Origin of the sequence: Pseudotabrizicola sp. L79 (assembly GCF_036553525.1) — a bacterium.
In the GTDB taxonomy this organism is placed as follows: domain Bacteria; phylum Pseudomonadota; class Alphaproteobacteria; order Rhodobacterales; family Rhodobacteraceae; genus Pseudotabrizicola.
This window is the reverse complement of the sequence record NZ_JAZHDA010000057.1, coordinates 1-57,121: the sequence shown is the minus strand read 5'-3', so window position 1 is coordinate 57,121 and position 57,121 is coordinate 1. Positions and strand designations below refer to the sequence as shown.

General features: G+C 61.6%; 49 protein-coding genes, 2 tRNA genes and 2 pseudogenes. 27 read left to right on the top strand and 26 right to left on the bottom strand.

All coding sequences use genetic code 11. From position 1 onward, the window contains the following. Window positions 1–84: 84 nt before the first annotated feature. Both V3C85_RS18490 and V3C85_RS18485 read left to right on the top strand, forming a co-directional pair. Entirely contained in the window at window positions 85–768 is a 684-nt protein-coding gene (locus V3C85_RS18490; RefSeq protein WP_331796986.1) for a fumarylacetoacetate hydrolase family protein, read from the top strand. A 91-nt stretch (window positions 769–859) separates the two neighbouring features. Beyond that, window positions 860–1,654, top strand: a complete 795-nt coding sequence (locus V3C85_RS18485) for a fumarylacetoacetate hydrolase family protein (protein WP_331796985.1) — start codon at window positions 860–862, stop codon at window positions 1,652–1,654. Between the two features lie 89 nt (window positions 1,655–1,743). On the opposite strand, the gene V3C85_RS18480 is transcribed toward V3C85_RS18485, so the two are convergent. The 3 genes from V3C85_RS18480 to V3C85_RS18470 form a co-directional block, all read right to left on the bottom strand. Continuing rightward, window positions 1,744–4,956 (bottom strand): efflux RND transporter permease subunit, encoded by a 3,213-nt coding sequence (locus V3C85_RS18480; RefSeq protein ID WP_331796983.1) that lies wholly within the window; start codon window positions 4,954–4,956, stop codon window positions 1,744–1,746. After that, entirely contained in the window at window positions 4,953–5,906 is a 954-nt protein-coding gene (locus tag V3C85_RS18475; RefSeq protein ID WP_331796981.1) for an efflux RND transporter periplasmic adaptor subunit, read from the bottom strand. The genes V3C85_RS18480 and V3C85_RS18475 overlap by 4 nt, the downstream gene beginning before the upstream one ends. Window positions 5,907–5,999: 93 nt before the next feature. Then, window positions 6,000–6,983: a magnesium transporter CorA family protein gene (locus V3C85_RS18470; protein WP_331796979.1), complete on the bottom strand. Its 984-nt coding sequence runs from the start codon at window positions 6,981–6,983 to the stop codon at window positions 6,000–6,002. Window positions 6,984–7,117: 134 nt separating this feature from the next. On the opposite strand from V3C85_RS18470, the gene V3C85_RS18465 reads away from it, so the two are divergent. After that, window positions 7,118–7,191: transfer RNA gene (locus V3C85_RS18465), tRNA-Cys, on the top strand. Window positions 7,192–7,323: 132 nt separating this feature from the next. Beyond that, on the top strand, window positions 7,324–7,488 hold the full coding sequence (locus V3C85_RS18460) for a hypothetical protein (protein ID WP_331796977.1): 165 nt from the start codon (window positions 7,324–7,326) through the stop codon (window positions 7,486–7,488). 341 nt (window positions 7,489–7,829) lie between these two features. Here V3C85_RS18460 and V3C85_RS18455 read toward each other — a convergent pair whose 3' ends face one another. The 12 genes from V3C85_RS18455 to V3C85_RS18400 all read right to left on the bottom strand — a co-directional run bounded on the left by V3C85_RS18455 (window position 7,830) and on the right by V3C85_RS18400 (window position 19,749). Then, window positions 7,830–8,729 carry an HNH endonuclease gene (locus V3C85_RS18455; RefSeq protein WP_331796975.1) on the bottom strand — a complete coding sequence of 300 codons (900 nt, stop codon included), beginning with the start codon at window positions 8,727–8,729 and terminating at the stop codon, window positions 7,830–7,832. Window positions 8,730–8,739: 10 nt separating this feature from the next. Continuing rightward, entirely contained in the window at window positions 8,740–8,841 is a 102-nt protein-coding gene (locus V3C85_RS18450; protein WP_331797243.1) for a helix-turn-helix domain-containing protein, read from the bottom strand. Window positions 8,842–8,853: 12 nt separating this feature from the next. After that, complete coding sequence (locus V3C85_RS18445) at window positions 8,854–9,543, bottom strand: recombinase family protein (protein ID WP_331796973.1); 690 nt, start codon at window positions 9,541–9,543, stop codon at window positions 8,854–8,856. 400 nt (window positions 9,544–9,943) lie between these two features. Next, window positions 9,944–10,636, bottom strand: coding sequence for a phosphate regulon transcriptional regulator PhoB (gene phoB, locus V3C85_RS18440; RefSeq protein WP_331796971.1), 693 nt, complete (start codon window positions 10,634–10,636; stop codon window positions 9,944–9,946). Window positions 10,637–10,643: 7 nt separating this feature from the next. Then, window positions 10,644–11,360 (bottom strand): phosphate signaling complex protein PhoU, encoded by a 717-nt coding sequence (phoU, locus tag V3C85_RS18435; RefSeq protein WP_331796970.1) that lies wholly within the window; start codon window positions 11,358–11,360, stop codon window positions 10,644–10,646. A gap of 4 nt (window positions 11,361–11,364) precedes the next feature. Further along, window positions 11,365–12,162, bottom strand: a complete 798-nt coding sequence (gene pstB / locus V3C85_RS18430; RefSeq protein WP_331796969.1) for a phosphate ABC transporter ATP-binding protein PstB — start codon at window positions 12,160–12,162, stop codon at window positions 11,365–11,367. A gap of 19 nt (window positions 12,163–12,181) precedes the next feature. Beyond that, the gene (pstA, locus tag V3C85_RS18425; RefSeq protein WP_331796968.1) at window positions 12,182–13,525 is read right to left on the bottom strand and encodes a phosphate ABC transporter permease PstA; all 1,344 of its coding nucleotides are present in this window, start codon (window positions 13,523–13,525) and stop codon (window positions 12,182–12,184) included. Then, complete coding sequence (gene pstC / locus V3C85_RS18420; protein ID WP_331796966.1) at window positions 13,522–14,982, bottom strand: phosphate ABC transporter permease subunit PstC; 1,461 nt, start codon at window positions 14,980–14,982, stop codon at window positions 13,522–13,524. The genes pstA and pstC overlap by 4 nt, the downstream gene beginning before the upstream one ends. A gap of 59 nt (window positions 14,983–15,041) precedes the next feature. Beyond that, window positions 15,042–16,079 (bottom strand): substrate-binding domain-containing protein, encoded by a 1,038-nt coding sequence (locus tag V3C85_RS18415; protein ID WP_331796965.1) that lies wholly within the window; start codon window positions 16,077–16,079, stop codon window positions 15,042–15,044. 186 nt (window positions 16,080–16,265) lie between these two features. After that, a complete protein-coding gene (locus V3C85_RS18410; RefSeq protein ID WP_331796964.1) occupies window positions 16,266–17,639 on the bottom strand; it encodes an aspartate aminotransferase family protein in 1,374 nt (457 codons plus the stop codon). A gap of 19 nt (window positions 17,640–17,658) precedes the next feature. Beyond that, a complete protein-coding gene (locus tag V3C85_RS18405) occupies window positions 17,659–19,152 on the bottom strand; it encodes an NAD-dependent succinate-semialdehyde dehydrogenase (RefSeq protein WP_331796962.1) in 1,494 nt (497 codons plus the stop codon). A gap of 120 nt (window positions 19,153–19,272) precedes the next feature. After that, window positions 19,273–19,749: an Lrp/AsnC family transcriptional regulator gene (locus V3C85_RS18400; protein WP_331796961.1), complete on the bottom strand. Its 477-nt coding sequence runs from the start codon at window positions 19,747–19,749 to the stop codon at window positions 19,273–19,275. A 71-nt stretch (window positions 19,750–19,820) separates the two neighbouring features. Between V3C85_RS18400 and ehuR the strand changes: the two genes are divergently transcribed. The 4 genes from ehuR to doeB all read left to right on the top strand — a co-directional run bounded on the left by ehuR (window position 19,821) and on the right by doeB (window position 24,246). After that, on the top strand, window positions 19,821–21,194 hold the full coding sequence (gene ehuR, locus V3C85_RS18395; RefSeq protein ID WP_331796960.1) for a MocR-like ectoine utilization transcription factor EhuR: 1,374 nt from the start codon (window positions 19,821–19,823) through the stop codon (window positions 21,192–21,194). An 81-nt stretch (window positions 21,195–21,275) separates the two neighbouring features. Further along, a complete protein-coding gene (locus tag V3C85_RS18390; RefSeq protein WP_331796958.1) occupies window positions 21,276–22,037 on the top strand; it encodes an aspartate racemase/maleate isomerase family protein in 762 nt (253 codons plus the stop codon). A 14-nt stretch (window positions 22,038–22,051) separates the two neighbouring features. Then, a complete protein-coding gene (gene doeA / locus V3C85_RS18385; protein WP_331796957.1) occupies window positions 22,052–23,233 on the top strand; it encodes an ectoine hydrolase DoeA in 1,182 nt (393 codons plus the stop codon). A 5-nt stretch (window positions 23,234–23,238) separates the two neighbouring features. Beyond that, complete coding sequence (gene doeB / locus V3C85_RS18380) at window positions 23,239–24,246, top strand: N(2)-acetyl-L-2,4-diaminobutanoate deacetylase DoeB (protein ID WP_331796956.1); 1,008 nt, start codon at window positions 23,239–23,241, stop codon at window positions 24,244–24,246. Window positions 24,247–24,252: 6 nt separating this feature from the next. Here doeB and V3C85_RS18375 read toward each other — a convergent pair whose 3' ends face one another. Both V3C85_RS18375 and V3C85_RS18370 read right to left on the bottom strand, forming a co-directional pair. Continuing rightward, window positions 24,253–28,230 carry a non-ribosomal peptide synthetase gene (locus tag V3C85_RS18375; RefSeq protein ID WP_331796955.1) on the bottom strand — a complete coding sequence of 1,326 codons (3,978 nt, stop codon included), beginning with the start codon at window positions 28,228–28,230 and terminating at the stop codon, window positions 24,253–24,255. Continuing rightward, window positions 28,227–29,600 carry an oligosaccharide flippase family protein gene (locus V3C85_RS18370; protein WP_331796954.1) on the bottom strand — a complete coding sequence of 458 codons (1,374 nt, stop codon included), beginning with the start codon at window positions 29,598–29,600 and terminating at the stop codon, window positions 28,227–28,229. Before V3C85_RS18370 ends, V3C85_RS18375 begins: the two co-directional genes overlap by 4 nt. Before the next feature lie 210 nt (window positions 29,601–29,810). Between V3C85_RS18370 and V3C85_RS18365 the strand changes: the two genes are divergently transcribed. Next, a complete protein-coding gene (locus V3C85_RS18365; RefSeq protein ID WP_331797242.1) occupies window positions 29,811–31,175 on the top strand; it encodes an NAD(P)/FAD-dependent oxidoreductase in 1,365 nt (454 codons plus the stop codon). Between the two features lie 6 nt (window positions 31,176–31,181). Here the strand turns inward: V3C85_RS18365 and V3C85_RS18360 are convergent, their stop codons facing one another. Continuing rightward, window positions 31,182–31,961 carry a helix-turn-helix domain-containing protein gene (locus V3C85_RS18360; RefSeq protein WP_331796953.1) on the bottom strand — a complete coding sequence of 260 codons (780 nt, stop codon included), beginning with the start codon at window positions 31,959–31,961 and terminating at the stop codon, window positions 31,182–31,184. A gap of 72 nt (window positions 31,962–32,033) precedes the next feature. On the opposite strand from V3C85_RS18360, the gene V3C85_RS18355 reads away from it, so the two are divergent. After that, window positions 32,034–33,410: an SLC13 family permease gene (locus tag V3C85_RS18355; protein ID WP_331796952.1), complete on the top strand. Its 1,377-nt coding sequence runs from the start codon at window positions 32,034–32,036 to the stop codon at window positions 33,408–33,410. A gap of 47 nt (window positions 33,411–33,457) precedes the next feature. Here the strand turns inward: V3C85_RS18355 and V3C85_RS18350 are convergent, their stop codons facing one another. Together V3C85_RS18350 and V3C85_RS18345 are read right to left on the bottom strand one after the other, a co-directional pair. Continuing rightward, window positions 33,458–34,378, bottom strand: a complete 921-nt coding sequence (locus V3C85_RS18350; protein ID WP_331796951.1) for a Gfo/Idh/MocA family protein — start codon at window positions 34,376–34,378, stop codon at window positions 33,458–33,460. Window positions 34,379–34,427: 49 nt separating this feature from the next. Then, window positions 34,428–35,450: an aldose epimerase family protein gene (locus tag V3C85_RS18345; RefSeq protein ID WP_331796950.1), complete on the bottom strand. Its 1,023-nt coding sequence runs from the start codon at window positions 35,448–35,450 to the stop codon at window positions 34,428–34,430. A gap of 140 nt (window positions 35,451–35,590) precedes the next feature. Between V3C85_RS18345 and V3C85_RS18340 the strand changes: the two genes are divergently transcribed. The 10 genes from V3C85_RS18340 to V3C85_RS18295 all read left to right on the top strand — a co-directional run bounded on the left by V3C85_RS18340 (window position 35,591) and on the right by V3C85_RS18295 (window position 44,389). After that, window positions 35,591–36,313, top strand: a complete 723-nt coding sequence (locus tag V3C85_RS18340; RefSeq protein WP_331796949.1) for an HAD family hydrolase — start codon at window positions 35,591–35,593, stop codon at window positions 36,311–36,313. Beyond that, window positions 36,310–37,266 carry a sugar-binding transcriptional regulator gene (locus tag V3C85_RS18335; RefSeq protein ID WP_331796948.1) on the top strand — a complete coding sequence of 319 codons (957 nt, stop codon included), beginning with the start codon at window positions 36,310–36,312 and terminating at the stop codon, window positions 37,264–37,266. The genes V3C85_RS18340 and V3C85_RS18335 overlap by 4 nt, the downstream gene beginning before the upstream one ends. 112 nt (window positions 37,267–37,378) lie before the next feature. Continuing rightward, entirely contained in the window at window positions 37,379–38,689 is a 1,311-nt protein-coding gene (locus V3C85_RS18330; protein WP_331796946.1) for an ABC transporter substrate-binding protein, read from the top strand. Window positions 38,690–38,786: 97 nt separating this feature from the next. Further along, a complete protein-coding gene (locus V3C85_RS18325) occupies window positions 38,787–39,659 on the top strand; it encodes a carbohydrate ABC transporter permease (protein ID WP_331796945.1) in 873 nt (290 codons plus the stop codon). Window positions 39,660–39,662: 3 nt separating this feature from the next. Continuing rightward, window positions 39,663–40,493, top strand: coding sequence for a carbohydrate ABC transporter permease (locus V3C85_RS18320; RefSeq protein ID WP_331796944.1), 831 nt, complete (start codon window positions 39,663–39,665; stop codon window positions 40,491–40,493). Window positions 40,494–40,500: 7 nt separating this feature from the next. Then, window positions 40,501–41,499, top strand: coding sequence for an ABC transporter ATP-binding protein (locus V3C85_RS18315; protein WP_331796943.1), 999 nt, complete (start codon window positions 40,501–40,503; stop codon window positions 41,497–41,499). Continuing rightward, on the top strand, window positions 41,499–42,269 hold the full coding sequence (locus tag V3C85_RS18310; RefSeq protein WP_331796941.1) for an L-iditol 2-dehydrogenase: 771 nt from the start codon (window positions 41,499–41,501) through the stop codon (window positions 42,267–42,269). Before V3C85_RS18315 ends, V3C85_RS18310 begins: the two co-directional genes overlap by 1 nt. Then, window positions 42,266–43,732: a mannitol dehydrogenase family protein gene (locus V3C85_RS18305; RefSeq protein WP_331796940.1), complete on the top strand. Its 1,467-nt coding sequence runs from the start codon at window positions 42,266–42,268 to the stop codon at window positions 43,730–43,732. Before V3C85_RS18310 ends, V3C85_RS18305 begins: the two co-directional genes overlap by 4 nt. 88 nt (window positions 43,733–43,820) lie before the next feature. Further along, window positions 43,821–44,282: a GNAT family N-acetyltransferase gene (locus V3C85_RS18300; RefSeq protein WP_331796939.1), complete on the top strand. Its 462-nt coding sequence runs from the start codon at window positions 43,821–43,823 to the stop codon at window positions 44,280–44,282. A 30-nt stretch (window positions 44,283–44,312) separates the two neighbouring features. Then, window positions 44,313–44,389 (top strand) — tRNA-Arg (locus V3C85_RS18295). 111 nt (window positions 44,390–44,500) lie between these two features. On the opposite strand, the gene V3C85_RS18290 is transcribed toward V3C85_RS18295, so the two are convergent. Both V3C85_RS18290 and V3C85_RS18285 read right to left on the bottom strand, forming a co-directional pair. Then, complete coding sequence (locus V3C85_RS18290) at window positions 44,501–46,381, bottom strand: TniQ family protein (RefSeq protein WP_331796938.1); 1,881 nt, start codon at window positions 46,379–46,381, stop codon at window positions 44,501–44,503. A 388-nt stretch (window positions 46,382–46,769) separates the two neighbouring features. Further along, window positions 46,770–49,253, bottom strand: coding sequence for a CoA transferase (locus tag V3C85_RS18285; protein WP_331796937.1), 2,484 nt, complete (start codon window positions 49,251–49,253; stop codon window positions 46,770–46,772). Between the two features lie 114 nt (window positions 49,254–49,367). Here V3C85_RS18285 and V3C85_RS18280 point away from each other — a divergent pair, with 114 nt between their 5' ends. After that, window positions 49,368–50,273, top strand: coding sequence for a LysR family transcriptional regulator (locus tag V3C85_RS18280; protein ID WP_331796936.1), 906 nt, complete (start codon window positions 49,368–49,370; stop codon window positions 50,271–50,273). Window positions 50,274–50,446: 173 nt separating this feature from the next. Here V3C85_RS18280 and V3C85_RS18275 read toward each other — a convergent pair whose 3' ends face one another. Continuing rightward, window positions 50,447–51,079, bottom strand: coding sequence for a tyrosine-type recombinase/integrase (locus V3C85_RS18275; protein ID WP_331796935.1), 633 nt, complete (start codon window positions 51,077–51,079; stop codon window positions 50,447–50,449). Window positions 51,080–51,325: 246 nt separating this feature from the next. After that, window positions 51,326–52,219 (bottom strand): LysR family transcriptional regulator, encoded by an 894-nt coding sequence (locus V3C85_RS18270; protein ID WP_331796933.1) that lies wholly within the window; start codon window positions 52,217–52,219, stop codon window positions 51,326–51,328. 112 nt (window positions 52,220–52,331) lie between these two features. On the opposite strand from V3C85_RS18270, the gene V3C85_RS18265 reads away from it, so the two are divergent. From V3C85_RS18265 to V3C85_RS18245, 5 genes are all read left to right on the top strand, one after another. After that, complete coding sequence (locus tag V3C85_RS18265; RefSeq protein ID WP_331797241.1) at window positions 52,332–52,574, top strand: pirin-like C-terminal cupin domain-containing protein; 243 nt, start codon at window positions 52,332–52,334, stop codon at window positions 52,572–52,574. Window positions 52,575–52,609: 35 nt separating this feature from the next. Continuing rightward, window positions 52,610–53,698 carry an NAD(P)/FAD-dependent oxidoreductase gene (locus V3C85_RS18260; RefSeq protein ID WP_331796932.1) on the top strand — a complete coding sequence of 363 codons (1,089 nt, stop codon included), beginning with the start codon at window positions 52,610–52,612 and terminating at the stop codon, window positions 53,696–53,698. A gap of 39 nt (window positions 53,699–53,737) precedes the next feature. After that, window positions 53,738–54,907 (top strand): hypothetical protein, encoded by a 1,170-nt coding sequence (locus V3C85_RS18255; protein ID WP_331796931.1) that lies wholly within the window; start codon window positions 53,738–53,740, stop codon window positions 54,905–54,907. Between the two features lie 524 nt (window positions 54,908–55,431). After that, entirely contained in the window at window positions 55,432–55,689 is a 258-nt protein-coding gene (locus V3C85_RS18250; RefSeq protein ID WP_331796930.1) for a YjhX family toxin, read from the top strand. A 14-nt stretch (window positions 55,690–55,703) separates the two neighbouring features. Continuing rightward, the gene (locus tag V3C85_RS18245) at window positions 55,704–56,150 is read left to right on the top strand and encodes a GNAT family N-acetyltransferase (protein WP_331796929.1); all 447 of its coding nucleotides are present in this window, start codon (window positions 55,704–55,706) and stop codon (window positions 56,148–56,150) included. A gap of 286 nt (window positions 56,151–56,436) precedes the next feature. Here the strand turns inward: V3C85_RS18245 and V3C85_RS19455 are convergent, their stop codons facing one another. Continuing rightward, a complete protein-coding gene (locus V3C85_RS19455; protein ID WP_445942045.1) occupies window positions 56,437–56,517 on the bottom strand; it encodes a hypothetical protein in 81 nt (26 codons plus the stop codon). A gap of 101 nt (window positions 56,518–56,618) precedes the next feature. Beyond that, a pseudogene (locus V3C85_RS18240) lies at window positions 56,619–57,017 on the bottom strand (YgjP-like metallopeptidase domain-containing protein); the annotation flags it as partial. Between V3C85_RS18240 and V3C85_RS18235 the strand changes: the two are divergent. Further along, window positions 56,982–57,121 (top strand): annotated as a pseudogene (locus V3C85_RS18235) (IS3 family transposase); the annotation flags it as partial. The pseudogenes V3C85_RS18240 and V3C85_RS18235 sit on opposite strands and share 36 nt — an antisense overlap.

Here is a 57,121-nt window from a genome sequence, read left to right as displayed (position 1 = left end):
TATTTTTTGCATTGATCTGGATTGATTTTGATTTCTTGGTCGGCTAACTGTGGGGTCGAGTTCACCCCCTCAAGAGGTAAAAGCATGACAAATCTCGTGATTCCTGCGCCGCAGGTGCCCACCATTCCAACCAGCGATGGTGGCGCATTCCCCGTTCGGCGCGTTTATTGCATTGGTCGCAATTACGCGGCCCATGCCATCGAGATGGGGCATGACCCGGATCGTGAACCGCCGTTCTTCTTCCAGAAGAATCCCAACAATATGGACGCTTCGGGCGAATTCCCCTATCCGCCGCACACCTCGGATGTGCATCACGAGGTTGAGTTGGTCGTTGCCCTGAAATCGGGTGGCACGAACATCCCGTTGGACAAGGCGCTGGACCACGTCTGGGGCTATGCCGTGTCTTTGGACATGACGCGCCGTGATTTGCAGGGCGAGGCAAAAAAGATGGGCCGCCCGTGGGAAATCGGCAAGGCCTTTGAACAGTCTGGTCCCGTGGGGCCGCTGCTCCCGGTGTCAAAAGTCGGCCACCCTGATCACGGGCGGATTGAACTGAAGGTCAACGGCGAAGTGCGTCAGGAAGGCGACCTGAACCAGATGATCTGGAAGGTGCCGGAAATGATTTCCTATCTCTCGGAATATTTCGAACTGGCCCCCGGCGACATCATCATGTCGGGCACACCCTCGGGCGTGAATGCGGTCGTCAAGGGCGACCTGATGGAAGCGACGATCGAAGGCCTTGGCGGGCTGACGGTCAAGGTGGTCTGACCCCACTGTCACAGCGCAGAACATGCCGGGGCGGGGCTCAAGCCCCCTTGCCCCGGCACTTTTTCATCAAGGCGGCCAAAGGGGACTGAAGATGATCTGGGGGCGTATCGCAACGGCTGATGGGCGTATACTGGCGGGCGAAATTCGCGAGTCGACATTGATTCCACATCCGTCAGTGGGACGTGCGCCGCTGCCCGTGCCCCCGGAACCGATGGCAGGTGCAACCCTTTTGGCCCCCACCGTTCCGGGCAAGTTCATTGGCTTGTGGAACAATTATCAGGCGTCAGCCGAAAAGAACGGCTGGGCCCGGCCCGAACATCCGCTGTATTTCCTCAAGCCCGGCTCTTCCGTGGTGGGGCAGGGCGCGCAAGTGTCCGTGCCTCGACAGGCCGGTCGCGTGATCTTTGAAGGCGAGTTGGGCGTGGTGATCGGTCAGACCTGCCGCAATGCCAGCCCCGAGGCCGCCGAGGCTGCGATCTTCGGCTATACCTGCATCAATGACCTGACCTCGCTTGATGTGCTGAACGCCGACCCGGCTTTTGCCCAGTGGACGCGGGCCAAGGGCTTTGACGGTTTTGGCGTGATCGGGCCGGTGGTCGCGACGCAGGTGAACTGGCGTGATCTGACAATCCGTACCTTGGTCAACGGGCGAGAGCGGCAATCCTACCCCGCCTCTGACATGATCTTTTCCCCGGCGCAGGTTGTCAGCCATCTGTCGCACGACATGACGCTTGAGCCTGGCGATGTGATCGCACTTGGCACATCTCTGGGGGTGCGCCCGGTAAAGCCGGGCGACGTGGTGGCAGTCAGTATCGACGGCATCGGGTCGGTCGAAATCACGTTGGTCGCGCCCCCCCAGGCCGAGGGCGCTGACATCGGGTCGTAATGGGGCGCAAACCTTAACAACCCGTAAAAACGCGGGGCCAAGGCATTGAAATCCTTGGCCCCGTTTGCTGTCTCTGGCAGGGACAGGCGTCAGGTCTTGAACACCCGATAGATCGCCGGAATCACCAGCACCGTCAGCAGGGTCGAGGTGAACAACCCGAACAGCAGGCTGATCGCCAGCCCCTGAAAGATCGGGTCCGTCAGGATCGTCACCGCCCCGATCATCGCCGCAATCGCGGTCAGCAAGATCGGCTTGAACCGGATCGCCCCCGCCTCGATCAGGATCTCGACCTGTGATTTCGCAGGGTCGGCATGGCGGATGAAATCGACCAGCAGGATCGAGTTCCGCACGATGATCCCCGCCAGCGCAATGAACCCGATCATCGAGGTCGCCGAAAACGGCGCCGCGAACAACCAGTGCCCCAGCATGATCCCAAGGAAGGTCAGCGGCACCGGCGTCAGGATCACCAGCGGCAGGCGGAACGATCCGAACTGCGCGACGACCAGAATATAGATCCCCAGCAGTGCCACCCCAAAGGCCGCCCCCATATCGCGGAAGGTCACGAAAGTCACCTCCCACTCGCCGTCCCACAGCAGCGTGACCTTGCTTTCATCCTTGGGCTGGCCGTGCAGGCTGATCTCGGGCTTCAACCCCTCGGGCCAGTCCATCGCCTCGATCGCATCCGCCACCGCAAGCATGCCATAAAGCGGCGCCTCATAATCGCCTGCCAGTTCGGCCGTCACCATCTCGGCCGCGCGGCCATTGTGGCGAAAGATCGGAAAGCTGGTCTGTTCCTCGGTCACCCGGATCACATCGCCCAGTTCCACCACCCCCCGCGCCCCGGGGATCACATCGGCCGGGATCGGGGTGGACAGGAACCTCTCATCCATCACCCGGTCGCCCTTGTCGCGCGAAATCTCCAGCGGGATCGGATGCCGGCCCTCGCCGCGATGCGAATAGCCAACCGTCTGCCCACCGTTCAGGATCGCGATCGTGTCGAACACATCCTGTTCCTGCACCTGAAAGAAATCCAGATCGGTGGTGTCGATCACCGCCCGCAAGCGCCGCGCTTCGGTGCCAAAGCTGTCGTCCACATCAACGATATAGGGCACCGATTGAAACGCCTGACGGATCAGCCGGGCGGCTTCGCGGCGGGTTTCAGGGTCGGGGCCATAGACCTCGGCCAGCAGGGTGGCGATCACCGGCGGGCCGGGCGGTGGCTCGACCACCTTGATGCTGGTGCCCTCGGGGGCGTTCACCGCCTGCAAGCGCTGGCGCAGATCCAGCGCGATGTCATGGCTGGCCCGGTCGCGCGCCTCCTTGGGCGACAGGTTCAGCGCCACTTCGCCCAGGTTCGGCTCTTGCCGCAGGAAATAGTGCCGCACCAGGCCGTTGAAGTTGAACGGTGCCGCCGTGCCCGCATGGGTTTGCAGGGCCAGCACCTCGGGCAGATCCATCGCAATGCGCGCGACATCCTGCACCACCCGGTCCGTCGCCTCGACCGAGGCGCCTTCGGGCAGATCGACCATCACGCTCAGCTCGGACTTGTTGTCAAAGGGCAAAAGCTTGACGGTCACGTCCTTGGTATAAAGCGCGGCCAGCGAGCCAAACGACAGCAAGATGGTGACGATCAGAAACAGGCCCGACGTGGCCTTGTTGCGCAAGACCGGGCGGGCAACGGCAGCATAGGCAGCCCCCAGACGCCCCCCCGGCACCCCATCAGGCCCGGCATCGTGGCTGTGATCGGCCAGTTCCGCCTTGCCCGAAACCTTGACCATCAGCCAAGGCGTGATGATCACCGCCACGAAGAACGAAAAGATCATCGCAGCCGAGGCATTGGACGGGATCGGCGACATATAGGGCCCCATCATGCCCGACACGAACAGCATCGGCAGCAGCGCGGCCACCACCGTCAGCGTAGCGACGATGGTCGGATTCCCGACCTCGGCCACGGCATCGACGGCTGCTTTGGCGCGCTCGCGGCCATCTTTCATCGACCAGTGACGGGCGATGTTTTCGATCACCACGATCGCATCATCCACCAGAATCCCGATGGAAAAGATCAGGGCGAACAGTGACACGCGGTTCAGTGTGTATCCCATGATCCATGCCGCAAACAGCGTCAGCAGAATGGTTACCGGAATGACAATGGCCACCACCACCGACTCGCGCCAGCCGATGGCCAGAAACACCAGCCCGATGATCGACACCGTCGCAAGGCCCAGATGGAACAGCAGTTCATTGGCCTTTTCATTGGCGGTCTCGCCATAGTCGCGCGTCACGGTCAGCTCGATCCCCTCGGGGATCAGGCTGCCCTCCAGCGCCTCGACCGCGTGCAGGGCCTCTTCGGCCACGGTCACGGCATTGGCGCCTGCGCGCTTGGCAACGGCCAGCGTGACCGCCGGGGTACGGCGCAAGGTGCCATCTTCACCGCGCGTGACTTGCGACACGATATGATCTGACGTGTCGGGCACAAAGCTGACATCGGCCACATCCGAAACATAGACCGGGCGGCCATCGCGGGTGGTCAGCAGCAAGCCCGCAACTTCCGAGGGGGCGGTCAGCGTTTCCCCCGCGACCAACGCAATCTGTTCACCCTGATCGCGCAACAGGCCAGTGTTCAGGCTGCGGTTGGCCTGCGCCACCTTGCCTGCCAGTTGTTGCAGTGTAACCCCATACAGCGCCAGCCGCTCGGGATCGGGCGCGATGCGGATCACCTCTTGCGCCTCGCCCACAAGATAGGTCAGGCCAACCTCATCCACCTTGGCGACTTCGGCCTGCAACTCGCGGATAATGCGGGTCAAATCATTGGCTGTCGCCTCGGCCCCTGCGGCCGGGGCAAGGGTCAGCGTCAGGATCGCAACATCATCAATCCCGCGCCCGATGACCAGCGGTTCGGGAATACCCAAGGGGATGCGATCCATATTGGCGCGGATCTTGTCATGCACACGCAGCACCGCATCTTCCGACCGGGTGCCCACCAGAAACCGCGCCGTGACCATGGCGCTGTCATCTCGGGTTTGCGAATAGACATGCTCGACCCCGTTGATACCTTTCACAAGAACTTCAAGGGGTTCGCTGACCAGCTTGACACCGTCTTCGGCCCTGAGACCGGGGGCCGAGATGTGGATATCGACAAGGGGAACCGAGATCTGCGGTTCTTCTTCGCGCGGCAGGCTGATCAGGGCCACCATCCCGGCGGCCACGGCGGCCAGAATGAACAGGGGCGTCAGGGCGCTTTTGATAAAGGCCGCCGTCAGCCCCCCGGCAATACCAAGGCCGGTCTTGTGCTGGGTGGTCATTCGCCGGCCTCCACCAGATCGTCGCCTGCTTGCAGGCCTGAGACGATTTCAACCAGAGTCTGGCCGTTGATCACATGCCGTTCACCCGGCACAACGGCGCGCGGGCCCGTGGCCGTTTCCACGAAATCAAGGCCATGGGCGGTGTGCACCAAGGCCTCGGGCACCAGCAGGGCCTGGCGCTGCCCCACCGGCAGGCGCACCAGCACCCGCGCATCGACAAAGCGCGACGACAGGCCCGCCACTTCGACATCGGCCACCACCCGGCCATTCTCGATCAGCGGATAGATGCGGGCCAAGGTGCCTTGCGATTGGCCATCGGGGCTGTCGATTTCGATGCTGTCGCCTTCTTTCAGCGCTGTCGCATGGCGTTCGGGCACGGCAAGGCGCAAGAACGTGCCGCCGCCGCCCAGAACCGCCACGGCCTCGCCTGGCATGACCACCGCGCCCACAGACAGCGGCACATCAAGGACAAGGCCAGCCGAGGGGGCCAGCACCGCCCCTTCGGCGGCCTGCTGTTCCAGCACCAGTCGTTGGGCCGCCACAGCCGCAATCTGGCCTTGCAAGACATCAACCTGCGTGCGCAGGGCATCCAGCCGCTGCACCGTGGTGACCCCGCGCGCCAAAAGGTCTTCGCCGCGCGTCAGTTCGGTGCGGGCATTGGTCAGTTGCGCCTCTAGTGTTGCGGTCTGGGCATCGACGGCCTGCATTTGCAGGCCCAGCTTTTCATCGACGATCCGGCCAAGCACCTGCCCCGCCGTTACCGTCTCGCCCTCGGTCACGGCCAGTTCGACCAGCGTGCCCCCCAGACGCGCCCGCGCCGGCAAGCGGTCACGCGCCTCGATCCGGCCATAGACCGATTTCCATTCGGTGACTGTCACCGGCACCAATGGCTCGGCCAATGCCGCCAGGGGAAGAACCAACAGCAGGGCGGTCATCACTGGCATACGCATGGGGCATCCTTTCACGACTCGGGATATTTCATTGGCTGATGTATTCACTTTTTTGAATGTTTTGTCCAGACCAAATGGCGCGCGTGAAAGGGACTAGAGCCAGCCCTTTCGGCGAAAGAACAGATACGGCACAAGGGCCGAGGTCAGGATCAGCCCCAAGGCTGCCGGATAGCCCCAAGGCCAGGACAATTCGGGCATGCTGGCAAAGTTCATCCCATAGACTGACGCCACCAGCGTCGGCGGCAGAAAGACGACCGAGACCACCGAGAAAATCTGCATCACCGTGTTCTGCTCGATCGAGATCATCCCCAAGGTGGCGTCCAGCAGGAAGTTCACCTTTTGCGCCACAAAGCCCGCATGATCGGCCAAAGACCGGATGTCCGAGGACAAATCATGCAGTCGGTCCAACTGGTCTTCGGGCAGATGGCTGGCATGGTTTTCGTTGCGCAGCCTTTGGCCAAAGAACACCGCCAGCCTGTCCAGGGTGCCAAGGGAATCGCGGATGGTGGAAATCAACCCGCCTTTGCGGCCGATGTCTTCCAGCATGATCTGCCACCGAGGCCCACGGCGGTTGCGCCCACTGTCGCGGGCAAAGATGCGGCGTGACAGGGATTCGATGCTTTGCCCGGCATGTTCCAGCACATCGCCCAAACGATCGACCATCACTTCCAGCAGCCCCAGCATCACCTCTTCGCCCGTGGCGCAGGGCATATGGCCTTTGCTGGCCCTGTGCACGAACAGGCCAAAGGCCTTTGGATCGTGATAGCGGATCGTCACCAGCCGGGCCCCGACCAGCACAAAGGTCACGGGCTCCATCTCGGGGGCGTCGCTGTCGCTGTGCGCGGGGATCATCGCTGTCATGAATTGCGCGCCGTCCGCCGTGTAAAGCCGGGACGATTGCTCAATCTCGCGCATTTCCTTGCGGCTGGGCAGATCGACGCCCAGGGCCAGCTCGACCGCTGCCTCTTCATCGTCACTGGGCGACAACAGGTCGATCCAGATCACGGATTCGGTGGGGGCCAGCCCGGCCTCGCGCAGCTGCAAGCGCCCGTCGGTGGCCCCATATGCCTTGATCATCGTCCTTGCCCCCAAGCTGCTCAGGCCCGTGGCGGCAAGGCTAGCAGCCTTGACCCTTGGCGAACAGACCCGCCAGAAAAGCGGGAAAGGGTCTTGCAAGCCGCGCGCCTGATGCTATACCGCACCCACTCTGCGGCGGGTTGGCGGAGAGGTTACGCAGCGGATTGCAAATCCGTGAAGACCGGTTCGATTCCGGTACCCGCCTCCACTAACGCACTGAAAAAACTGCGTTATTTTCGAACTTGCCCGCAAAAACGCCGTTGCACACTCATAGCACAGTTTGCCTGCCGCGGCAGTGATGTTACCTTGATTCCAGAGACTTAGCAGTCAGACGGGATCAATGACGGAAACGCAGACCGAACGCATCAACGACAGACTCACGATCTACCTGCGTCCGCGCAGCACGCGCTGGCAGGCACGCATCCGTTTGCCGAACGGCGAGTGGCACCGGTTCTCGACCGGCAAAACTGATCTGTCCGAAGCGAAGGAAGAGGCGCTCAAGTAGTATTACACTGCTGACTTCAAACAGAAAAACAAACTGCCGTCCAACTGAGTGCTATGTCGAGGCAACATCTACTGGTTGGCAGAGAACGCAGGCACCTCGGTGGAGCAGTTGGAACGGTTCTATCTCAAGCGGATGGAACCCACGGGCGAGCGGGTCAGGAATATTCAGTCGTTTGGGGATGGGTGAGACGGTTACAAATTCGATCAGTCAAGCACGATGCGCGCCATCGTGTCCTCTAAGACAAGAGGTCTGTCAGACGATGGAATGCTGCGGAAATTTGGAAATTGACCGCGTCAGAACACCGACCATGGACATCTTTGAAAAGGGAAAGTGCATCACTACTACTTCCTCAATGAGTTGTCCAAGATCGCCTCAAGTCCGAAAGGAAGATCGAAAGGTATCAACTTGTATTGCCCCAGAAAGGAATCCGGCGCCTTACATGCTTCAGAAAACTTTTCAATACTTGCATTTAACCATGGGCACACCACAAGAAACTCACCAAACCCGACGAAGCACACCCCAGACACCTCACTAACAAGTATGTTATTCTTATATCCCGGAAATGGTTTTAGTTTCACGACCTCAAAATTCTCTTCATCAAGAAATGCGTTAGACACAAATCTGCCAACCGCGCTCAGGGCAAAAGTGTAACCAAACTTTGCAAACAAACAAAGAAATGCACTCTTGAGAAAACCCAAGTCTGCGCACTTTTCATCGTAGGCAGGCAGCCCCAAAGATCCGTGAAATCGACCTCCAGACAGACTAATACCCTCAAGACTGTTTCTTGCTTCAGATAAGTTTTCAGGATGATTATGCCTTTTGCCAGCACTCAAATTTATTCCAGAACCCAACTTGCCAGAGATCCGGATATTTGTTTTGACTTCAGGGTCTTGAGGCAAGGTAAGTGTCCCCGGGAACGGTTTGGGGTCCGGTCTGTTTGGGTCGACAAACCGAAAGAACTGCTCGCGAGCAGCAACTTGACTATCTAACCTTGATCCAAGATCATTATTGCATTTTTTGCATGTGAGTGCGACAACTTTGCCGCCAATGCTTTCTGGGGGCGCATGTTCCAGTGTCAAACAATAAGCATCTTGCGCACCCTTGAAGATGGCGCGCTCATCGAAATCACTACAGCAAATTGGACACCTGTAGAAATCACCGGCAATTCCGTATCCCCGAAGAGCGTTTACGCCAGAGGCAAACAACTCTCTGTGCTTGAATGATTTATCATCTGGTTTCATCCAGTGTCCTCTAAACGATGGCGGTGGCGTCATCTATTGCACGATACACCGTCATCCGCGACACGCTTAGTGCCGTCGCTATCTCGCTGACCCGCTTACCCTGCCGCTTCAGGTCGATGATCTTCTAGTCATCGACCTTTTTCTTCCGACCCTGATAGACGCCACGCGCCTTCGCCTTCGCGATGCCCTCTGCCTGCCGCTTGCGGATGATGTTCCGCTCGAACTCGGCAAACGCGCCCATCAACTGCAACTGCAACCGACTAAAGGCGTCGTCGGTGTCGACCGTGAAGGTCAGACGCTCGGACAGGAACGTGATCGACACGCACTTGTCGTTCAGCGTCTGGATGATGCTTTGCAGATCGCGAAGGTCGCGCGCGAGGCGGTCGATGCTGAACACGATGACCTCATCGCCCTGCCGAACGAACGCGATCATCTCCTGCAACGCGGCGCGATCCGTGTTCTTGCCGCTGACCTTCTCTTCGAAGACCCGCTCGACCTCGCCCAGGTCTTGCCGCTCGAGGTTCTGATCGATGGAGCTGACCCGCCGGTATCGTATCCGAATAGCGAGGAGCACCGGTTTTCGATCGGCCTGAGTGTCCTTTCCGAGGCGAGGGAAGAGGTGCTGCAGCACCATTATTTTGCCGACTTCAAGCTGAAGAATAGGGTGCAACCGTCCAACCGCAGGCTCCGGCGCGTGGCAGGGTTTGCACAGCAGCGGATGCGAGTAGAACCGAACGCGGAAGGTCGTCGGGGCGTGTTCAAAGGCGACAACACCGCGACGGATCACTACCTGATCCTGTTCTTTGGCAACCACGAGGTCGCGTCGGCCAAGCTATCTGACTTGCAAGAGATCGACACTGGCGCACTTGGAAACGCGGGGCACGTGCGGCACTTGCGACGATCAACACCAACTACTTGGAACGAAACCGGGTTCTCGGCGAGGCAGAGAGGTGCGGGGCGTTCAGTGACGGAGATACAAGGGCATCTACCGGACGATGCGGCCGTGCTTTGATTCAGCGTTTCGGCAGAGCATTCTCAATTGGCAAACAGGACGTCTGGCGAGGCGGTCTTGGCCGACGTGCCGTCGATCAAGATCGTATCTGGCAAATCATTTGCTTTGCCGATTGACGTCAAAGCAGGCTGAAAACACGAGTTCGAGCCGTTCATAATCATCTCTTGAAACGGCCAGCCGTGCACTTGGGATCCCTGCAGGATCAGCCCAAGGCATAGCCCGCGCCGCGCACCGTGCGCAGCGGATCTATCCCGCCGTGCTGCATCAGGCTTTTGCGCAACCGGCCGATATGAACATCGACGGTGCGGGTATCGACATAGATGTCGCGGCCCCAGACCCGATCCAAAAGCTGCTCGCGGCTCCAGACCCGGCCCGGCTTTTCCATGAAGGTAACCAGCAGACGAAACTCGGTTGGCCCCAGTTTCAGCACCTTGTCATCGCGGTAAACGCGGTGGGTTTCGGGATCGAGACGGATGTCTTCGAATTCCAGTGTGACCCCGATGGTTGACGGGCGCACCCGGCGCAGTTGCGCCCGTGCCCGCGCCATCAGTTCCAGCACCGAATAGGGCTTGATCACATAATCATCGGCCCCGGTTTCAAGGCCGCGGATCTTGTCCACCTCTTCGGCACGGGCCGACAGCATGATGATCGGGATGGCCCGCGTCTCGGCGCGCAGTTTCAGCCGCCGACAGACTTCGATGCCCGACAGTTTCGGCATCATCCAGTCCAGGATGATGATGTCTGGCGCCTCTTCCTCGACCAGCATCATGGCATCTTCGCCATTATCGGCCTGAACCACGCGAAAGCCCTCGGCTTCGAGATTATAGGCCAGCACTTCGCGTTGTGCCGGTTCGTCTTCGACCAGCAGCACGGAGGGATGAGAAGATGCAGACATGGGGGCCTCAGCTTTGATCCGTCGGGGGCAGGGTGGTCATATCCGCCTTGGGGCGGTCGGTGTCGGGCAACTGCCCGTTCACCAGATAGATCACCTGTTCGGCGATGCCGGTGGCATGATCGCCCACGCGTTCGATGTTCTTGGCGATGAAATGCAGATGCATGCAGGCGGTGATGTTGCGCGGGTCTTCCATCATATGGGTCAGGAATTCGCGGAACAGGGCATTATACATCTGATCAACATCGGCATCGCGCTTGCGCACATCTTCGGCCAGCGCCGCATCGCGGGTGGCAAAGGCATCAAGCGCATCGCGCAACAGCGCCACGACCGAGCGCGCCATCCGGGCGATCGAGCCGGTGGAGCCGCTGACCAGTTGCATCTGATTGAGCACGAGCGAGCGTTTGGCCAGATTCTTGGCATAATCGCCCGAGCGTTCAAGGCTGCCCACGATGCGCATGACCGTCAGCACAGTGCGCAGATCGCCCGCGGTGGGGGACTGGGTGGCGATGATGCGGGCGCATTCGGTGTGGATCATTTCTTCCAGCGCGTCGATGGCGCGGTCGCCCTGGCGGACCTGTTCGGCCAGCGCCTCGTCGCGTTTATCAAGCGCCTCGGCCGCGCGCAGCAGGGCATCTTCGACCATTCCGCCCATACGCAAGACCTGCGCCTGAACGGATTCAAGGCTTTTGTCAAAGGAAGACCGGATATGTTGTTCCATGGGCATGTCCTTAGCCGATCCGGCCAGTGATGTAGGATTCAGTGCGCGGATCGCGCGGATTGGTGAAGATCTGGCCGGTTTCGCCATATTCGACGAGATTGCCCAAATGGAAAAAGGCGGTGCGTTGCGAAACGCGGGCGGCCTGTTGCATCGAGTGGGTGACGATCACGACCGAAAACTGGCTGCGCAATTCGTCGATCAGTTCTTCGACCTGCGCGGTGGCGATCGGGTCGAGGGCCGAGCAGGGTTCATCCATCAGCAGCACCTCGGGCGAGGTGGCGATGGCGCGGGCAATGCACAGGCGCTGTTGCTGGCCGCCCGACAGGCCGGTGCCGGGGGCGTGCAGGCGGTCTTTCACCTCGGTCCACAATGCGGCCTTGCGCAGGCAGCTTTCCACCACCTCATCCAGTTCGGCCTTGTTGCGGGTCAGGCCGTGGATCTTGGGGCCATAGGCCACGTTGTCATAGATGGATTTCGGAAAGGGGTTTGGCTTTTGAAACACCATGCCGACCTTGGCACGGAGGCGCACGGGATCGACGCGCTTGTCGTAGATGTCTTCGCCGTCCAGCAGGATTTCGCCCGTCACGCGGGCCGAGGCCACGGTGTCGTTCATGCGGTTCAGGCAGCGCAGGAAGGTGGATTTGCCACAGCCCGACGGGCCGATGAAGGCGGTGACGGAGCCCGACAGGATATCGACATCGACATCCTTCAGGGCATGGGTTTCACCGTAATGCACATTCACGCCGCGGGCCGTGATGCGGGGGGTGCGATCTGACACAACCCTCTCCTCGTATTGGATGTCTTTCATTGGGCTCATATCTTCCATGTTACCACCGACGCTCAAACTTGCGACGCAGAATGATGGCGGTGACGTTCATCACGACAAGAAACGCCAGCAGCACGATGATGGCCCCGCTGGAGCGTTCGATAAAGGCCGGGTCCGAGCGCGAGGCCCAGGAATAGACCTGCACGGGAAGGGCCGTGGCGGGGTCGAGAAAGCCCTCGACCGGGGCGGCGGGGTAGTTGTCGACAAAGGCCACCATGCCGATCAGCAACAGCGGCGCGGTTTCGCCAAGGGCCGAGGCAAGGCCAAGGATGGCACCGGTCAGGATGCCGGGCATCGCCAGTGGCAGGACGTGGTGGAACACGGTCTGCATCTTTGATGCGCCCACGCCAAGGGCGGCGTCGCGGATGCTGGGCGGCACGGCGCGGATGGCCGAGCGGGTGGCGATGATGATGGTGGGCAGGGTCATCAGCGACAGCACCAGCGCGCCGACAAGGGGAGAGGATTGCGGGAACTGGGCAAAGTTGATGAAGACCGCAAGGCCAAGGATACCAAAGACGATCGACGGCACCGCGGCGAGGTTTGAGATATTCACCTCGATGATGTCGGTCAGGCGGTTCTTGGGGGCGAATTCTTCCAGATAGATGCTGGTGGCGACGCCGATGGGCACGCAGATCAGCGCCACAAGCAGCATCATATAGGCCGAGCCAAGGATGGCGACGCCCAGGCCCGCGGCCTCGGGGCGCTGGTCCGACGCGTCGGGGCTGGTCAGAAAGCGGGTGTTGAACGGGGCGGTCAGGATGCCTTCGGCGATCAGGCGGTCGGCCAGATCCAGCATGGCGGGGCTGATCTGGTTGTCGCGCAGGGCGGTTTCGCGGGTGACGCGGCCTTTCAGATAGCCGTCGATCCGCCCGGATGCCAGCACGCTGCGGGTTTGGGTGGTGTCAAGCAGGCTGGGGTCGGCCAACACTTCGGCGCGCAAGACGCCGGGCGCGTCTTTCGACAAAAGCCCCGCCAGATCCTTGGCGCTGATGCCGTCGGTGGGGATGCCGCGGGCGGCCAGTTCGGCGTTGAACGCGGCGGTGATCAGCTTGCCATAACCGATGGTGGTGACCTTGGTCATCTCGGCACGGTCGCCGTTGCCCTTGGGGTCCAGCACGTCAGAGGACAGGGTGATGGGGAAGTTCAGCTTGGCCTGCCGAAAGGCGCTGAGACCGTCAGAGAAGATCGTCCAGATCATGATCGCCAGCACGCCAAGGCTGATCGAGATGGCGAACATGCCATAGGCCTTGAAGCGCTTTTCGGCGGCGTTGCGGCGGCGCATCTCATCGCTGCCCGTGAGGATCGAACTGGCCGGAGCGGGGGAGGCAGAGGTCATGTCGGTCATTCGTATTGCTCACGATACTTGCGGACGATGTAGAGGGCAAAGACGTTCAGCCCCAGCGTGATGACGAACAGGGTGATGCCCAGGGCAAAGGCGACCAGCGTCTCGGGGCTGTTGAAATCGGTGTCGCCGGTTAACTGGCCGACGATCTTGACCGTCATCGTTGTCATCGCATCAAACGGGTTGAGGCTGAGTTTGGCGGCGGCGCCTGCGCCCATGGTGACGATCATCGTCTCGCCGATGGCGCGGCTGGCGGCCAGCAGAATGGCGCCGACGATGCCGGGCAGGGCGGCGGGCAGAATGACCTGCCGCACGGTTTCGGATTTGGTGGCCCCAAGGCCCATGCTGCCATCGCGCAAGGATTGGGGCACGGCGTTGATGATGTCATCAGCCAGCGACGAGATGAAAGGAATGTTCAGGATGCCGATCACGATGCCCGCCGTCATCACCGACGAGCCCGAGGTGCCAAGGCCGAAGGGCTGGGCGAAATAATCGCGCAGGAAGGGGCCGACGGTGACAAGGGCAAAGAGGCCGAAGACCACGGTGGGGATGCCGGCAATCACCTCGATCAGCGGTTTGATCCAGGCGCGCAGGCGGGGGCTGGCATATTCGGCAAGATAGATCGCGGTGAACAGGCCCAGCGGCACCGCCACGATCATCGCCACAAAGGAAATATACAGCGTGCCCCACAGCAGCGGCAGGAAGCCAAGCTCTGACCCGCCGCGGAAATTCGGGCTCCAGGTCAGGCCCAGGAAAAAGTCTTTGGCCGGGTATTGCTGAAAGAAGTTCAGGCTTTCCGACAGCATCGACCATATGATGCCCACCGTGGTCAGGATCGCGATGGACGATGCGGTGACAAGGATCGCCAGCATGACGAATTCCACCCGGTTGCGGGCCCGAAACTGGGCATGCGTGCAGGTCAGCGCATAGGCAAGGCCCGCCAGCGCCACGGCCACCACCACGATCATCCGAGACAGGGCGCCGATTTCGGCCAGCACCCGGTATTCCTGTGCGGCGGCAAGGGTTTCGGCCCCGACATTGGCCCCCAGCGCCACGCCCACACCGCCCAGAAGGGCGCGGATATCGGTGGTGGTGATGTCAAGGGTGCCGGCCTGATCGGCTGTCAGCGCCCCGGTCGAGACGGCGGCATCCAGCCCGCCCGCCACCCGGCGCACATCGGCCATGGCAAGGGTAAAGGCGGTGTCATCGGCCACCACTTCGGCCGGCAGCAGTGCCGCGATCTGGCGTTCAACGACAAGGGGTTGCGCGATCAGCCAGATCAGCAACAGGGCAAAGGCGGGCAGGGCCGCCATCAGCGCCGCGTGCCAGCCGTAATAGCCGGGCAAAGAGTGCAACAGGCGCACATTGCCCGCCACACCGTAAATCGAGCGGGCGCGGCCAAGGACAAAGCCCGTGCCGGCAATCACAAGGATCAGTGTGGTCAGAAGAAGGACGGTCATTCGCGACAGCTTTCGTCAAAGGGCAACTGGGGGGCCAAAGCCCCCCAGCCGTGTTTCGATCAGTTCAGCGGACCCATCGGGGTTTCGTCGGCCACCATCGCCTGGGTGGCGGCCAGTTCCGGGTCAGACACAAGGCCATAGGCCGCCAGCGGGCCATCGGGGCCAGCCATATCGTCAGAGACGAAGAATTCGACATATTCCTTAAGGCCCGGGATCACGCCCAGATGCGCCTTCTTGACGTAGAAGTAGAGCGGGCGCGACACCGGATAGTCGCCAGCGGCAATCGCCTCGGTCGTTGGCACAACGCCGTCGATGGTGGCCACGCGCAGCTTGTCGGTGTTGTTTTGATAGAACGACAGGCCGAACACGCCCACGCCGTTCTTGTCGGCGTCGATGCGGGCCAGCGTTTCGGTATAGTCGCCGTCGATGTCGATCGAGCGGCCATCGGTGCGCAGGTTCATACAGGCGTCTTCGGCCTTGTCTTCATCGCCGGCATTGGCGGCCTTGAAGGCTTCGAATGCGCCGGTGGCTTCGCAGCCTGCGATGATCACCTTGGTGTCAAAGACTTCGCGGGTGCCGTGCTTGGTGCCCGGAACGAAGACCAGAATTTCCTGATCGGCGAAGGCCGGGTTGACTTGCGACCAGTTGGTGTTCGGGTTCGGCATCAGCGCGCCGTCCTTGACCACATCGGCCGCCAGGGCGGTGTAGATGTCAGCGGGGGTAAAGGCGAATTCGGGGCCGTTCACATCAGAGGCAAAGACGATGCCATCATATCCGATGCGAACTTCCATGATTTCTTCGACGCCATTGGCCTTGCACAGGTCGATGTCCGACTGGCTGATGCGCGACGAGGAATTGGCGATATCGACAGTGTTTTCGCCCACGCCTTCGCACAGTTTCTTGCGGCCAGCGCCCGAGCCGCCGCCTTCGACGACCGGCGACAGGAAGTCGAAGTTTTCGCCAAAGGCTTCGGCCACGATGGTGGCATAGGGCAGAACCGTGGAAGAGCCGGTGACCTGAATCTGGTCGCGGGCTTCGGCGGCGGTGGCGGCAGCGGCAATGGCCAAAGCCGAGGCGGAAATCTTGAACATCGTCATGGATCGCTCCTGTGTTGGACGAGAGGCGCGACCCGGTCTCGAGTCGGCCTTCGGCGTTGGGGATAGCGGTCAGGCGTGACGCTTATGGCAAAGTTTTATGACAGTTGCATGACACCGGCTCGGGGCGGAGTGCCTAATGAAAAACGCCGGGCTGGGCCCGGCGTTTTGGTGTGCTGTAGGGCACTGTCAGCCCAGAACGGCTTTCACCGCGCGGCTGGTGGCAGCGATGACGGTATCCGCCTCGTCGCGGGTCAGGCACAGGGGCGGGGCAAAGCCCAGGATATCGCCCTGTGGCATGGCGCGGCCGATCACGCCCTGATCCAGCAGGGCGGCGGCGATGGCCGGGCCGATCTTTCGGGCGGGGTCGAAGAAGCGGTGGTCGTCGCGGTCTTCGACGAATTCGACGGCGGCCATCAGCCCGTCACCGCGCACCTCGCCCACATTTTTGTGGCCAGCCAAGGCATCGGTCAGGCCCTGCCGGAAATAGGCCCCGGTTTCGCCCGCGTTGCGGACCAGATCCAGATCGTCGATCAGTTTCAGATTGGCCACCCCGGCCGCGGCGCAAATGGGGTGGGCCGAATAGGTCCAGCCATGGCCGATGGGGCCAAAGGCGTCTGAGCCCTGCACCAGCACATCCCACATGCGGTTCGACACGATCGACCCCGACAGCGGCGCATAGGCCGAGGTCAGGCCCTTGGCGATGGTGATCAGGTCAGGCTCCATCCCGTAATGCGTGCTGCCAAACATGGTGTCCAGGCGGCCAAAGCCGGTAACAACCTCATCCGCCACCAGAAGGATGTCGTATTTGGTCAGCACCGCCTGAATCGCTGCCCAATAGCCCTTGGGCGGGGGCACGATGCCGCCGGTGCCCAAGATCGGCTCGCCGATGAAGGCGGCGATGGTGTCGGGGCCTTCGGCCAGGATCATCTCTTCCAGCTTGGCGGCGCAATGGGCGCTGAATTCTTCCTCGGTCTGGTCGCGGTTTTCGCGGCGGAAGTAATAGGGGGCTTCGGTGTGCAGGATGGGCGCGCGGGGCAAATCGAAATGGGCGTGGAACAGCGCAAGGCCCGTCAGGCTGCCCGTCATGACGCCCGAGCCGTGATAGCCGCGCCAGCGGCTGATGATCTTCTTTTTCTCGGGGCGGCCAAGGATGTTGTTGTAATACCAGATCAGTTTGATGTTGGTTTCATTGGCATCCGAGCCTGACAGGCCGAAATAGACCCGGCTCATGTGATCGGGGGCGCGTTCGATGATCATGCGGGCCAGGGTGATGCTGGCCTCGGTGCCGTGGCCGACATAGGCGTGGTAATAGGCCAGCTCATGCGCCTGTTTGGCAATCGCCTCGGCCACTTCGGTGCGGCCATAGCCGACATTCACGCAGTAAAGGCCGGCAAAGGCATCAAGGCTGCGCTTGCCGGTGCTGTCCTGGATATAGCAGCCCTGACCGCCCGCAATCACCCGGCGGGGCGTGTCGCCGCGCGCATGCATCCCCATGTGGGTAGAGGGGTGGAAGAAATGGTCGCGGTCCCAGGCGTTCAGGTCATTCTCACGATCAAGCATTTTTCGTCCTTTCTGGCCTTCAGGCGGCGGTGTCGATGCAGATATATTTAAGCTCGGTAAAGGCTTCCATCCCGTGGCGCGACCCTTCGCGCCCCTGGCCGGATTGCTTCCAGCCGCCAAAGGGGATGGGCCCCCCCGTGATCTTGACACGATTTACGGCGATCATGCCAAATTCCAGCGCGCGTGACAGCCGCAAGGCCCGCGCGCCGTCGCGGGTGATGACATAGGCCACCAGCCCATAATCGGTGTCATTGGCCCGCGCGATCACCTCGTCCTCGGTGTCAAACCCCATGATCGAGGCGACGGGGCCAAAGGTTTCTTCACGGTGGATCAGCGCGTCTTGCGGCACATCGACCAGCAGCGTGGGCAGATAGGCCAAGGGCAGGTCGGGATGGACCGCGCCGCCCGTGACAACCCGGCCGCCACGGGAAACCGCATCATCCACCTGCGCGGCCACCTTGGCAAGCGCGCGGCTGTGCATCAGGGGGCCGATGTCTGTGCTGTCGGCAAGCCCCGGCCCAACCCTGAGCGCCTTGATCCGCTGTGCGAATCTGGCGGTGAATTCGGGCAGGATCGCGCGGGCGACATAAATCCGGTTGGCGGCCAGACAATCCTGGCCCGAGGTTGCAAATTTGGCATCCATCGCGATCTGAACGGCCCGGTCGATATCGGCATCGTCGAACACGATCAGCGGGGCGTGGCCCCCCAGTTCCATCACAAGATGCTTGATCGTCGGGGCACATTGGCCCGCGATCAGGCGACCCACTTCGGTTGATCCGGTAAAGGACAGGGCACGCAACCGGGGATCGGCACACATGCGGCCCACGATGGTGGCGGCATCGCCCGGCACGACGTTCATCACCCCTGCGGGCAGCCCGGCGCGTTCGGCCAGTTCGGCCAGTGCCAGCGCCGACAGCGGCGTTTCTGCCGAAGGATGCACCACCGTGGTGCAGCCCGCCGCAAGCGCTGCGGCGACCTTGCGGGTGATCATGGCGCTTGGGAAATTCCAGGGCGTGACCACCCCCACCGGGCCAAGCGCCTCGCGCCGCACGATCATTTCGGCCCCGTGCAGATGGGGGGTCACGCCCTCGGCGTTGATCCGCTGCGCCTCGCCTGCATACCATTCCAGAAACTCGGCCGCATAGGCGATTTCGCCGCGGGATTCGGCCAGGGGTTTGCCCTGTTCCAGGGTCATGATCAGGGCCAGATCATCGGTCGCGGCCCGCATCAAGTCGCCCCAAAGGCGCAGGATGCGCGCCCTGTCTGCGGGTAGGCGGTCGCGCCATGTGGCAAAGGCCTGAGTGGCGGCGGCAATGGCGGCATCGGTTTCGGCGGGCCCAAGGCTGGCCACGCGGGCGACCAATGCGCCGCTTGCCGGATCGGTTACGGCAAAGTCAGCCGCATCGGGGGCCGATGTCCAGCGCCCGTTGATATAGCCAAGACCGCGCAGCAGGCTGCGATCTGCAAGATGCGAAAGGGCATGATGGGTGGTTTGCGAGCTATGGGCATTCATCGCGGGGGGTCCTGTCCGGTTTCACCCAAGATGATGCAGCTTAGGCAGAGAAGGGGGCCAAACTGGGGGCCCGCCACAGGTATTTTGCGCCCGAAAATGGGGGCTGTGTAGAGACTTTCTCTATTTCTCGGAAAACAGCGACAGGGGCAGGGTGGTGTCGTCCTTGACTGTTTTGGTCACGATATAAGTGAAATAGCGGTCGATGCCGATATCTTCGGCCAGCATCTGATCAATCAGGCGCTGATAGGTGTCGATGTCTTTGGCCACGACCTTCAGAATATAGTCAACACCGCCCCCCACCGACCAGCAGGCCGTCACCTCGGGCCGCTGGCCGATTGACTGTTCAAAGCGGGCGAAATCTGCCTGCCGGTGGTTGGCCAAGGTCACCTCGACCAACACGGTTGCGATGGGGGCGATCCGGCGCGGGGCAAGCCGTGCATGATAGCTCTCGATGATCCCGGCGTCTTCCAGTTTGCGCAGCCGCAGCCAGCACGGGGTGGGCGACAGGCCCACCAATTCGGCCAGCTTCAGCTTGGTGATCCGCCCGTCCCTTTGGACCGCGTCAAGGATCCGCAGGTCGATAGAATCCAGTTTCATCGGCTTATCCTGAATTTCGGTGTTTACATATTGATATGATTTTGAGCAGATTTACAATCATGACAAATTGGATGCCAGACCCGACTGCCCTCTCGCGCCCTGCCTATCTGGCATTGGCCGAGCAATTTGCCCGCGCGATTGAAAGCGGTGCCTTGCCGATCGGGGCCCGGCTGATGCCGCACCGCAAGCTGGCGGATGCCTTGGGTCTGTCGGTGCAGACTGTCAGCCGCGCCTATGACGAGTTGATCCGGCGCGGCTTGATCGCGGGAGAGGTCGGGCGGGGGTCCTTCGTGCTGTCGCCCTCGGGCGAGGCGCGCCAGCCCTATTTGCCCAACCGCGCCGGGGCGGTGATCGACCTGTCGATCCTGAAGCCGGTGATCGACCCCGCGCATCTGGAACGGTTTCGTCAGGGCTTTGGCTGGCTGGCGGAAAACCTGTCGGCAGGCGCGGCGCTGTCGTTTCGCCCGCAAGCCGTGATGCCGCGCCACTGGGCGGTGGCGGTGGATTGGCTGGGGGGATTGGGCGTGCCTGCCACGGCCGCGGGCATGGTGATCACCAATGGTGTGACGCCCGCGCTGACGGCGGCGATCATGGCCGTAGTGCCCTCAGGCTCTGGTCTGGCGGTCGAGGCGCTGACCCATCACACGATCAAGCCGCTGTGTGGCTATCTCGGGCTGCACCTAGACGGCGTGGCGATGGATGGCGACGGTATGATCCCGGCCGCACTGGATGCGGTGGCGCGGCGGGGGCATTTGCGGGCGGTCTATCTACAACCCAATGTTATCAACCCTTTGGCGCGGATGATGCCTGCGGATCGGCGGGAAGAACTGGTGCAGGTGGCGGCAAGGCATGATCTTGCGGTCATCGAGAACGACAGCCTTGGCCCGCTGATCAGCGACCCGGTGCCCCGGCTGGCCAGCCTTGCGCCTGACCGGGTGATTCACATCTCGGGCTTCAGCAAATACACCGTGCCGGGCTTGCGGCTGGCCTATCTGCACGCGCCGCCGCGCTTTGCCACGGCAGTGGCGAACCGGCATCTGGTGGCGCATTGGATGGCCACTCCGCCGATGGTGGAACTGTTGTCGCATTGGGTGCGGGAAGGTGTGGTGGCCGATCTGGCCACCGGTCAGGCCCGGGCGCTGGAGGCGCGGCATGATATGGCCGCGCAGGTTCTGGGTGCGTGGATGCCTGTCGCCCATCGGCGCAGCCTGCATCTTTGGCTGTCCTTGCCCACGGGCTGGGCCGAAGATGGGTTTGTCGCGCAGGCGCAACTGTGCGGTGTGGCGGTGGCCCCCGCGCAATCGTTCCGCGCGACCGAGCGCGACCGGAAAGAGGCGGTGCGCATCTCTTTGGGTTCGACCGGGGCAGAGGAGTTGCGGCGAGGGCTAACGGTGCTGCGCGACATTCTGAACCAGGCGCCCGAGGTGCCGCTGCCGACGATCTAAAATTGTCATGATATTATTTCGGAATTGACTTGATTTCTGGCTGAGCCAATCCTGTGGCATCTGGCTGGGAAAGGCGCTGTCATGACCGAGATTCGCATTGCTTCGCGCAGCCCGCGCCTTGACCCGCGCCCGATGCCGCATCGGGTTGGCGTGATTGCACTGTCCACCGACCACACGATGGAAGTGGATTACGCCCGCATCCTGACACCGCAGGGCATCGGATTTTACACGACGCGGGTCGAATTCGTGAACCCGGTGGCACCTGAAACCCTGCGGGCGATGGAGCCGCGGCTGGCGCAGGCGGCCGAACTGATCCTGCCGGACCAAGAGTTGGAAGCGATCGTCTTTGGCTGCACCTCGGCCTCGGTCTGTATCGGGGATGCGGCGGTGCGGGCGCAGGTGAACAAGGGCAAGCCCGGCTGCCCGGTGATCACGCCGGTTTCCGCGGCTGTGGCGGGGATGCGGGCGATGGGGGCCAAGCGGATTTCGGTGCTGACGCCCTATCTGGTCGAAACCTCGGCGCCGATGGCGGGGGTGTTCGAGGCCGAAGGCTTTGGGATCGACCGCTTTACCTGCCTCAACATGCCCGATGACCGCGATATGGCGCGGATCGCGCTGGACGAATTGGTGGATCTGGCGGCCGAGGCTGCCGACAAGGGATCGGATGCCCTGTTCATTTCCTGCACGGCGGTGCGGGCTGCGGGGATCATCGACAGGCTGGAGACGGCGACCGGACTGCCGGTGCTGTCCTCGAATTACGCCACCGCGTGGAATCTGGCGCGGATCTGTGGCGTGGGCGGGGCGATTGCGCCCGGCCATCTGATGACGCTGCCGTTGAACTGAAGGGGGGGATGGGAATGTCTGAGGTGCAATTGCGCTTTTCCCGCGAGGAATTTGCCGCACGGTTGTCAAAGACCCGTGCCGCGATGGAGGCAAAGGGGGTTGATCTGCTGATCGTGACCGACCCCAGCAATATGAACTGGCTGACCGGCTATGACGGGTGGTCGTTCTATGTGCATCAATGCGTGGTGGTGCCACCCCATGGCGAGCCGATCTGGTTTGGCCGGGGGATGGATGCCAATGGGGCGCGGCACACGGCCTATCTGCGGTCTGAAAACATGATCGGATACCCTGACCACTATGTGCAAAGCACGGAACGGCACCCGATGGATTACCTGTCGTGCCTGCTGACCGACCGGGGCTGGGGCGGGTTGCGGATTGGCGTCGAGATGGACAATTACTGGTTCACAGCCGCCGCCTTTGCCAGCCTGACGCGGGGCCTGCCCAATGCGCGGTTTTCCGATGTGACGGCGTTGGTCAACTGGCAGCGCGCCGTGAAATCGCCGACCGAGATCGACTATATGCGCAAGGCGGCGCGGATCGTTGAAGGCATGCATGCGCGGATCTTCGACAAGATCGAAGTGGGCATGCGCAAATGCGATCTGGTGGCCGAAATCTATGATGCGGGCATTCGCGGCGCGGGGGGCGTGGGCGGCGATTATCCGGCGATCGTACCGATGCTGCCCTCGGGGCCCGAGGCAAGCGCGCCTCATCTGACATGGGATGACCGGCCAATGCAGGCGGGGCAGGGCACCTTTTTTGAGATTGCGGGCTGCTATCACCGCTATCATGTGCCGCTGTCGCGTACGGTGTTTCTGGGCAAGCCGACGCAGGCCTTTCTGGATGCCGAGGCCGCGACGCTGGAGGGGATGGAGGCGGGCCTTGCGGCGGCCAAGCCCGGCAATGCCTGCGAAGATATCGCCAAGGCCTATTTCGCGGTTCTGGCCAAGCATGGGATCGTGAAGGACAGCCGCACAGGCTATGGCATCGGCGTCAGCTATCCGCCCGATTGGGGTGAGCGCACGATGAGCCTGCGCCCCGGCGACAAGACCGAGCTGAAGCCGGGGATGACATTCCATTTCATGACTGGGCTGTGGCTGGAGGATATGGGATTCGAGATGACGGAATCGATCCTGATCACCGAGACCGGGATGGAATGCCTTGCCGATGTCCCGCGCCGTCTGATGATCAAGGAGTAAGGGCGATGCGCGCTTCTCCGGTAACTGCCACGGTGGATTTCAACGCCGATGGCGTGCAGCATGGGTTTCTGAAGCTGCCCTACAGCCGCGACGATGCGGCTTGGGGGTCGGTGATGATTCCGGTCACGGTGGTCAGGAACGGGGTGGGGCCGACGGCGTTGCTGACCGGGGCAAACCATGGCGACGAATACGAGGGGCCAATTGCGCTATTTGATCTGGCGCGCAGCTTGCGCGCGGATCAGGTGACGGGCCGGGTGATCATCATCCCGGCAATGAACCAACCGGCCTTTGCCGCCGGAACCCGCACCTCGCCCATCGACCGGGGCAATCTGAACCGCAGCTTTCCGGGGCGGCCCGATGGCACGGTGACCGAAAAGATTGCCGACTATTTCCAGCGGGTGCTGTTGCCGATGGCCGATGTGGTGCTGGATTTCCACTCGGGCGGCAAAACACTGGATTTTCTACCGTTCTGTGCGGCCCATATCCTGCCCGACAAGGCGCAGGAGGCTGAGGCGTTTCGGCTGGTGCGGGCATTTGGTGCGCCATATTCCGTACAGATGCTGGAGATTGACGCAGTTGGCATGTTTGACACCGCTGCCGAAGACATGGGGCGGGTGTTTGTTACCACCGAACTGGGTGGCGGTGGCACGGCCAGTGCCCGCACCACCGAGATCGCCGTGCGCGGCTGTCGCAATCTGCTGATTGCAGCGGGGGTGGTGGCGGGCGAAATCGATGCACAGCCAACCGAATGGCTGGATATGCCTGACGGTGCGTGCTTCACATTTGCGCAGGATGCCGGGCTGATCCGGTTTTGTGCCGATCTGGGCGACTGGGTCGAACAGGGGCAGACGATTGCCTTGATCTATCCCACGGGGCGCACGGGAGTTGATCCTGTGGCGCTGCGAGTGGCGCGAACGGGGCTATTCACGGCGCGTCATTTTCCGGGGCTGGTCAAGCCGGGTGATTGCGTGGCTGTGGTTGCCGATAAAATCACCGATCCGACCGTCGCCTAAGCAGTATCAGTCACGGCGGGCCATCCGCTGCGCCATGTGGCGGGCCAGCCGGGCGACATGGGGCGGGGACAGCATGGTCAGGTGGCCTCCGGGAATGTCGATCACCTCGAACCCGGCTTGGGCCACAGGCGACCAGCCCAACCCATCCCGAGAGCTTTCAGGGCTGTCAAATACATTTTCCGTGGCACGGAAGATGGTCAGGGGCAGTTCGATCGGCTGTGCCTCATAGGCCTGCACCGCCAGTTCATTGGCCGCAACAAAGGTGCCAATGGTCAGAGGAGCGGCTTCGCCCTTTGCACTGGCCATCTTGACACGCGCCTTTTCAACGCGATTGCGCAGGTCGGTCAGCCGATTTGACAGGACATGCAAAAGATAGGCCGCCCCTTCGCCGCGCAGGCGGCGCACATGCACCATAAGACGCGCAAGGCCCCGCACGCGTGAACGCCCGCCCGGCCCCTCGGCGTCAAACAGGGCAATCATCCGCACCTCTCGGCCTGCGTCCAGCAGTTGTTGGGCCAGATCAAAGGCGATGTAGCTGCCCAGACTAACGGCGGCCAAGCTGATCGGGCCATCAGGGTAATGGCGCTGGATATCCTCGAAATAGCAGCGCGCCGTGGCCTCGACCCCGATAGGGGTGTCTTGGGTCAACAGGCCCACAGTCAGGCCCAGAACCGGCTGGTCAGGGCCAAGGGCTGCGGCCAGCGGGCGGTAGTATTCTTCGTTGCGGCCCAACACATGCACGCCAAACAAGGGCGGCAAGGTGCCGTTTGGCTGCACGGGAACAATGTAGCGCGGCCCGGTTTGGGCGGCATCGACTGTATCGGCAAGCTGGCGCGGTGTGGGGTTGCGATGCAGATCGCCAATGCCAAGGCGGTAGCCCAGCTCGGTTTCGATCTGGCCGATCAGGCGCACTGCTTGCAGAGAGTGGCCGCCCAGATCGTGAAAGTTGTCATCTGGCCCGATCTGATCAAAGCCCAAGGTGCGGGCCATCAGGCGGGCGATGTGCAGGGTGACCTCATCTGCTTCTGCCCCGACATCGGCCGAGGCTTTGTCGGCCTTTGGCACTGGCAGAGCGGATTTGTCGATCTTGCCGCCGGGGGTGCGTGGGAAATCATTCAGCACCATGATCTTGGGCACCATGTGGCCCGGCAACCGGCGCGCCACGGCCTGACGCAACTGCTCGGGATCAGGTGGGGCCTGACCATCGGCCCCCGTTGCCCAAGCCACCAGCCGCGCCTCTGGCGTGCCTTGAGCAAGAACCAGCGCAAGCGCACGCCCAACTCTGTCGTCTTGTTCAAGCACCCGTTCGACATGGCGCAGATCCAGCCGGAAGCCGCGCAGTTTGACCTGCCTGTCCTGCCGACCCAGAAAGGCCAACGTCTCGTCGGCGCGCCAACTGGCCCGGTCGCCGGTGCGATAAATGCGGCCTTGGCCGGTAAAGCGGTCGGGCTGAAAGGCGGCGGCGTTTTCCTCGGGGCGGTTGATATAGCCGTCAGAGACCGCAGGCCCGCCGATCCACAGATCGCCCGCCGCCCCCATCGGCGCCAAAGAGCCATCGGCCGCCAGCACATAGGCACAGGCATGAGCCGTGGGTTTGCCGATGGGAATATCATCGCCGGGCGAGACAGGACCGGGTTCATGCAAGGTGCAGGTGATTGTGGTTTCGGTCGGCCCATAGCCATTCAACCAGCGCACCTTGGGCTCAAGCCGTTGCCATGTGGCCAAGGCGCGCGGATTGATCTGTTCACCCCCTACGATCACCAGCCGCACTGACGGGGGCAGGTGATGCCCGTTCTGGGCCATATCATCGACCAGCACATGCCAAAAGGCCGTCGGCAGGTTCAGAACCGTCAACTTCAACGAACCCACAAGCGAAAGAAAGGCCGACATCCCGCCGACCATTGCCTCATCGCGCAGCACCAAATGGGCTCCGGCCAGAAGGGTGGGCAGGATTTCCTCGATCGAGACGTCAAAGGACAGGCTGGCAAATTGCAGAACCCGATCATCCTGGCTCAGCCCGAATTCGGCACCGATGGCGGCGGCATGGGCGGTGATGGCGCGCATCGGCACCTTGACCCCCTTGGGCACCCCGGTTGAGCCGGAGGTATAGATCACATAGGCCAGCCGGTCAGGATCGGGCGGGGGCAATGGCGGGGCCGATTGTGCCGGGGCCGCATCGGGGGCAATGACCCGCAGGCCGGTGGTTTGGGCGGGCAAGTGGCCGGGGCGGGCAATGATCAGCGATGCGCCGCTGTCAGTCAGCATATGCGCAATGACATCTGGTGGATAGCTTGGATCAACCGGCAGGAAGGCCGCGCCGGATTTCAACACGGCCAGCATGGCGATGACAAAGCCGGGTGAGCGTTCAAGGCAGATGGCGACGATCTGGCCGGGCCTCGCCCCTTGGGCGACCAGATCATGGGCCAGACCGTTGGCCTTTTGGTTCATGGCCTCGTGGCTCAGATGGTCGCGTTCTCCGACCATTGACAGGGCAGGGGCCGCGCCCGCCTGCTTGGCGGTCTCATTCAACAAAGTGGCAAGGCAAGGCAACAGTGGGGGCAGGCGCCGCTCGGGCCGCCCAAGGCTGAGCAACGCCGCCTCTTCGGCGCGGGGCAGCATCTTGAGCAATGAGAGCGGTTCGGACCCTGGCGCCTTGGCAAAACTGGCCAGAAGTTCGACAAGATGCTTCAGCATGGCACGGGCACGGTTGGCGGGAACGAGGGCCGGGTCATGCTCCATCTCGATCAGCATTTCACGATCGGCATAAACGGCCAGCGTGACCGGCATCGCGCCTTCTTCGTGCAGTGTGACCCGGCGCTTGTGCCATTCGGGGCCTAAAGCGCGCATGGATTGATTGAGGCTTTGCCGTTCAAACATGACCATGGTTTCAAACAGCGGCACCGAGCCGGGGATGCCGGCCCAACGGCGGATGTCGGTCAGGGCCGCATGTTCATAGGGGCGCAGCGCCAGCGTGGCACGGCGCAGGTCGGCCAGATGCAAATCAGCCTGTTTTCCGGCAGTCATCTGCATACGCAGGGGCAGCGTGTTGATCAGGCAGCCCACGGTTCTTTGGCAATCGGGGGCAATATAGCGGCCCGAGCGGGTGATACCGATCACCGCCTCGTCGCGGCCCGTCCAGCGGGCGACAACCATGCCCCATGCCGCGTGGATCAGATCGGCCAGTGTGGCCCCTGCCGCCTCGGCCCGTTCGACCAAAGCGGCGGACAAGGCAGGGTCGATCTGCCGGTGGATCTGCTGTTTGCGCAGGGCGCTGGTCTGCGCCGTATCCTGCGGATCATGGGTCAGCGCGTTGGGTTGGTCGAAATCCGCCAGAACCTGTTGGAAATGTGCTTTTGCCGCTGCTGTGTCACTGGTCAACAGGGCCCGGCAATAGTGCGAAAACCCGACCGAGTGGTCGGCTTCGGAGGGCATGGGGCGGCCTGCCAGCGTCTCAAACAGGTCTTCAAGCACGATGGTCATGCTGCGCCCGTCGATAAAGGCGTGATGCACCGTCCAGATCATGACCGACTGTCGAGGTCCCAGCCGGAACAGTTGCACGCGCCAGGGCGGGGCAGCTTCCAGATCGACGCCGCGCTCTCGGTCAGTGGCAAGCACCTGATCCAGCGTGATCTGTTGCTTGTTTGGGCTCATCTGTGACCAGTCTTCGTAGGTCAGGTCGATGTCGATATGGGGCCGGATCACCTGCACCGGCACATCGCGTTTGCGCCACAGGATCGACAGGCGCAGGGCCTCGTGCTGGGTGGCCACGGCTTGCCAGGCGGCGCGCAGGGCGGTGACGTCGATGTCTTCGTCTTCGAACTGCACCACGATCTGTTCGAGGTTGACCCAAGGCCGCCGGGCCAGCGTGCTTTCATAGACCATGCCCATCTGCATGGGGGTCAGGGGGCAGTGCGACCCGGCCTCGGCGGCGATGGCCGTGGCGGTGCCGATTGACGGGGGGGTGTCGGTGCCTCGGGTCTTCATGGCGGGCCTGCGAACAGGGTGATCAGGGCGCGGATGGCGGTTTGATCGACAAAGATCACCGCAATCGCCAAGGCAAGGCCAAGCACGGCAAAGAGGCCGTCATGCAGGCCATCCCAAGCGCCATGGCGCCGGGCCAGCCAGATCAGCACCGGGTAAACCAGGATCGACGCCAGGGCCTGCCCGGCCATGGCCCCGATCAGGCCCATCTGATTGGCCCCGACGATCATGAAAACCATCAGCAACACGGCCCGCGCGAGCGTCAGGTAAAAGTAGTTGCGGCTGTCGCCGGCGGCCAAGGCCGATTGATCGTAGGTCATGCCGATCACCGTGGGGATCTGGCTGACCGATATCAGCACCAGAATGGCCCCGGCGGCAGTGTAGCGGTCATCATAAAGAAAATCGACCAGCCATTCCCCGGCAAAGGCAGTCAGTGCCAAGATGGTAAAGATCGCCCCGGTCAGCAGGAACCGCATCTTGCGGATGGCCTGAAAATGCGCCGCCGATGCGCCGGGGGGGCGTTCACGATACAAGGGGATCAGGATACGCCCGGTGATCGTCTGGCCCAGCATCAGCGGGAAAGAGGCCAGAAAGAAGCCGATATTGTAAAGGCCCAGTTGTTCCAGCGTCAGATATTTGCCCAAGATCGCCTTGTCGCCCTGGGCCACCATGAAGCCGCAGGCCGTCGAAAGAAACAGCCAGACCCCGAAATGGATCAGGTCGCGCCCGGCCTCGGGTTCCCAGTGCAGGTGGTTGCGGTCGCCGGGCAGATACAGCGTCATCAACACCAGACGCGCCAGAGACGAGACGATCCAGCCAAGCGCCAAGGCCCAGACCGATTGCAAGGCCCAGGCCATCAGAACCATCGCAACGATGCCGATGGCCTGCGCGATCAGATCAAGCCCGGTGACGCGGCCCACCCGCAGATGCCGCAGGGCCGTGTCGATGCGCGTGGGTTCAAAACCATGGATCAGCAGCGAAATGCCCGCCACGGGCAACAGCAGCGCCAGCTGCGGCTCGGCGTAGAAGTGTGACACGGGCAGGGCCAGCGCCAGCGTGGCCAGCCACAAGATCACCCCGCGCACCACCTGAATGGTCCAGGCGGTGTTCAGAAAGGCAGGCTCGTCGCCGCGGCGGTGCTGCATGATCGACGGGGCCACGCCCACATCGGAAAACATGGTCAGCCCGACGATGAAGACCGAAACCAGCGCCATCATGCCAAAGGCTTCGGGAAACAGGATGCGCGTCAGGATCAGGTTCGAGGCCAGCCGCATGGCCTGACTGCCGCCATAGCCCAGCGCAGTCCATGCGGAACTGCGCATGACACGGGCGACCAATCCGTCGCCGCTCAGGCGGGCTATCAGCGGGCTCATGTCGTAACCGATCTGTCAGATGAGGCGGCAGGCCAAAACGGCCCGCCGAAGGGATCCCAACCTGCAAGGTGCCCGAGCCGGGCCTGCGGATCAAGGCCGTGTTGGGCAACGGACTGTTTTGAAATTGCTTTCTATGGGCAGGTGCGATTGCATGGGGCAAAGGGGCTGGCGGGTGGGCAGGCCCGTGCCACCATGGCGGGAAGGGCAGGGATGGAGCAAGGCAAGGTTTCGTTTTGGTGGCGCGACATTGGCCTGCCTGCGCGGCGGGCACCGCTGTCGGGCGACACTACGGCCGATATCTGCATCATCGGTGCGGGCTATACCGGGCTGTGGGCGGCGCATTACCTGAAACAGGCGCGGCCCGATCTGGATATTTTGGTGGTTGAAAAGGAATTTGCGGGCTTTGGCGCCTCGGGGCGCAATGGCGGCTGGCTGACGGGTGGGTTTGCCTGGTCGCATCGGCGCTATGCCACAGGGGGCGAGGCCCCGGTGCGGGCCATGGTGGCCGCGATGTTGGGCACGGTGGATGAGGTGATTTCCGTGGCCGAGGCGGCGGGGATTGATGCGGATATCTGCCGCACCGACGAAGTGATGGTGGCCACCAGCCTGGCGCAAGAGGCGCGGATGCGCGACGAGGTGGCGCAGCGCAGCCATTGGGGCGAGGCGGGGCGGCTGCATCTGATCGGTGCCGAAGATCTGGCCCGGCGCATTCGGATACCGGGTGCGCGGGGGGCTATGGTGGTCGAAGGTGTGGCGCGCATTCAGCCTGCCAAGCTGGTGGCGGGTCTGGCCCGGCTGGTCGAGGCGCAGGGCGTGCGGATTGTCGAAGGCACCGCCGTAACTGCGATTGCGCCGGGGGGTGTCAGCACCGACCGCGGTCAGGTGCGGGCGGCCACCATTCTGCGCTGCACCGAAGGGTTCACCGCCACGCTGCCGGGCCACCGCCGCGACTGGCTGCCGCTGAATTCGGCCCAGATCGTGACCGAGCCTTTGTCTGCCGCGCAATGGGACGAGATCGGCTGGCAGGGCCATGAAATTCTGGGCGATTTCGCCAATGCCTATTGCTATTGCCAGCGCACGCGCGAGGGGCGGATCGCGGTGGGCGCGCGCGGGGTGCCCTATCGCTTTGGGTCGGCCATTGATGCCGAGGGGCGGCCCGATGCCGAAACCATCCGGCGGCTGATGGCGATTTTGCACCGCCATTTCCCGGCGGCCCGCGGCGCGCAGATTGCGCATGCCTGGTGTGGGGTGTTGGGGGTGCCGCGCGACTGGTGCGCGACCGTGGGCTTTGATCCGGCCACGCGTATCGGCTATGCGGGTGGCTATGTCGGGGTGGGGGTGTCCACCTCGAACCTTGCCGGGCGCAGTCTGGCCGATCTGGCGCTGGGCCGCACAACGGCGCTGACGGGCCTGCCCTGGATCAACCGCCCCTTGCGCCTGTGGGATCCTGAGCCGCTGCGCTGGCTGGGGGTGCGGGGGATGTATGCGCTTTATGCCTTGGCCGACCGGGCCGAGGCGGCGGGGGGGCCACCGTCGCGTCTGGCGCGTTTTGGCAACTGGCTGAGTGGGCGCTGAGGCAGATCATTTCTGCTGGCGCCATTGGCTGGGCGACACCCCGGCCTGACGCCGAAAGGCCGCAACAAAGGCCGAAGGGCTGGAATAGCCCAAGGCAGCGGCCAACTCGGTGCTGGAGCGGCCCAGTTGCACGCCCTCGACCGCCAGAACAAAGCGCATCCGGTCGCGCCAGTCGCGCCAGCTGAGGCCGGTTTCGTGCTGGAACAGACGGCTGAGGGTGCGGGTGCTGATGCCTGCGCGGCTGGCCAGCAGGGCAAGGCTGTTGGCATCCCCCGGATGGGCCAGAAGATGCGATATGACGCGGGCAAGGCGTGCATCCCTGCCGCCGGGCAGGTGCAGATCGGGGCGGTCAAGGCGGGCGATTTCATCCAGCGCGACCCAGCCAAGGCGGCGCCGTTCGGGCCGTGTCAGGGGCGCGGCTGCGGTGTCGGTTGGGGCCAGGCGCCGCCCGATGCCCCGCATCAGCGGCGTGGCGCGCAGCATCACCGGGTGGTCGGGCAGGCCCGGGCGTCGGGCAAAGCGCGGGTGCAGCAGCAGGGTCTGAAACTCGGCCCGGTGGGCCACTTGCACCTGTGCCGCAGTGCCGGGGGGCAGCCAAAGGCCAAAGCGGTCGGGAATGAACCAACGCCCAGCCCCGGTTTCAACCCGCATCAACCCATCAAAGCAGAACATGACCCGAGCATGGTCATCGCCCATGGCCTGCCAATGCGCGCCCTGCGCCAGATGCCCCGACCATGCGGCCACGGGCAAATCGCTGTTTGGCTGAAAATCGACATCTTTTGTCATCTTGTCGTTCTATGACATCCGCGCTGCTGGGGCTAGTCCAAAGGCCAAGGCAACAGAAAGGCAAAACAGACCATGAGCCGCATTCGTGAATTGATCGTGCTGGGGGCGCTGATCCTGTCGGGCTGGGCCAGTCTGGCGCTGCCCGCGGGCATGACACCAGATCAGGCGCTGACCTTTGGGGCCATGCTGATCACGTTGTCTTTGTGGGGCACCGGGCTGGTGCCGGGCTATGTGGCCTCGACCTTTCTGTTCGCTGCGCTGATCCTGGCGGGGTTGGCCACACCGCAAGAGGTGTTTGCCAGCTTTTCCTCTTCGGCGATCTGGCTGGTGGTGGCGGGGTTTGTGATTGGGGCCGCGATCACGCAATCGGGGCTTGGGGCGCGGCTGGGGGCGCTGGCGCGGCCGCATCTGTCGAAAAGCTATGCCACCTTGATCGCAGGGCTGATGCTGCTGGGCATGGGGCTGGGGTTTGTCATGCCGTCGTCGCTGGGCCGGGCGGCAGTTCTGGTGCCTGTGGGCATGGCGCTGGCCGATGTGCTGGGGCTGGGCAAGGGATCGGCGGGCCGGACGGGGGTGGCCGTGGTAATCGCGATTGGCACCAATATGCCAAGTTTTGCCATTCTGCCGTCCAACATTCCCAATGTCATCTTGTCGGGGGTGGCCGAGCAATCCTTGGGCCTGCATTTCAGCTATGCCGACTACCTTTTGCTGCATTATCCCGTGTTGGGGGTGCTGAAATCGGTGGCCATCGTCGCGTTGGTTCTGGCGTTCTTTCCCGCCCGGCTCCAGCCGGCCGAGGCGGCATCTGCCGCGGCATCTGGGGGGTCGGGGCGGCGGCAGGGGGCGTTGCTGGGGCTGCTGGCGGTGACATTGGCGCTGTGGGCCACGGATCAGATCCACGGGATCAACCCGGCTTGGGTGGGGTTGGGCGTTGCGCTGGTGTTGATGGTGCCGCAATTTGGCTTTGTGCCGCCGCCGGTGTTCAAATCCTCGGTCGATTTCTCTATGCTGCTGTTCGTGGCAGGCGCACTGACCCTGGGCACGGTTGTCAATGCCAGCGGGTTGGGCAAGATCATCGCAGCCGAGGCTTTTGCGGTTTTGCCCTTTCAGCCGGGCCGTGATTTTCTGAACTTCATGTCCCTGTCGCTGTTGGGCACCTCGACCTCGATCTTTACCACCATGGCCGGGGTGCCAGCGGTTCTGACGCCCCTGGCCCCGGATCTGGCGCAAAGCACGGGGTTTTCGGTGCAGGCGGTGCTGATGACGCAGGTGATCGGCTTTTCCACCGTACTGTTTCCCTATCAGGTGGGGCCGCTGATTGTGGCCATGGGGCTGGCTGGTGAAAGCACAAGGCCCCTGCTTAAGGTGACGCTGTCGTTGTTCGTGATCACTGCGCTGGTCTTCCTGCCACTGGATTATCTGTGGTGGAAGCTGTTGGGGGTCATCTGAGCCCCCACTGGTGTGGGGGCAGGTGGCGGATTGCCAGGACTCGGAGCTTAAAAGCTGAAATCCTCAGTCTGGATGCGGCGGCCGAGGGTCAGGGCGTCGGCCACATGGATCATGGGTGTCAGATCAACCTCGGACTGACCCTGGCGCACCAGCTCTGCCATGCGCGCGTAAAGGGCCGGGTATTCGCCCATCAGGCTGTTGGCCCCGCCCGAGGGTTGGCCGTCGATTTCCAAAACATTGCCGCCCATGCGCAGGGCCAGACTGCCTTGGGGGGTCTGCACCTGAATGTCCCAGGTTTGCGGGCCGGTCTGGCGCCAATCAAAATCGGCGCTGACATTGCCGCTGAACGACAGGCGCGCGGCGATCGGGGTCTGGCGATTGGCGGGAAACTCCAGCTCGGCTGATTGCAGATGCACCGGGTCTGGCAGGATATGGGTCATGATCGACAGCGCATTGATGCCCGGATCAAAGACGCCCATGCCACCCGGTTCAAACACCCAGTCCTGACCGGGGTGCCATTTCCTGACATCCTCGCGCCAGGTGATCGTGGCTTTGGTCACGGTTTTGTCAGCAAGCCAGGCTTTGGCCGGGGCGACGGCATGGGCCATGCGGCTGTGCCATGTGGTATAAAGCGTCAGCCCCCGTGCGGCGGCGAGGGCGGCAAGGGCATGCACCTCGGCCAATGTGGCGCCGGGGGGCTTTTCCAGCATCACATGGCGGCCAGCCAGAAGGGCGGCTTTGGCGGCGGCAAAGCGCGGCACCGGGGGCAGGGCCAGTGACACGACCGAAACCTCGGGGTGGGCATCCAGCATCTGGGCCATGTCGGTATAGGCGGGCACGCCCGGCACGGTGCCATGCCGGCTGACGGTGGCCCCCAGCCGCCAGTCGGCCGAGGCGGCAAGGGCGGGGACATGCTGGTCAACGGCGATCTTGCCAATGCCGACGAGGGCGAGGGTCAGGGGTGCCATTGGTGGGTATCCTTTTGTCTTTGGTCTGTCGGGCCGGGGGAACGGGGCCTTAGGCCGCGGTGAAGGTGAACACCATGCGGTGCAGATAGGTTTGGCCCGGATGCAGGGTGGTCGAGGGGAAATCGGGGCGGTTCGGGCTGTTGGGCCAGCCTTGGGTTTCCAGCGCAAACCCCGCCCTTGGCCCCAATCTGGCCCCCCGCTTGCCGGGAAAGCCGGGGGGGATGTGGCCTGCGGTGTAAAGTTGCACCCCCGGCTGATCTGTCCACAGCGCAAAGCCGCGGCCCGAGACGGGGTCCTGGACCGTGATCTGGGGGGGCAGCATTGGTGGCGATGGGGTCAGGCAGAAGTTATGGTCAAAGCCGCCCGGTGGCACGGCCGCGCCCAAGCGGCGGGGGGTGCGAAAGTCAAAGGCGGTGCCGTTGACGGGGGTGGGCGGGCCTTGGGGGATCATGGCCGCATCGACCGCCAGATAGTGATCCGCGGCAAGTGTCAGAATGTGGTCGTCTGTCGGGCCGCTGCCCTGACCCGACAGGTTGTAATAGGCGTGATTGACAAGGTTCACCACCGTTGCGGCCCCCGTTACCCGGGCGGTCAGGGTGATTTCCAGCCGGGCGGGGGCGGTGAAGGCATAGGTGGCCTGTGCCGTCAGCGCGCCGGGATAGCCCATATCGCCATGGGGCGAGGACAGCTGAAAGCTGGCGCTGGTCGGGCTGTGGTTTGTCAGCGCCCAAGGGCGGGTGTCAAAGCCACCCTGGCCGCCATGCAATTGGTGCGCGCCTTCGTTCGCGTCAAGCAAATGCGTTTGGCCTGCCAGATCAAAGCGCGCCCCGGCAATGCGGTTGCCATAGCGCCCGCAGGTCGCGCCGACATAGCGGCTGGCGGGGGTATCGTAATCTTGCACAGCGTCATGGCCCAGCACGACATCGGCAAGGCCGCCGTCGCGGTCGGGCAGCCACAATTCAACCAGACGCGCGCCAAAATCTGTCAGCACCGCCCGGCACTGGGCGCCATCGTCAATTGTCAGCCGTTTTGCGGGGCCTGCCGATGTTGCGCCCCAAGGCAATGCCTGCATGATCTGTGCGTCTTGTGCTTTTGCTTTGGCGGCAAGTATCGTGCAAACGCGCGGGGCGCACAACGCCCGGCTTGCATCGGCGCTTGCAATTTCGGGGGCAGGGCGGAATTGTGCAGCGGCCCGATCTGAAAGACCTGCTGATGAATGCCCCCCCTGCCGAGACTGCGCCCGCAAGCGACCCTGCGAAAGACCGCCCCTTTGATCTGGTCATTCTGGATTGCGACGGTGTGCTGATCGATTCCGAGGTGATCAGCGCGCAGATGCTGGTGGCCGAGCTTGCGCTGCTGGGGGTTGAGATCGACATGGCCTATGTCGTCCGGCACTTTCTGGGCCGCAGTTATCCGACGGTGATGGACACCATCCGCCGGGATTTCGGCCTGAAGCTGACGCCAGAGTTTGAGGAACAGTATCGCAACCGCCTGCTGGAGGCGTTCGAGACGCGGCTGGAACCCATGCCCGGTGTGGCCGCAATGCTGGAGGATCTGGCGGTGCCGTGCTGTGTGGCCACGTCATCCAGCCCGCGACGGGTTGAGTTTTCCTTGCGCTGCGTGGGCCTATGGGACAGGCTGGGCCCGGTCACCTATACCGCCAGTCTGGTTGCGCAGGGCAAGCCTGCGCCGGATTTGTTCCTGTATGCCGCCGCCAAGATGGGCGTGGCGCCAGAGCGGTGTCTGGTGGTCGAAGACAGCCTTCCGGGCTTGCGCGCGGGGCTGGCCGCTGGCATGACCGTCTGGCGTTTCGTGGGGGGCAGCCACTTGCGCCCCGACCCGCCCGAAGAACCCGAAGACGCCCGCCCGCATCAGCGGTTTGCCTCTTTCGCGGAATTCTTTCACATTGCCCCGAAGCTGAGGAGGCAGATGTGAGCCGGATCGACACTGACCCCACCCCGTTGGATGATGCGGCCCGCGCAGGCTGGCTGTATTATGTTGGGGGCAAGACCCAGGATCAGATCGCGCAGGAACTGGGCGTCAGCCGCCAGCGTGCGCAACGTCTGGTCAGCAAGGCCATGGCCGATGGGCTGATTCATGTGCGGCTGAACCACCGGATCGGGGCCTGTATGGATCTGGAACAGGCGTTGCGCGATCGGTTCGATCTGTCGCAATGCCGCGTGGCCCCCGGTTTGGGGCAGGGGGGCGATCCGTCGCGCGCCATCGCAGCGGCGGCCGCGGCCGAGTTGGAGCGGGTGTTGCGGATGCCCGAGCCGCAGGTGATTGCCTTTGGCACGGGGCGCGCGCTGCGGTCGATGGCCGAACAGTTCAGCCCGATGGGCGAATGCCCGCACCGAATCGTTTCGCTTTTGGGCAATATTGCCCCCGATGGGTCGGCCACTTTGTATGATGTGATCAGCCGCATCGCCGAAAAACTGAACGCCACCTATTTTCCCATGCCGGTCCCGGTGATTTCAGACACGGCAGAGGAGCGGGCGTTCTTCATGCGCTTGCGGCCGGTGCGCGCGGTTTATGATCTGGCGATGCGCGCGGATGTCACCTTTGTGGGGATTGGCCAGATGGGGCCGGATGCGCCGCTGGCCCTGGACGGGTTCTTGTCGGCATCCGAGCTTGCGCAGTTGCAAGCCCTTGGTGCTGCGGGTGAAATCGTCAGTTGGGTCTATGACCGCGAAGGCAATTACATCGAAATCCCGCGCAATGCCTTGATCGGCGGGGTTCAGGTCAAGCCACGGCAGACGCAACCGGTGATCGGCGTGGCGGCGGGGCCGCGCAAGATTGATGCCATCCGTGCCGCCCTGCTGGGGCGGATCATCAACGGTTTGGTGACGGACGAACCCACCGCAATCGCGCTTTTGGCCGCCGTCTGACGCCCCCTGATGCTGCGCTGCGGCGGAAGTGGGGGGTTGACGACTCACCCCCTAATGTGAGTAATTGCTCACTAAGCGATGAATTGCTCAGTCGCTTCTATGGGAGGATAGTATGAAATTGACGCAACGTGCGCTGCTTGGCGCAACCGTTTCCTTTGCCCTTGCTGGTGCAGCGCTGGCGGAAACCACGATCACCGTCGCAACCGTGAACAACGGCGACATGGTTCGTATGCAAGGCCTGATGGATGACTTTTACGCAAAGCATCCCGACATCAAAGTTGAGTGGGTCACACTGGAAGAAAACGTGCTGCGTCAGCGCGTGACGACCGACATCGCCACCAAGGGTGGCCAGTTCGACGTGATGACCATTGGCACCTACGAAGTTCCGATCTGGGGCAAGCAGGGCTGGCTGGTGTCGCTGAACGACCTGCCCGCCGAATATGACGTGGACGATCTGCTGCCCGCCATGCGCGGCGGCCTGACCGTGGACGGCGAGCTGTATGCAGCCCCGTTCTATGGCGAAAGCTCGATGGTCATGTATCGCACGGACCTGATGGAAGCCGCTGGCCTGACCATGCCGGAAGCGCCGACCTGGGCTGACATCAAGACCGCTGCGGCCGCGATGACCGACAAGTCGAAAGAACAGTATGGCATCTGTCTGCGTGGCAAGGCCGGCTGGGGCGAAAACATGGCCTTCCTGACCGCCATGTCGAACTCGTATGGCGCCCGTTGGTTTGATGAGAACTGGCAGCCGCAGTTCAACAGCGACGCGTGGAAAGCCACGCTGACCGATTATCTGGCGCTGATGAACGAATACGGCCCGCCCGGTGCATCGAACAACGGCTTCAACGAAAACCTGTCGCTGTTCAACCAGGGCAAGTGCGGCATGTGGATCGACGCCACGGTGGCAGCTTCGTTCGTGACCGGCAAGGAATCGACTGTTGCTGACAAGGTTGGCTTCGCTCTGGCCCCCGACAACGGTCTGGGCAAGCGCGGCAACTGGCTGTGGGCATGGTCGCTGGCCATTCCGGCAGGCACCGAAAAGGCTGATGCCGCCAAGTCCTTCGTCGCTTGGGCAACCTCGAAAGAGTATCTGGAAGTTGTCGCGGGCAAAGAAGGCTGGGCCAACGTTCCTCCGGGCACGCGCACCTCGCTGTATGAGAACCCCGAGTACCAGAAGGTGCCGTTCGCCAAGATGACGCTGGACAGCATCAACCTGGCCGATCCGACCAACCCGACGGTTGACCCGGTTCCGTATGTTGGCGTGCAGTTCGTTGCTATCCCGGAATTCCAGGGTATCGCCACGATGACCGGCCAGATCTTCTCGGCAGCCCTTGCTGGCTCGACCTCGCTGGAAGATGCCTTGGCACAGGCCCAGTCCGTGACCACGGCTGAAATGACCAAAGCCGGTTACATCAAGTAATCGACTCCTCCCGAGGGCGGGCGCCCGATGCTACTGTGCGCCCGCCCTTTTCCTTTTTCGGTCCCTGACCCCGTTCCATCCAGATTGGAGAGCCCAAATGGCCACCGCGCATTCCCGCACGGCAGCTCGGCTCATGGTTTCACCCGCCGTGATCTTGCTGCTTTTGTGGATGATCGTGCCTCTTGGTATGACCATCTATTTCAGCTTCCTGCGCTACAACCTGCTGATGCCAGGAATGGAAACGTGGGCAGGCTTTGACAACTATTACTGGTTCGTCAACAACCCCGCCTTCTGGCCCGCCCTGAGCAATACGCTTGTGCTGGTTGTTGGCGTTCTGGCGATCACCACGATTGGTGGCACGCTGCTGGCGCTGTTGCTGGACCAGCCGATGTGGGGGCAGGGGATCGTGCGGATCCTTGTGATTGCGCCCTTCTTCGTGATGCCGACCGTTTCGGCGCTGGTGTGGAAAAATATGTTCATGAACCCCGTGAACGGTCTTTTCGCCCATGCGGCCAAGGCCCTTGGCCTGCAACCCTTTGATTTTCTGGCCCATGCGCCGCTGGCCTCGATCATTTTGATCGTCGCCTGGCAGTGGCTGCCCTTTGCCACGCTGATCTTGCTGACCGCCCTGCAAAGCCTTGACCGCGAACAGATGGACGCGGCCGAGATGGACGGGGCCGGGCCGATCAGCCGCTTTATCTATCTGACCGTGCCCCACCTGACGCGGGCGGTGACGGTGGTCATCCTGATCCAGACCATCTTCCTGCTGTCGGTCTTTGCCGAAATCCTTGTGACCACCAATGGTGGCCCCGGCACGGCTTCGACCACGATCACCTATCTGGTCTATGCCCAGTCGCTGTTGTCGTTCGATGTGGGCGGCGGTTCTGCGGGCGGCATCATCGCGGTCATCCTGGCCAATATCGTTGCGATCTTCCTGATGCGGATGATCGGCAAGAATCTGGAGAGCTGATCCATGGCACGCAAGGTATCAAACACCCGCAAGACCGTGATCACGGCGCTTGCCTGGACCATCGGCCTGCTGATCTTCTTTCCGATCCTGTGGATCATCATCCTTGGCTTCAAATCCGAAGGCGATGCGATCAAGACGCCGTTTGAAGTTCTGTTCAGCTCGTGGACCTTTGAAAGCTATCACGAGGTGCAAGAGCGGTCGGATTACTTCCGCCACTTCATGAACTCGGTGATCATCTCGCTGGGGTCGACCCTGATCGCGCTGGTGATCGCCATTCCGGCGGCCTGGTCGATGGCCTTTGTGCCCGGTCGGCGGACCAAGGATCTGCTGATGTGGATGCTGTCCACCAAGATGATGCCCGCCGTTGGCGTTCTGGTGCCGATGTATCTGCTGTTCCGCGATTTCGGTCTGCTGGACAGCCGGGCCGGTCTGGTTGGGGTCTTGACGCTGATCAACCTGCCGATCGTGGTCTGGATGCTTTACACCTATTTCAAGGAAATCCCTGGCGAGATCCTTGAGGCCGCGCGGATGGACGGGGCCGGGCTGAAGTCGGAAATCCTGTATGTGCTGACGCCCATGGCGATCCCCGGCATTGCCTCGACCCTGCTTTTGAACGTCATCCTGTCATGGAACGAGGCGTTCTGGACGCTGCAACTGACCACGTCAAAAGCAGCCCCGCTGACGCAGTTCATTGCCAGCTATTCGTCACCCGAAGGGCTTTTCTATGCCAAACTGAGTGCTGCCAGCACGATGGCGATTGCCCCGATCCTGATCCTTGGCTGGTTCAGCCAGAAACAACTCGTCCGCGGCCTGACCTTTGGCGCGGTGAAGTGAGGTTCCCATGGGAAAGATAACTCTGAAATCCGTTCGCAAGTCCTTTGGCGATACTCACGTCATTCCGGGCATTGATCTTGAAATCAACGATGGCGAATTCGTCGTCTTTGTCGGCCCCTCGGGCTGCGGTAAATCCACCCTGCTGCGTCTGATCGCAGGGTTGGAGGATACCTCGGGCGGGACGATCGAGATTGATGGCAAGGATGCCACCGATCTGCCCCCGGCCAAGCGTGGTCTGGCGATGGTGTTCCAGTCTTATGCGCTGTATCCGCATATGTCGGTGCGCAAAAACATCGCTTTCCCGCTGAAAATGGCTGGGATGGATGCGGCCGAGCAGGACAAGCGCGTGAACCACGCCGCCAAGATCCTGAACTTGTCCAGCTATCTGGATCGCAAGCCGGGCCAACTGTCGGGTGGCCAGCGTCAGCGTGTGGCCATTGGCCGGGCGATCGTGCGCGAACCGGCGGCCTTTTTGTTTGACGAACCGCTGTCAAACCTGGATGCCGCGCTGCGCGTGACCATGCGTCAGGAAATCAGCGAACTGCACCAGACGCTGAAAACCACGATGATCTATGTGACGCACGATCAGGTCGAAGCCCTGACCATGGCCGACAAGATCGTTGTGCTGCACGCAGGTGTGATCGAGCAGGTCGGCAGCCCGCTGGATCTGTATCGCAACCCGCGCAACCTGTTTGTGGCCGGTTTCATCGGCAGCCCGAAGATGAACTTCATCACCGGGCCCGAGGCGGCCAAGCATGACTGCCACACCCTTGGTATTCGTCCCGAGCATCTGGACGTGACCGAAGACGGCATTTGGGAAGGTGTCGTTGGCCTGTCTGAACATCTTGGGTCAGACACGTTCCTGAAGGTCGAGGCTGGCCCCTTGGGCACCTTGACGGTGCGCGCCAATGGCGAAGTCGATCTGCACCATGGCGACAAAGTGCGTCTGAGCCCGCAAGAGGGCAAGCTGCACCGGTTCGACAAGGATGGGAAGGCGCTGCGCTGATGCGTCTTGCGGGCAAAACAGCGTTGATCACCGGGGCTGCGCGCGGGATCGGCTATGAATTTGCCCGCGCCTATCTGGCCGAAGGGGCTACGGTGGCTTTGGCCGATGTAAATGCCGAGGCCGTGGCGCAAGCCGCGGCCAGCCTGGGGCCAAAGGCCGTGCCCGTGACGATGGATGTGACCCGGCAAGACAGCATTGATGCGGGCTTTGCCGAGGCTGTCTCTGCCATGGGGCGGCTGGATATTCTGATCAACAACGCGGCCCTGTTCACGGCGGCCCCCGTTGTCGAGGTGACGCGGGCCGAGTTTGACAAGCTGTTTGCCGTGAATGCGGCGGGCACGTTCTTTTGCATGCAGGCTGCTGCGCGTCAGATGATCGCGCAGGGGCAGGGTGGCAAGATCATCAACATGGCCAGTCAGGCGGGCCGGCGCGGGGAAGCCTTGGTTTCGGTCTATTGCGCGACCAAGGCGGCGGTCATCTCGATGACCCAATCGGCGGGTCTGAACCTGATTTCCCATGGCATCAACGTCAACGCCATCGCCCCCGGTGTCGTGGATGGCGCGCATTGGGACGGCGTGGATGCTTTTTTTGCCAAATACGAACACAAGCAACCGGGCCAGAAAAAGAAGGAAGTCGGTGCCGCTGTGCCCTTTGGGCGCATGGGCACGGCCGAGGATCTGACCGGAATGGCCATCTTTCTGGCCACGGATGAAGCGAAATACATCGTCGCCCAATGTTTTGGCGTGGACGGTGGCAATTGGATGGCATGACCATGAATTCACAGTCTTTTCCTGTCTCGCTGCCGCGTTATGACCGCACCAAGGTGACGCCGGGGATCGTGCATATCGGTCTGGGCAACTTTCACCGGGCGCATATGGCGGTTTATCTGGATGACCTGATGAACCAGGGCCTTGCGCTGGATTGGGGCATTCTGGGCGCAGGTGTGCGCCCCGCCGATGCCAAGATGCGCGATGCGATGCTGGGGCAGGATTGCCTGTCAACGATCATCGAGCTGGACCCGAAGGGCAAGCGCGCCCGCCGTGTGGGGGCGATGATCGGCTTTATCGAGGTGGCACCCGACAACGGCCCGCTGATCGCAGCCATGGCCAAGCCGGAAATCCGCATCGTCTCGCTGACGGTGACGGAAGGCGGCTATTTCGTGAATGCTGACACCGGCACCTTTGATCCCTCGGCCCCCGAGATTCAGGCCGATGGCAAGAACCCGGCCCAGCCCGGCACCGTCTTTGGCGCGATCGTGGCCGCCTTGCGGGTCCGGCGTCAGGCTGGCATCGCGCCCTTTACGGTCATGTCCTGCGATAACCTGCCGGGCAATGGCCATGTCACCCAGGATGCGGTGATCGGCCTTGCCCGCCTGTCCGACCCCGAGTTGGCCGATTGGATCGCAGCCAATGTGACCTTCCCCAATGGCATGGTGGATCGCATCACCCCGGCCACGGGCCCCCGCGAGCGGGCCATGGCAGCCAGCTTTGGCCTTGGCGATGATCCGGTGCCCGTAACATGCGAGCCGTTCCGCCAATGGGTGCTGGAGGACAAGTTCCCCCAAGGCCGCCCGCCGTTTGAGCAGGTGGGTGTGACGTTCAGCGACAAGGTTCACGCCTATGAGGCGATGAAGATCCGCATTCTGAACGGCGGCCATGCCACCATCGCCTATCCGGGTGGGTTGCTGGATATTGAATATGTGCACGAGGCCATGGCCAACCCCTTGGTTTCGGGCTTTCTGGATCGGGTCGAGCGGGAGGAGATCATCCCCTCGGTCGCACCGGTGCCGGCAACCGATATCGGGGCCTATTACACGCTGATCCGCGAGCGCTTTTCCAACCCGGAAATCGCCGATACCGAACGCCGCCTGTGCTATGACGGGTCAAACCGCCAGCCCAAGTTCATCGTGCCCAGCCTGCGTGACGCCCTGGCGCGCAATGGCAGCATCGAAGGCTTGGCCTTGGTGTCGGCTTTGTGGTGCCGTTATTGCTATGGCACCACCGACAGCGGCACAGTGATTGAGCCGAATGATCCGAACTGGCCCCGGCTGACCGAGCTTGCCAAGGCCGCCAAGGATGACCCGTCGTTCTGGTTGGCACAACGCGATGTTTATGGCGAGTTGGGGCAAGACCCCCGGTTCCTGGCCAGCTTTGGCACCCATCTGGCCCGGCTTTGGGCCTTGGGCACGGCCCGTGTGTTGAAAGAGTATATTGACGCTGGTGCCAAAAGATAGGTGACAGGGGGGCTTGCCGATGGCCGGGCAAGATGTATTGATTTTGTTTGGAAATCGCGGACGTGCCGCTGTTTCGTTCGGAGTCTTCATGCCCAGCATTGCCCTTGAAAGCCCCCTGACGCCCGACCTTGCGCTGCTGTTCGAGCGGCACACGGCAGATATGCACGCCGATACGCCCCCCGAAAGCATCCACATGCTTGACCGTTCCGCGCTAGAGGCGCCCGGCATCTGGTTTTTCGTGATGCGCGACGAAGGCGAGCCGATTGCCATGGGCGCGTTCAAGCAAATCGAGCCGGGGCATGCCGAGGTGAAATCGATGCATGTTCTGGCCGAGGCGCGGGGCAGGGGTCTGTCGCGGCGCATGCTGGAACATCTGGTCGATGCCGCCCGCGCCGAAGGCTTTACCCGCCTGTCGCTGGAAACCGGTGTGCAACCCACCTTTGTCGCGGCGCGCGCGCTGTACAGCAATGCCGGTTTCGAAGAATGCCCGCCCTTTGAAGGCTATGTCGAAGATCCGAATTCGGTGTTTATGACAAAGCTGCTTGCCTAATTTCCCCCACTCGCGCAAAACACCGCCAGCGGTCCCGTAGCTCAGCTGGATAGAGCAATCGCCTTCTAAGCGACAGGTCGGGGGTTCAAGTCCTCCCGGGATCGCCACTTATCGGGTTTTCTTTTGTCGTCGAGCACGCAAAGACTGACTTTTTGACAAAAGTCAGTTTCTTGCCGGGGTTGGGCGGCCTTTGCCGACCCAAGACGAAGGTGGGGGGATCAGATCAGGGTTGTCGCCGGAAGCTTCGGAAAAGCCCGCCGCGCTTCTTTGCGCAGATAGATCGGGCCATACCTTTTGCCGTTGGCCTCGAAAATCGGAACCCGGAAGGACTTCAATGCGCCTTGGACGCGCCTGTTGGGCAAACCTAAGGCATTCGAAATTGTTTCCACCGTCACGAACTTCTCATGGAAGTCCTGGATCTGGTTTTCATCCAGCCGCAACTGCGGTCGTTTGGTGACGGGATGAAGGATCTGAAAGCTTGGGCTGTGCCCGTCACCAAGGAGGCCAAGAAGATCACCGGTCTTGTTCAGGCGGACCAAGACAGAGAATTCAAGCGCGGACATGAGACCCGGAAGGGCAGGCGTATCGCGCCGACCGTCGCCAAGGAGCGCGGTCGCAAGCTGATTTGCGTCTTCCTTGCGGACCACGAAGCTGCCGTAGCCTTGGCTTCCCTCGATCTGACCCAAGCTGAGACGCCCAGAACGGACGGCCTCAATCATCTGCCTCAGGGAAAGCCCCGTTCTTGCCCTGGCCCTTTGAAGGGGCTCCCATTCCCGATCCAAATCATCAATGAGATCAGAAAGGCCTGAGAACTCGGCCACAAGGTCGGCTCCATCCCTAAGCCGCCAAGGGTTCTTGATGCCCGGCTTGTCCGTCATAGGCTGGATCAACCCATCATCTACCAAGGCGGAGAATTCAGCCCGAGTTGCCCCAATCGAACTCCGCATTTCGTTGATGCCGACAAGTGCCCCTATTTCTGCAAGGAGGCCCGCATATCTATCCGCATCGAAGGTTATCTGACGCGCAGCCCGTCCGTCGTCTTCGGCGATGGCCCTGGCATCCATCAAGAGCTTGCGAACGACCTTTTCGTCGACGCTACATTCATCCGCAGCTGTGCCGATCGTATGCAAGCGGCGCTTTACGACGGGCTCTTGCAAGAGTGTCTGACCCGCCGGGATCGCCCATGTGTTCAGAATGAATTCCCGCAGCAGGGTCCGAAACGGGCCAAAGCCGTCCCTGTCCTGGCATTCCTTTGACAACTTCAGGTACAGGTTGCCAAAGGCCACCTGATGGCCGTGCTGCGCCGTCGATCCTTGTTGGGCCAAAAGCTCAAATGCGCCTAGGATGGCCTCTTCGCCTCGAGCGGCCACTTCGAATCCTCGTGCCTGGGCGTCACGACGGGCGTCATTGTCATCCAGCCCTCCTGCAAGTCGTTGAAGTTCATGCCCCAAGAGGCGGCAAAAGACAGAAGCCGCGAATAAGGAGTGATCCGCCAGCCAGGTCTCGTCACGCCCAGTCTCCAGGCGTCTGTCGAGCCAAAGATCAAACTCCGACACTTCCACCGGCGATTGATCGAATGCGCCAGAGAGGACCGCGCCTTGGATGGATTGCAGCCTTGCCGAGGTCAGGTGCCTCTCGGACATTTTCGGCTCATTCCAGAGGTCAACAAGTGGATGCCTGTGGCGAAGGCAGACCGAGACTTCGCGGAGTTGCCAATCCCCGCGCAGCGCCATCGACCCTCCAAGGCCATCTCCGCCGCTTTCGACATCCTCCTGAAGGCATTTCGGGCAACCACGCTGGACGGGATTACGAAGCGACCGGGAAATGATCGTTTCGCCGCGAAAGAGGCACCGATTGTCCCCGTCCGGGTTTCCGGTCCAAGAGATCATCTCGTCGACCTCTTGTTCGTCGAGCGGCAAGGCAGAATAAAGGTGCTGACGAAGGTCTTCGTCGATCCGAAATGAAATTCTCTTCCAAATCCCAAGGTCGAGCATGAAAGCCCGAACCGCTACCCCATTGATGGCCGCCAGCCGAGAAACAAAAGATGGAAGGGTTTCTCTGGAAACGCAGGGAGGTCGTAGAAGTTGGAAGGTGGCCATCAGGGGTCTTTGGGCATCAGTTATGGTCGGGTGACCATGCGAAGAAAGAGGCGGAGATGTCTATGGGATTCCGACGGCAGCAAGAGAGGGAGGCAGACTAGTGCTGCCCGTCGAATGAACGACCGCATCGGGCGGGAACCGGACCTTCGCCGCAATCGCAGAGACAACATGCAGGACCGTCGGAAGCTGACTTTCGGATTTTATTGGCACCGGCAGGCATGCTGCGCGGCCGAGTTGCGACTTCGAGCGTTCAGGTGCGAATTTCTGCAAAATGAATGAAAGGGCGTGACTCCTGAAGAGATATCATTGGCTTATGAAGTGAAGTCCCGACACCGACGTTTCAGACATCGTCCTCCGGACATGCATTTCCATCCCTTTTGGAGACACTTCATTCTGGCAGGTATTTTCCCGACCAGCTTTCGCTGGCAGCGCCTACCCTGATCATCGCGTCAATAGTTTCCGGATGGTATCCGAGCCTTCCAAGGACCTCGCGGGTATGTGTGCCGTATTCTGGCATCGGTCCGGGTATAGTGATGCGCCCGCGCTCCGGTCGCACCGCGTTGGGGGCAACAAGATCAACCCAGCGACCCATCGGGTGGCGGTTGTGGCGGATGACCCGGAAGGTCGCCTGTGTCAGGTCGATGGCCCCGTCGCTTTCCCTTTGTATCGCTGTATCGCGGGTTGCGTGGAGCGAGCCAAGCTGGACCACCGTGGATGATGTGCCCGCAAAGGCCGCTGCCCAGTGGGCGAAGGGGCGCGTAGCGAAACGTTCGGCCAGCACGGCAGAAAAGGCTATTTCGGGCTGATCGGCAAGATTGGCAAGATCTGGGACCGCGCGCAGGGCCTCGCGCTGCTCTTCGGGGGCGGCGAAGAACATCCAGCCATCAGCCGCTTCATAGCAGTGGTAAAACGGCGCCCATCCCCGCGCCTCGCGACCAGAGGGCTCGTCGAAAGGCCCACGCCCCTCAAAGTCATACATGAATTGCGCCTGAATCAGGTTTCCTGCGGCCGCGAGCGCAGCGCGAGCGATTCCGCCTTTCCCGGTGCGGTTCCGCCGCTCCAGGGCGGCTGCGAGCGAAATACAGGCGCAGAAGCCGGTCAGCACATCGATGGTGCCGAAATGGGCGTGCTCCTCGGGGGTTGCCATACCACCACCAAAGCGAACCATCACGCCGGTTGCCGCCTGTGCAAGGTCATCATAGCCAAGATGGTCGGACTTCGGTCCCCGCAACGGCCCGCCAAAGGCATCGAGCTGGACAAGGATCAGCCGCGGGTTCATCTTTTCGAGCCGTTCGGGCGAGAGGCCCAGCTTGTCGCGTTGTTCATCTGTGCCGTTCATCGTGATCACATCGGCTTCGGCAATAAGCTTGGTCAGCGCATCCTTGCCTTCCGGGGTCTTGAGGTTCAGCAGAATGCTCTTTTTTCCGCGCTGCGCATGCAGACCAAAGACCACCGCGTTCCACGGATCGACCGAGGGCTCGACCGGCTGGACCAGCGTCACCTCGGCGCCAAAGCGCGCAAGTGTGGAACCGATTGTCGGTCCGGCGATGACATTTGTCAGATCGAGAACCTTGAGCCCTTCGAGCCAACTGCCTGTGCCTGTTTTCACGGGCGCAGGTCGGACACGTTCGGAAAGGATCGTGTCAAGCTGGTCACGCGCGTTGTCGAGCGTCGGACCCGGCTGTTTGGTTACCGCCAGCGCGTCATCGGCGATCCAGGCGACATTGCCCATTTGTCGCATCTTTCCATGGCGCGGATCGTCAACAACCAGCACAAGGCCCGATGCCAGAGCATGTGGATCGGCGAGCCATTCCTGCGTGAATCGCTGTGCGGTGCCGGGCGCCTTGGCCGCACCGAACAGCGCCTCCCATTCATGCGAAGGACGGGTAAGAAATGCCGCCTTCATCGCCGATGAGATCCGGGCGCGGTCTTTCGCGCCGACCGGATAATTCCGGGCGCTCCAAGCGGCGGGCCAGTCCTTGCAGTCGAGATAGGCGGAGAAGTCTGGCAGTTCGTTGGCCAGATCGCCGAGTCCGAGCGTCCGCAAGGCCCGCTGTGGATGTCCCGCGATGGAGCAGGCGACGACATAGAAGCCACGGCCATCGGCACAGGTATAGGTGCGGTAGAAGGGATCGAGGAACTCCGACAGATCCTCGAAGCTCAGGTTCATCGGTAGTCCATTAGCGGTGCGGCGATCAAGTTCGACCTCCCGCGGGGACTTGTAGCGTGCTGGATAATCCTCGATCTGCTCGCAATTGTAGATCAGCCCTTCCAGAAGCGCCGAGGCCAAGGGAACCTCGATATGGTCGCCGCCGTTGCGGTCCCGCGCCCCGAGCGCGAAGAGCACAGACATCGCACCGAAAGCCGCGCCATAGGCGGAGGCGAGGGCAAGCGGCGTGAAGCTCGGATTGATCCCCATGAGTCGTCGGTTGAGCCCCATGTCGGTGAACTGCCCGGTCCGCGCCGCGATCACCGCCTCCCAGGCGGCCAGTCCGGCAAGCTCGGGATCGGTCGACGCAAAGCCGGGCATCGAGAGGCTGATAATCCCGGAATTGACCGCGCGAAGGTCGTCCGGCCCAAGGCCCAGCCGCTTCATGACGCCAGGGCGGAAGTTCTCGATCACAACGTCAGAGCGTGCCGCGAGATCGAGCGCGACGGCCCGGTCGTCCGCATTCTTCAGGTCCAGCACAAGAGAGGACTTGCCGCGCGCCAGCATATCGCTTGCCGGGGACTTGAAGCTCGGACCGCCGGGCGGATCGATGCGGATGACCTCGGCGCCCATGTCGGCCAGCATCATGCCGACAAGGGGCCCCGCCAGATACTGCCCGAAATCGAGAACGCGGATGTTGGAGAGTGGACGATCGCTCATCATTGGTCGGTTCCTAACGCGCTTCCCGTCGCGGGATACGTTCACTTCCATCTGGGTATGTCGTCGCAACCGGTCTGAACACTGGACAAATAGTTGGTGTCTCCATAACAAATATTTATGGACAAGGCGAATAGGCAGATAGCGGGATCACTCAACGCTTTGATGGTTTTCGAAGCGGCCGTGCGCCATCGCAGCTTTTCGGGTGCGGCGGCGGAGTTGAACCTGAGCCAACCGGCCGTATCGCGCCATGTCTCGACGTTGGAACTGCGTCTGGGTCAGCCTCTGTTCATCCGCAACAACAACCGGATCGTGCCGACCGGCAATGCGCAGAGGCTGGCCGACGCGGTAGCATTAGGTTTTGGTCACGTTCGCGATACATGGAACAGCATTTCAGCTCCAACCGACCGCGACGAGGTCGTTCTGGCGTGCAGTTTCGGGATTGCGGATCAGTGGCTGATGCCGCGATTCAGCGATCTTCGGGCGTCCATGCGGGGCGCACGCGTAAGTGTGGTGACCACGGATCAACTGGAAGACATCGACCTCTCAAGCATCGACGCCGCCGTAGTCTGGCAGCCTGAGGCCCATCCAGAACGACCCGCGATACCTCTGATCCCAGATGAGTGTTTTCCGGTCTGCACTCCGGACTTCTACGCGCAACACGTGCAGGGCAATGACGACCTCTCTGATGTGCCTCCGGATCTCTTCCTACATCTGGATGTCGGGCGCTCCGGTTTCCTGACATGGAAAGACTGGTTCACCGAAGCGGGCTGCAAACCTGTACTGTTCAGGAATCCTAACGAGTTCGATGCCTATCCTTTCCTTATCCAAGCCGTTCTGAATGGCGAGGGCCTCGCTCTGGGCTGGCGTGGCCTGGTCGATCGGCTGCTGGCAGAGGGCCACCTGATGCGCGCCGGGCGGAGTGTTTCAAAGCACGAGACGGCATACTTCCTGCAGCATCGGCCGATCATGGAAGAAAACCCGCCACTTGCCCGTCTGGTGAACTGGTTTCGGGAGAAAGCATAGCGCCGGGAACCGAAAAAGGGCGGCCTTTTCCACAGTCCGGGGCCTTGGTCCAAATCCTGATCGAGCGCCCATCGCGGATGTCTGGCTCCACATGCCGCGCCGCGGCACGTACACCGATCATCGAGCGGCAGCTATGGGCCGACCGGCGCATAGCACGCCGGTCGGCCGTCCACTTATAGATCGATCCCCTCAGACAAAGACAGCGCATCGTCCAGGTCGACCCCAAGATACCGAACGGTGCTGTCCATCTTGGTATGCCCGAGCAAAAGTTGAACAGCGCGCAGGTTGCCTGTCTTCTTGTAAATCTGGGCAACCTTCGTGCGTCGCATCGAATGGGTGCCATAGGCGCTCGTTTCCAGCCCGATCGAGAGAACCCAGTCGCGCATGATCCGCGCGTATTGTCGTGTCGACAGGTGCGGGCTCGCATGGACTCGGCTGGGCCAAAGATATTCGCAACCGATCATTTCTGGATCACGGATCCAACGCTCCAACGACAGTCGCGTGGTTTCGGTAATCTCGAAGCGAACAGGCCTGAGTGTCTTGCTTTGCGTCACTGAGGCGCGCTCCTTGACGCGGCCTGCGGCGTAAACATCGTTCACCTTCAGGCAGACCAGATCGCAACCCCGGAGCTTGCAATCGACAGCCATGTTGAACAGCGCGAGATCGCGCTTGTTGTCTGCCATTTCCAGCCGCACACGGATCGACCAGACATGTTTGGGCAGCAGGGGGCGTTTCTGGCCTACAATGCGGCCCTTGTTCCAAGGCGCACGCGCAGGACGAAGGGCAGGAAGTGTTTCGATGGACATGACTTCTCTCCTGTCCACCGAGCCCGCCACGTCCTCGGCGTTGCCGACAACGCACTGTAACATTGACCACCGTTTCTGTGCCAATCAATCGTATCGGGCGGATTTCAGCCATTCGACTGTCAGGGGTTACCATGATGCATTTGTCGGCATCACGGGGATAGCCAAAGCACCGCTTTCATAAAGGGGCAGGGGCCGAAACGCTTTGGGAAATCGGCGATCAAAGCCGGCTTTCACGATACACATGCCTTACGCAGCATGGGCTTCAAACTCTCTCCAAAGCAAGTCCGCGACGGCGCGGTCGATTGGTTTGGGCTGGCGAAACGCATAGATGGTGACGTCGAAGGCAAGATGCGTGTGTGGCAAGTCTATCTCGCACAGCCGCCCTTGCTTCAGCTCTTCCGCGATCATGTGTTCTGGCAATCGGCCCCAGCCAAGGCCCGCGATCAGAAGGTGCTTTTTTGTGTAAAGGTCGCTGACATACCAGCGGCGCTGGCCTTTCTGGACGCCAATTTCGCGGTCGAACAGCCCTCCGGCTTGCCCGCTGTCGCTTGCGATGACCTGATGGAAGCGCCGGATGTCCGAGAGCTGCTTGGGATTGTCCATCTCAGCCCAAAGGGAGGGGGACGTCACATTGCGCAGGGTCGATTTCCCAAGGGGGATGTAGTCGAAACCCTCTTCCTCAAGCATGATCGAGGACATTGGCGAAATCGCGATTGCCGCGGTTTCCGTTTTGACGGCCTCGATGGCACCGGACAGAACCTCGGGGCGCAAGACCACGCGCGTCTCGGGAAAGTCCGTTTGCAGTTTGCACAAGACGGGGGTCAGCGCGTTAAGGTTTGTGCTGGAATCCACCGCGATCGTGATCGTTTCTTCCTGCCCTTTCTCGAAATGCTGGATCAAATGGCCCAGATCCTCTGCCTCGGCCAAAACGCGCAAGGATTGAAGATAGATCCGTTTGCCGACGGGGGTGAGTTCAAGCCGATACCCCGACCGGTCAAACACTTCGGTTCCCGTCTGGAATTCCAGGGCCTTCAACGCCTGGCTGATCGCCGGCTGTGTCCGGTTGAGCCGTTCGGCGGCCGCTTTGACCGAGCCGGTTTCAACAACGGCGCGCAAGACGTTCAGTTGATCCAGTTTCATCAGGCACCAAAGGTTAAGGTTCGCTTATGTAGATACTAAAAAAGCATAAATATCAATCAAGTTCCGCTTCGCCTATCACAGGATCAACAACCGGAGCAATCCAGTGACACAAATGTCTTTCCACGAGCCAGTGCAGCCCGATCGGGTCGCGACATCGACCGTCGCTCGCGCCCTTGCGAACCGGGCTGTGAACGCTGTCGGCCTGCTGCTGTTTGGCGGCGAGGCGATCACCGACCCCATCGCCATGCGCTGCCCGTTTGTCATGACCAGCGACGGCGATCTTGCGCAAGCGTATCGCGCCGGGAAATTCGGGCAGATCACCTATCCTGCCGATCACGCTGCCCACACATCATAGAATAACGCCGCAAGGCCCCAAGAAGGTTAGAAATCATGTCGCAGAAAATTGCCATTGTCGGCGGCGGCTACCTAGGCGCTGAACTCGCGAAGTCTCTCGACGACACGGCGCAGGTCACATTGATCGAGCCGCGCAGTCATTTCGTTCATGCGCCGGCCATGATCCGCGCGGTTGTCGACCCTTCGCTGCTGGATCGCGCGCTTATTCCCTATGATCGGCTGCTTACGAACGGCAGGATCATCGCGTCCCGGGCAAAAGCCATCGACGCCAAGGGTGTCACGTTAGAGGACGGCACGCGGGTAGAGGCGGATCAAATCGTTGTTGCCACCGGATCTGGCAACGCCATGCCCTTCAAGCCTCAAGGCGCCGATATCGCGGGCCTCAAGGCGGCCAACCAGCGCATTCACCAGCAACTCAAGGCGGCGCGAAGCATCGGTATTGTCGGGGCTGGTGCCGTTGGCACCGAGCTTGCGGGCGAGATCGCCTATGCGATGCCAGGCAAGACAGTGACCTTGATCTCAAGCGACGCGGTGCTGTTCCCGACGATGCCGTCAAAGCTGGGCACCTCTTTGGCTGCGAAACTGCGCAAGGCTGGCGTCACGCTTATTTTCGGCCAGAGGGCGGAGAACCTGAAAAGCTTGACCGAGCCTTATGCGGGAACCCTGCAACTTGCAGATGGGTCGCAGCACGGTTTCGACCTGATCTTTCCGGCTATCGGATCGCGCGCGAATTCCGAGGTGCTTGAAACGCTTGCCGGTGTCCAGAAAACGACGGCAAACCGGATCAAGGTCGACCCGTGGATGCGCCCATCCTCTCTGTCCAATGTGTTCGCGGCCGGCGATGTCGCGGATGCAGGCGACGGGATGACCATCGTCGCCATCAGCCGCCAACTGCCTTGGCTCAAGGCGACGCTGTCCGGATTGGGGCAGGGCAAAACCGTCGAAGACATGAAGCCTTACAAGCCATGGGGCAGCAAGGCGCCGATCCTTGTGCCGCTTGGTCCCAAACAGGGGAATTCCTTCCTTGGTTTCTTCACCGCCGGAGACTTCCTGACCAGCAAGATGAAGGGCGCCGACCTGTTTCTGAAGAAATACGCAAAGCTGCTTAACCAGCCTGAACGCTGATCAGAACACGACTGAACCAAACTTCCAAAAGGAACGACCATGAAAATCTCCCGAAGATCCATTCTGACATCAACCGCCTTCGGAGCGGGTTTCCTGCTTGTGCCTGGCTTGTGGTCTGCGGCCCGTGCCCAGACGGCCAAACTCGTCATTGGCAACTACGAGGCACCGGGCCTGTATGACCAAGCCGCCCAGGAAGTCGTGACCGACCGCGACGACGGCTATCACGATGACGGAAACCCGCGCCATTACGAGTGGTGGTATTTCGATCTGTTCACCCAGTCCGGCCTCAAGGCCGCGGTGATCCTGATGGACCGCCCGTTGATCATGTTGGACAACCCTGATCTGCCGCCGATGTTGATGTTGAACGTCGAACTCCCCGACGGCACCAACCGCGATTTCCAGGTGCCGTTCCCCGGTGTGGACTTCATCGCGTCCGAGGAGCATTGCGACGTAAAGCTGGGCAACAACTGGTGTAAAGGCCGCTACCCGAATTGGCAGCTTCACGCAGAGCATGAGGATGTGGTCGTAGATCTTGAGCTTGTCGCAACCGTTGAATCCTGGCGTGCCGGATCCGGTGCGATGTATTTCGACGAGGCGCTGACGGTGTTTAACGCGCATGTCGTGCCTGCACCGCGCGCAGTCGTGAACGGCACCATTCAGGTCGCGGGCGAAACCATCGCCATCGAGGATGGTCACGGCTATCATGACCACAATTGGGGCAATGCCGGTATCGAAGGAGTTCTGAAGGCATGGCACTGGGGCCGTGCGGAATGCGGAGATTTCACGCTGAACTTCTCGTATATTCTGCACAACGCGGATTACGGCAACAAGGTCGTCTGCAAGTTCATGTTGGCAAAGGGCAGTGAAATCCTGCTGAGCACGGGTGAATTTCAGGACAGTTTCGTTGGTGAAATCCATGTCGGCCCGCAGTCTGGCAACGGCTGGCCTGACGGCTTCCTGATCGAGGCCCCCTACAACGGCGACAGGATCCGTATCGAGATTTCAGGCAATCACCTTCTAAGCGACGCGCTCAATTCCGACCAGCAACCGGATGATGACACCGCACGGCCGGGCTATATCCGTCTTGGCGGCGACATCAGGGTGACGGTGCCACTCGCAGATGGCACCGAGGTCGCAACCGGCAACATCATCCACGAAATGTCCTTCTCGGAAAGTATCCCCAAAGCGAAGGCAAACTGGCTTTTGTAGGTCCAGCCTCGCCCCCCTTGCGCGCAGTCGGTGCAAGGGGGGGGCGGATGTGTCAAACGTCTGGCTTGGCGATGCTGCCTTTCAGCAATGCGCAACTGCGCCAACAGCAGCTTTGGGCCGAGCAAGTCGATCTGGCCGATCCAGCGCGGAACTGACCTCAAGGTTCAGGCTGACCTGCCGCTTCGAGCCCGGAAAAGCGGATGCTGCACAATGCACGAATGTCCGCAAATCGGACCTGGCGGAATCTCAAGGCTTTGAATGCCTTCTGCCATTCACTCGGCCGTGGCTATAACAACGCACTCGGGTGCCGCCTTTCGATACCCCTTGTTCTCGCTCAGACAGAAGGCTACCTGCACATCAGCGCGAGGCGGTTCGCCTCATGCAATGGAGATTTTATGCTAGAGCCCCGGGCCAACGCCCGTTCCTGAGAACTTAAGTTTCGGGAACACCAGACACTACAAGGACACTCACGCGGGATGCTGAGTGATCCTGTTTCTGCACTCTCATGAAATCGAGACAATCCATTGAATATCTCAAAACACGAACAGCGTGTTTTGCATGAACTCGCTCTTGGTGGGGCCATCCATCATGAACGGTACGCGAACGGCAAGATACGCGACATCACATGTTACACGCGGGAGGGTCATGTTCTGGCTGACTGCACTCTTGAAGTGTTCCAGCGCCTCCGAAATCGGCGCTTCATCCGTTCGCAAAACGGACATCCCTACCGCGCATCACGGTTGGGGATAAAATGCGTTCGCGCGCAACTCAACCAAAGATAAGAAAGCGCAAGACAATGACAGATACTAACCATTCTATCCGCCCCTATCACGCCGATGATATCGAGCCCGTGATTGCCGTTTGGCAGAAAGCGAATGCGCTCGCGCATCCATTTCTGACGCCAGAGTTTGTAGCTGAGGTCCATCAGGCGATGCGCGACATATATCTTCCCAATGCAGAGACATATGTGTTGGAAGAAGATGGGACAGCGGTCGGTTTCATTGCATTGCTTGGCAATGAAATCGGCGGGCTGTTTATAGACCCGTCTTTGCACGGGAAAGGATACGGCAGGGCGCTCGTGGATCATGCATTTGCACTCAAGGGGCCGCTGAAGGTCGAAGTCTTTCGCGACAATATTGTCGGGCGCCCGTTTTACGAAAGATATGGCTTCGAGTTCGTGGAAGACGAACTTCACGAGCCTTCCGGACAAATAAACCGAAAGATGGCAATGCCAGAGGCATAAGAAACCTCCGAGACCGTCCCTCTCTAGGGGGCGGTTTTCTCACGCGACTTCGAGTAGATGCAGACGTTGGCTCTACCAAGGCCAATGTCAGCCTTGTCCGGCATAGCTGACACTTACTGCCAGAGTAATGCTGCGACATTCCTGAGTGTTCAGGTCGGGGAAGTTCCATCGCGGCGCAATGGTCATCCCTACCGGCAGCTATGGGCCGATTCCTCTTTCAGCTTTGACCGCCGTCCTACGACCATTCCACATCCACGTTCCGCACCACTCTATAGCGGTAGGGCATTCAGGTCTGAAGGATCTGCCGCCAGCCCGGCATTTGTTGATCTAAGACGGCGATGAAGGCATCGGCGTGCTTTGGCGAGATGAAATGTGCCAGTTCATGTAGAAATGTGCCAGTTCATGTAGGATGACATAGTCCAGCGTAACGAGCGGTTTTTTGGCCAAGTCGAGGTTGATCCAGACCATGCCGTGGGCCGGATTGCAGCTTCCCCATTTGGTTTTCATGATCCTGATGCCCCATCGAGGCACGGGTAGGCCAAGTCGTTGCGCCCACTTTTCCATGCGGGGCCCGGCCCGATTCCGCAGTTGGGTCCGATGTCATGCCGACAGCCATTGTGCCTTTTGGTGCTCGGTCGCGGTCAACGGAACCGACATCGTCAAGCGGTCAGGTGCATCCAACCGGATTTCATGCCGCGATGAGCCATTGTTATGAACCAGAAGTCGAAGTGGTTTTCCAAAGACGTAATGCGTCTCGCCGGAAACATATTGGCGATCTGACTGTCGGGCCTGTCCTTCGAACTCTCTTTGCTTCCTCTTGATCCATCCGAGATGCAGGGCCGCGCCTACACCGATCTGCCGCTGCAAGCCCTGCTGATGGCCGTCTGGCGTCGCAAGCCAAAGACCAAGGTCTATGTGCACTCCCCCTCTCGCGGTTTGAAGGCAAACCGCTGCCGGGCAGCGGACCAGGG

Coding starts and splice junctions, on each gene's coding strand:
- V3C85_RS18390 (WP_331796958.1), top strand. CDS start 21,276: ATGACCGAGATTCGCATTGCTTCGCGCAGCCCGCGCCTTGACCCGCGC.
- pstA (WP_331796968.1), bottom strand. CDS start 13,525: ATGACCGACATGACCTCTGCCTCCCCCGCTCCGGCCAGTTCGATCCTC.
- pstB (WP_331796969.1), bottom strand. CDS start 12,162: ATGAAAGACATCCAATACGAGGAGAGGGTTGTGTCAGATCGCACCCCC.
- V3C85_RS18245 (WP_331796929.1), top strand. CDS start 55,704: ATGACAGATACTAACCATTCTATCCGCCCCTATCACGCCGATGATATC.
- V3C85_RS18490 (WP_331796986.1), top strand. CDS start 85: ATGACAAATCTCGTGATTCCTGCGCCGCAGGTGCCCACCATTCCAACC.
- V3C85_RS18375 (WP_331796955.1), bottom strand. CDS start 28,230: ATGAAGACCCGAGGCACCGACACCCCCCCGTCAATCGGCACCGCCACG.
- V3C85_RS18345 (WP_331796950.1), bottom strand. CDS start 35,450: ATGCAGGCATTGCCTTGGGGCGCAACATCGGCAGGCCCCGCAAAACGG.
- V3C85_RS18460 (WP_331796977.1), top strand. CDS start 7,324: ATGACGGAAACGCAGACCGAACGCATCAACGACAGACTCACGATCTAC.
- V3C85_RS18475 (WP_331796981.1), bottom strand. CDS start 5,906: ATGCGTATGCCAGTGATGACCGCCCTGCTGTTGGTTCTTCCCCTGGCG.
- V3C85_RS18270 (WP_331796933.1), bottom strand. CDS start 52,219: ATGAAACTGGATCAACTGAACGTCTTGCGCGCCGTTGTTGAAACCGGC.
- V3C85_RS18480 (WP_331796983.1), bottom strand. CDS start 4,956: ATGACCACCCAGCACAAGACCGGCCTTGGTATTGCCGGGGGGCTGACG.
- pstC (WP_331796966.1), bottom strand. CDS start 14,982: ATGACCGTCCTTCTTCTGACCACACTGATCCTTGTGATTGCCGGCACG.
- V3C85_RS18305 (WP_331796940.1), top strand. CDS start 42,266: ATGACCATGAATTCACAGTCTTTTCCTGTCTCGCTGCCGCGTTATGAC.
- V3C85_RS18325 (WP_331796945.1), top strand. CDS start 38,787: ATGGCCACCGCGCATTCCCGCACGGCAGCTCGGCTCATGGTTTCACCC.
- V3C85_RS18310 (WP_331796941.1), top strand. CDS start 41,499: ATGCGTCTTGCGGGCAAAACAGCGTTGATCACCGGGGCTGCGCGCGGG.
- V3C85_RS18290 (WP_331796938.1), bottom strand. CDS start 46,381: ATGGCCACCTTCCAACTTCTACGACCTCCCTGCGTTTCCAGAGAAACC.
- V3C85_RS18275 (WP_331796935.1), bottom strand. CDS start 51,079: ATGTCCATCGAAACACTTCCTGCCCTTCGTCCTGCGCGTGCGCCTTGG.
- V3C85_RS18410 (WP_331796964.1), bottom strand. CDS start 17,639: ATGCTTGATCGTGAGAATGACCTGAACGCCTGGGACCGCGACCATTTC.
- phoU (WP_331796970.1), bottom strand. CDS start 11,360: ATGCCCATGGAACAACATATCCGGTCTTCCTTTGACAAAAGCCTTGAA.
- V3C85_RS18415 (WP_331796965.1), bottom strand. CDS start 16,079: ATGACGATGTTCAAGATTTCCGCCTCGGCTTTGGCCATTGCCGCTGCC.
- V3C85_RS18485 (WP_331796985.1), top strand. CDS start 860: ATGATCTGGGGGCGTATCGCAACGGCTGATGGGCGTATACTGGCGGGC.
- V3C85_RS18330 (WP_331796946.1), top strand. CDS start 37,379: ATGAAATTGACGCAACGTGCGCTGCTTGGCGCAACCGTTTCCTTTGCC.
- V3C85_RS18360 (WP_331796953.1), bottom strand. CDS start 31,961: ATGACAAAAGATGTCGATTTTCAGCCAAACAGCGATTTGCCCGTGGCC.
- V3C85_RS18315 (WP_331796943.1), top strand. CDS start 40,501: ATGGGAAAGATAACTCTGAAATCCGTTCGCAAGTCCTTTGGCGATACT.
- V3C85_RS18350 (WP_331796951.1), bottom strand. CDS start 34,378: ATGGCACCCCTGACCCTCGCCCTCGTCGGCATTGGCAAGATCGCCGTT.
- phoB (WP_331796971.1), bottom strand. CDS start 10,636: ATGTCTGCATCTTCTCATCCCTCCGTGCTGCTGGTCGAAGACGAACCG.
- V3C85_RS18280 (WP_331796936.1), top strand. CDS start 49,368: ATGGACAAGGCGAATAGGCAGATAGCGGGATCACTCAACGCTTTGATG.
- V3C85_RS18365 (WP_331797242.1), top strand. CDS start 29,811: ATGGAGCAAGGCAAGGTTTCGTTTTGGTGGCGCGACATTGGCCTGCCT.
- V3C85_RS18405 (WP_331796962.1), bottom strand. CDS start 19,152: ATGAATGCCCATAGCTCGCAAACCACCCATCATGCCCTTTCGCATCTT.
- V3C85_RS18320 (WP_331796944.1), top strand. CDS start 39,663: ATGGCACGCAAGGTATCAAACACCCGCAAGACCGTGATCACGGCGCTT.
- V3C85_RS18470 (WP_331796979.1), bottom strand. CDS start 6,983: ATGATCAAGGCATATGGGGCCACCGACGGGCGCTTGCAGCTGCGCGAG.
- V3C85_RS18260 (WP_331796932.1), top strand. CDS start 52,610: ATGTCGCAGAAAATTGCCATTGTCGGCGGCGGCTACCTAGGCGCTGAA.
- V3C85_RS18265 (WP_331797241.1), top strand. CDS start 52,332: ATGTCTTTCCACGAGCCAGTGCAGCCCGATCGGGTCGCGACATCGACC.
- V3C85_RS18300 (WP_331796939.1), top strand. CDS start 43,821: ATGCCCAGCATTGCCCTTGAAAGCCCCCTGACGCCCGACCTTGCGCTG.
- V3C85_RS18370 (WP_331796954.1), bottom strand. CDS start 29,600: ATGAGCCCGCTGATAGCCCGCCTGAGCGGCGACGGATTGGTCGCCCGT.
- ehuR (WP_331796960.1), top strand. CDS start 19,821: ATGCCAGACCCGACTGCCCTCTCGCGCCCTGCCTATCTGGCATTGGCC.
- V3C85_RS18340 (WP_331796949.1), top strand. CDS start 35,591: ATGAATGCCCCCCCTGCCGAGACTGCGCCCGCAAGCGACCCTGCGAAA.
- doeA (WP_331796957.1), top strand. CDS start 22,052: ATGTCTGAGGTGCAATTGCGCTTTTCCCGCGAGGAATTTGCCGCACGG.
- V3C85_RS18455 (WP_331796975.1), bottom strand. CDS start 8,729: ATGAAACCAGATGATAAATCATTCAAGCACAGAGAGTTGTTTGCCTCT.
- V3C85_RS18400 (WP_331796961.1), bottom strand. CDS start 19,749: ATGAAACTGGATTCTATCGACCTGCGGATCCTTGACGCGGTCCAAAGG.
- doeB (WP_331796956.1), top strand. CDS start 23,239: ATGCGCGCTTCTCCGGTAACTGCCACGGTGGATTTCAACGCCGATGGC.
- V3C85_RS18285 (WP_331796937.1), bottom strand. CDS start 49,253: ATGATGAGCGATCGTCCACTCTCCAACATCCGCGTTCTCGATTTCGGG.
- V3C85_RS18255 (WP_331796931.1), top strand. CDS start 53,738: ATGAAAATCTCCCGAAGATCCATTCTGACATCAACCGCCTTCGGAGCG.
- V3C85_RS18355 (WP_331796952.1), top strand. CDS start 32,034: ATGAGCCGCATTCGTGAATTGATCGTGCTGGGGGCGCTGATCCTGTCG.